Genomic DNA, 48,949 nt, shown 5'->3' on the forward strand with positions numbered 1-48,949 from the left:
TGCTCACCGCCCGCGCCCGCCGCTGGGGCTGGGCGCCGCAGGTCGGCCTGGACCGCGCGCTGGCCGAGCTGCGGGCCGGGCTCAGCCGCCCGTCGTGAGCGCGCCCGGCCCGGCGACGATGACCGCCGCTCTGCTGACGGCGTTCGGCGGCCCGGACGTCCTCGCCGTCCGGCACGACGTGCCGGTGCCGGCGCCGGGCCCGGGCGAGGCCCGGGTCCGGGTCCGCGCCGCGGCGCTCAACAACACCGACGTGTGGACCCGCGAAGGGGCCTACGGGACGGCGGAGGACCCGGACGCGCAGGCGGGCTGGCTGGGGCCGGTCGACTTCCCCCGCATCCAGGGTGCGGACGTCGCCGGGGTCGTGGACGCCGTCGGCCCAGGCGTCACCCCGGGGCTCGTCGGGCGCCGGGTGCTGCTGGACCCCGCCCGCTACGCCGACGACGGGCCGCACGCGCCGGTCGTGGCCGTGCTGGGCAGCGAGTTCGACGGGGGCTTCGCGGAGTTCGTGGTCGTCGACGCGCTGCGGGCGCACGACGTCACCACGTCGCCGTTGAGCGACGAGCAGCTCGCCTGCCTGCCCATCGCCTACGGCACCGCCACGGGGATGCTCGAGCGGGCCGGGGTCAGCAGCGGGCAGACCGTCCTGGTCACCGGGGCCTCGGGCGGGGTGGGGCTGGCCGCGGTGGCCCTCGCCGCCGCCCGGGGGGCCGACGTCACCGCGGTGACCAGCGCCGCCAAGGCGTCCGCGGTGCGGGAGGCGGGTGCGACCACCACCGTGGACCGGGCGGGCTCGCCGCGGGACGTCGTCGCCGCCGTGCGCGCGGTGCACCCGGACGGTGTCGACGTCGTGGTGGACGTGGTCGGGGGTGACCAGCTCGGTCAGCTGGTCGACGTCCTGCTGCCCGGAGGACGGGCGGTGGTGGCCGGTGCCGTCGCCGGGCCGGTCACCACGCTCGACCTGCGGCGGCTCTACCTGCACAACCGGCAGCTCGTGGGGTCCACGATGCACACCGCGGCGCACTTCGCGAGGCTGGTCGAGCACGCCCGGTCCGGCGACGTCCGGCCCCGGGTGGCGGCCCGCTACCCGCTCGCCGAGATCCACCGGGCACAGGAGCGGTTCCTGCGCCGCGACCACGTGGGCAAGGTCGTGCTGGTCCCCGAGGAGGCCTCACCGGACCGCTGAGCGGTGGCAGGTCGTCAGCCGGGGCCGAACTTCTGCACCAGGGCGGTCAGCGTCGGGATCCCCCGGGACGACGCCGGTGCGCCGGTGAGCCGCTCGACCACCGGCGTGGCGTTCGACTCCCGGTCGCGCTCGTTCACGGTGACCGCCCAGCCGGGGCCCGCCTGCAGCACCCGGCAGCGGCGGCGCGCCGCCTCCTGCCGGGTGCGCTCGTCGAGGGGGATGGTCACCGGCGCGTGCAGGGTGAGCTCCCGCCGGCCCGCGTCGGGTGCGCCGCCGTGCTCGGCCACGACGGCGGCGACGTCGTCCAGGGACACCACGAACACGTCCCGACGGACGCCGGTGCTGGCGGCGAGCGCGTCCGCGACGTCCTGGGCTGCCCCGGGGTCGCCGTCGAACACCACGGTGCCGTTGCTCCGGAACGCCGCAGGGTCGCCGCACCCGGCCGCCTCGAACGCGGCGAGCAGGTCGGCGGTCCTCACGTGGCCGCGCTGGCCCTGGTTGAGGTTGCGGATGAACGCGACGTGGCGCACCGGCTCACCCTGCCCGTCCGGCGGCCCGGCGGGGCAGCGCCCGGACCACCCCGAGGAGCAGGGTGCGGCGGCCCGCCGGGGGCAGGGCCGCGGCCACGCGCAGCATCGCGGCGGCGACGGCGGTGGGGGAGCTGCCGACGTCGAGGTAGGCCGCCCACGCCCGCGGCGGCAGGGTGAAGAAGGCCTGGAAGAACGCGTCGGTGTCGGCCTCGTCGAGGCCCAGCAGCACCTCGCGGCCCAGGCCGAGCAGGCCCAGGGTGGCCCGGAGCCGGCGCGGGCGGACCAGCGCGGCCACCTCGGCCGGACCCGCGCCGCCGACCACGGCGTCGGCGACCACCGGACCCAGCCGCAGCGAGGTGGCCACGCTGTAGCCGGTCGCCGGGTGCACCAGCCCGGCTGCCGCACCCACCGGCACGCCGCCGCTGCGCGCCGGGCGGGCGTCGAGCGGGATCGCCACCTTCTCGGGCTCACCCAGGCTGCGCAGGCCGTGCCGGGCGAGGTGGGCGTGCAGCCGGTCGCGCAGGGCGTGCAGCCGGACCGGTGGGCGCCCGGCCAGCGAGGTCGCCTCCAGCAGCACGGTGCCGTCGTCCATGCCCATGCCGTAGAGGAACGCCGGGGGCTGCGGGTCGGCGGGGTCGCGCAGCGCCGGCCAGTCCATGAGCAGGGCCCCGCCCTCGGGGACGACGTCGGGCACCGGGCCCGCGACCCGCTCGCCCCAGGCCCGCTGCTGGGTGGTGCCGGGTCCACCACCCCGGGCATCGACGACGACCATGCCGGTCAGCTCGGTGCCGTCGTCCAGGACGGCGACCCGGCCGTCGCGGACCTGGCCCACGCGGCCGGTGACCAGCTCGCCGCCGGCATCGCGCACCCGGTCGAGCAGCGCGGTGTGGACCAGCTCGTTGTCCAGCCGGGCGTAGGCCCGGCGCAGGTCGTGGTCGCCGGCGCCCGTGCGGACCAGGGTCGTCGGGTACCGCACACCCGCGGTCCGGCGCAGCAGGGCGGACTCGGCGTCGGCGAGCTCGTCGGCCCACAGCCCGTAGGTGTGCGTCCACGGCCGGGCCGACGGGGCGACGACGGCCACCGACAGGCCCCGGTCGGCGCAGGCCGCGGCCACCGCCAGCCCGGCCGGACCGGCCCCGGCGACGACGACGTCGCAGGGCGGGCGGGGTCCGGGCGGCACGGGTGGACCCAACCAGATGCGCACCGGACCGCACGCCGTGGCCACGACGAGGACCGGCCCGCTCAGCCTCCGCGTCCTGATCGCGCACCCCCGTGCCCAGCGGGGGTCCGTACGGGTACGGGGCGCCGTCACGCGTCCCCGCCGATGACCTGCACCCGTCGCACAGCACCGGTGGCCGCCGTGGCGGGGTCTGCCCCGGGCGGGGTGGTCGACCGTTCTGCTGGTCGTGGAGACGGGCGATCGACCCAGGTGCTGCAGGTGACCCCGACGGCTACGGTGACCGCCGTGGCCAGGAGCTCACCGACGGCTGGGGCCGAGGACCAGCTCGGCGCAGACGACCGGTGAGGACCCAGGTCCTCCCACTAGGCGAGGTCGACCCCGCGCTGGTGTTCGCCCCCCTGGCGATGCTGGGAGGCGACCCCTCCACCCGGTTGCTGCCGGGCCGGCTGGAGCGGGCGTCGCCCACCCCCGAGGGCCCCGGCACGCTGGTGGCCGAGTGGGAGCCCGGGCGCCCGGAGGTCCGCGTGCGCACAGCCGGGGACGGTGGGGCGTGGCTGGCGGCGCGGGCTCCCGACCTGCTGGGGCTGCACGACGACGCCAGCGGTTTCGCCCCGGGGTCGGGGGCGCTGCGCGAGCTGTGGCGCCGCCGCCGGGGGGACCGGGTCGGTGCGACCGGCACCCTCTGGCACGACCTGGCCTCCTTCGTGCTCCAGCAGCGGGTCACCCGGAAGGAGTCCGCGCAGCAGTGGGCGCGGTTCGTGCGCACCTTCGGTGTTCCCGCTGCCGACGCCGAGGAGTTGGTGGTCCCGCCGGCCCCCGAGGTCGTCGCGCGGCTGCCCTACGAACGGCTGCACGCGCTCGGGGTGGAACGGCGGCGGTCCGAGCACCTGGTGGCCGCAGCGCGCCGGGTCAGCACCCTGCTGCGCGCCGAGGACCTGGACCGGGCATCGACCCTGTCGGCACTGGGTGCCGTCCCCGGCATCGGGCCGTGGACGACCAGCTGCCTGTCCGCGATGACGTTCGGGGACGCCGACACCGTCATCACCGGGGACTCCGGCATCCCGGCCCGGATCGCCTGGGTCCTGGCCCGCGAGGCCCGCACCGACGACGCCCGCATGCTGCAGCTGCTCGAGCCCCACCGCCCACACCGCTACCGGGTGCTGAGGCTGGCCTTCGCACCGGAGGTGCGCCCGCCGCGCCGGGCGCCGCGACCGTCGGCGCGCGACCTCCGCCGGCTCTGAGGAGCCCCCCAGGGGATGGTGCGCCGGAGGACGGGGCGGACAGCGGCGCGCCCGTGACGGCGATGGCTGTGGCCGGGCCCTAGCGCCGGACGCGCCGGAGTCCACTCGCCCGGACGACTCGTCGACCGACGGCGGCACGCACCGATTCCTCGGTGCCGACCACCCGGACGCGGTCCACCGCCCGGGTGACGGCGGTGTAGAGCAGCTCCCGGGTCAGCAGCGGCGACGTCGGCGGGGGCAGCAGGACGGTGACCGCTCGGTACTGGCTGCCCTGGCTGCGGTGGACGGTGAGGGCGTGGGCGGTGGCCACGGACGACAGCCGGGACAGCGGCACCTCGGCGGTGGAGGTGCCGCGCGCGAAGGCCGCGGCCAGACCGTCCGCGCCCTGCACGACGACCCCGGTGTCGCCGTTGAACAGGTGGTTCTCGTAGTCGTTGGCCGTGATCAGCAACGGCTGCCCCGGGTACCAGTCCGAGAACGCAAGGCCCCCGGCCGGCCGGGTCCAGCGGCTGAGCTGCTGGTTCCAGGCCGCGACGCCGTAGGGGCCCTGCCGGTGGGCGCACAGCAACCGGTGCTCACCGAGCATGCCCAGCGCGGCCACCCGGTCGCCGGCCGAGGCCGCGGCGAGCATCGGACCGGCCCCGGCGCGGACGTCGGCGGCCAGGCCGTCGGTGTCCTCGTCCCGGCTCAGGCCGTCGGTGGCCTCGATCAACCGCACCACCTCGTCGGCGTCGCCGGTCCGGATGGCCTCGGCCACGGCGCCGATGGCGGCACCGAAGCGGTGCGTCTCGCGGAGCCGGACCACCCCGTTCGTCAGCTGCCGGAGCTCGTCGGGGTCGAGAGCGGCGGCGGTCGCGCCCGGCACGTCGGGCCCGGGCCCTGCACCGGCGGAGGGCCGGTGCACCAGGTCGCTCAGCACGGCGCCGGCCTCGACGGGGGTCAGCTGGTCGGGGTCGCCGACCAGGACCAGACGAGCGGTCGGGCGGACCGCCTCCAGCAGCCGGGCCATGAGGGTCAGCGGCACCATCGAGGACTCGTCCACCACGACGACGTCGAAGGGCAGCCGGTTGGCGGCATCGTGCCGGAAGCGGCTCCGGCTGTCGGGACGCCAGCCCAGCAACCGGTGCAGGGTCGAGGCGGTGAGGTCCAGCGGCAGCCCGATCGCCGCCGCCTGGGCCTGCACGGACTCCTGCAGGCGGGCCGCGGCCTTGCCGGTGGGCGCGGCCAGGGCGATGCGGGGCACCGGGCCGGGTTGGTCCAGCAGCAGCTTGAGCAGCCGGGCGACCGTGTGGGTCTTGCCGGTGCCCGGACCGCCGGTGATGACGCTGACCCACCGGCCGGCTGCGACGGCGGCCGCCAGCCGCTGGCGGTCGGCGCCCGCCTCCAGGAACAGTCCGTCGAGGGGAGCGAGGTCGACCGGTGGGGGCGCCTGGGCGGCCCGGTCGTCGAGCTCGCGCCGGACCAGCTCCTCCTGCTGCCAGTACCGGTCGAGGTAGAGCAGACCGTCGACCAGCCGCAGCGGGCGCCAGGTGGGGTCGGTGCCGAGCGCGACCAGCGGGCTGCGCTCGACCGCGGACCAGTCGGTCGGCCAGGGCAGGGTGATGGGGTCGGTGACGGCGTCGGCGTCGGCGTCCGACGGGGTCTCCTCGGGCACCACGGTCCCGGCGACCGAGGAGAGCTCGACGCACACCGATCCGGTGCGCACCCCGCGCACGGCGAGCGCGACGGCCAGCAACACCGTCTCGTCGGCCTCGCCGCCGAGGCGGGCGAGCCGGAGGGCGACGTGGACGTCGGCCGGGACCAGGACCCCGGCCTCGGCGAAGGTGCGCAGCAGCCCCGTGGCGCGGACCGGGATCACGGCCGCCCCGCCAGGAGGTCCGACAGCCCGGTGACCAGCGCTGGGGGTGGCTGCCAGGTGAAGACCCCCGCGCCGGGCTCGGCGTCGGGGCCGGCCATCCCGCGGACGAACAGGTACAGCACCGGACCCAGGTGGCGGGCCGGGTCGTAGCCGGGCTGCCGCCAGCGGAGGAAGCGGTGCAGCGCCGCGGAGTACAGCAGCGCCTGGAGCACGTAGTGCGCCGACTGCATCTCCTCGGCCATCGCGTCGGCGCGGTAGTGGCCGGTCGTCAGCGGCTCGGGTCCCAGCCGGTTGGTCTTGTAGTCGACCACCGCGTACCGGGGTCCGTCCGGACCGTGCAGCCGGAGGACGGCGTCGATGCTGCCGGTCAGGAACCCGCGCAGGGCGTGGGGCTCCACGGTCGCGAGCAGGTCGGCGTACCCCTGGACCGGGCCCAGGTCGTGCCCGCGCAGCAACGCGACCACGTCGCCGAGGGTGGCGTGCGGGACGGCGCGGTCGCCCCCGGCGAGCGGCAGCTCGAAGTCCAGCTCGGCCAGGCGGTCGGGCGCCGCCACGGATGCCAGGGTCGTCCCCGCGCCGTCCAGCGGGGTGTCCAGGACCGGGCGCAGCGCCTGCGCCAACGGACCCGGCGCGACCCCGGGCACGAGGAACCGGGCCACCGCGTCCGCGCAGCGCTCCTCCAGGTCGACGTGGTCGGGCTGCTCCAGGACTGCGTGCACCAGGGTGCCGAACGCGGCGCCACCCGGGAGCTCGCCGAAGGGTGAGGGCAGGCCGTCGGGCACGGCGGCCACCGGCAGCTCGGCCACGTCGTCGCGCTCGTCGTCGACGCCGGCGACCTCGGGCTCGCTGGAGGGCGGGGCGGCGTGCGCGAGGTCGTGGGCATCGCGGGTCAGCGAGCTGTAGGACGTGCGTCGCCACGCGTCGTCCAGGGTGCGGGTGAAGTGGCTGACCGACAGCGGGGGAGGGGCGCCGGTGCCCGTCGCCCAGACCGGCCGGCGGACCCGGTCGACCTCGGTGGTGCTGATCAGGCCCTGCGAGTCGCGGGCGAGCGCCTCGAACCGCGAGGCCACGACGGCGTCGTCCGGCACCGGGACCGAGGCGGCCGGTTCGGTGCCGGCGGGTGCGCCGCCGAGCAGCAGCCGGTGCAGCGGTGCGCACTTCGTGGTGGCGCCGGGCGCCCAGTGCGCGACGACCTGGCAGGCGGCCCGCGTGAGGGCGACGTAGAGCAACCGCAGGTCCTCGCCGAACTCCTCGGCGTCGTGCTGCGCGCGGGCCGTGGTGTAGTCACCGGCCGCCGTGCCGCCGACGTGCAGCACCCGCGCGCCGTCGCCGTCGTGCAGCCGGAGCACCTCGGGGTCGCGCGGGACCCACCGGTCCCAGCCGAAGGGCACGTGGACGACGGGGAACTCCAGCCCCTTGCTGACGTGCACCGTCATCACCTGCACGGCCGCCGCGTCGGACTCCAGGCGGCGGCTGCGCTCCTCAGTGCCCTCGGCGTCGGCCCGGGCGATGCGGCGCCGCAGCCACTCCACCAGCGCCGTGAGGCCGAGGGACTCGCGCAGCGCGGCCGCGTGCAGGACCTGCCCGACGTGCCGCAGGTCGGTCAGCACGCGTTCCCCGTCGGGGCGCTGCAGCACCCGGGCCGGCAGGCCCTCCTCGGCGGTGAGCACCTCGGCGAAGGCCGCGACGCCCTGGGTGGTCAGCAGGTCGGCCCAGCGGCGCAGCCGTGGCCCGAGCTCGTCGGTGACGGCGTCCCCGCGCCGGTCGAGGGTGTGCTCGTCGAGGGGCAGGAAGACCGACAGTGCGGCGGCGCGCACCCGGCCCGCGCGGTGGGGCTGCTCGAGGGCCTCGAGGAGGACCAGCCAGGACCGGGCCGAGTCGGTGGCGAAGACGCTGCCACCGCCGGTCATGACCGACGGCACGCCGGCCGCCCGCAGCGCGTCCCGGACGAGGTGGCCCTGCTTGTTCGTGCGGACCAGCACCGCGACGTCCCCCGGCCGGACCGGCCGGCCCTCGAGCCGGGCCGGTCCCGCGAGGAGGTCGACGACGTCGGCGGCCACGTCGGCGGCCACGGCGGCACGCAGCCTGTCCAGCTTGGGGAACCCTCCGCGGCGGACCGGGCCGTGGCCGCGGCTGCGCAGCCTGCGCAGCCGCAGCGGCGCCCCGGCGCCGGTCAGCCGGGCCTCCGGGTGCGCCGACCCCACCGGTCGCACGACGATCCGCGGGTCACCGAGCGCCACCCCGCCGAGCACCTGGTCCAGGGCGCTCACCAGGTGCTGGTCGCTGCGCCAGTTGGTGCCGAGGGTCTCCCGGCGCCCGGCGACGGCGGCCGCGGCCAGGTAGGTGGTCACATCACCGCCGCGGAAGCCGTAGACGGCCTGCTTCGGGTCGCCGATGAGGACCAGCACGGTGTGGCCGTGGAACGCCCGGCGCAGCACCTCCCACTGCACCGGGTCGGTGTCCTGGAACTCGTCGACCATCACGACCCGGTAGCGGTCCCGCACCCGCGCGCACGCGACGTCGCCGTGCTCGGGGTCGGCGAGCGCGTCGCGCAGCAGGGTCAGCCAGTCGTCGTAGTCGACCAGGCCGAGCCGCCGCTTGCGCTCCTCGACCTCGTCGCGCACGGCCTGGGCGGCCCGGCGCCGGCGACCGGCGACGCCGGGGTCGTCGACGGGCTCGAGCCGGGCCTGCCGGTCGCTGCCGACCGCGGCCCGGCCGAGCGCCAGCAGCTCGGCGTGCTGCAGGAACGGCGGGGCCGGCTGGCCGGCGGGGGCGAAGGTGCGCAGGTACAGGTCACCGACGACCTCCTGCACCAGGTCGTCGACGTCCTCGGTGAAGGTCGCCGTCGGGTCGGCGTCGGCGACCACGCCGAGCCCGGCGAGCATCTGGGAGCAGAAGGAGTGCGTGGTGGCGATGGTGGCCGCGTCGAAGTCGGTCAGCGCCCGCACCAGGCGTGCCCGGCGCTGCTCGACGTCGGCGTCGTCGCCGGCGGCCAGCAGCCGCAGCAGGGCGTCCGGCGACGACCGGGCAGCCGACGGGTCCCGCAGGCCGGCCTCGGCGGACACCATCCGCTCGCGGACCCGGTCGCGCAGCTCCCGGGAGGCGGCGTTGCCGAAGGTGACCAGCATGATCTCGGACAGCTGGGCGTGACCCTCGGCGACGAAGCGGGTGGCCAGGGCGGCGATGGTGAATGTCTTGCCGGTGCCCGCGCTGGCCTCGAGCACCGTGGTGCCGGTGGGCAGCGGCCCGCAGACGTCGAAACCGTCGGTGGCTGAGGTCGAGCTGCTCGGTGTGGTCACGACAGGGCCTCCGCAGCCAGCAGGGGGGTCCAGAACCGGCGGGCGAGCGCGCCGAACCGGGTGTTCTCGTCGGGCCACCGTTCGTCGTCACCCGGGGCCGCAGTGCTCCAGACCGAGAAGGGGGCGCTGCTGCCGTACAGGTGGACGTGGTGGCGGTCGGCGGACTCGCCCGGGAACTGCCCGCCGTCCCAGACCCCGGTGGCGGCATCCAACGAGGCGTCGCGGTCCTCCCCGACGGCGCGCCGGGCTGCGTAGGCCTCGGAGACCTTCGGGCCCATCGGCAACGGCTCGCAGGTGCCCCGGGCATGCAGGTCGAGCAGGTCGGCCAGGACGGTGGCCGGGTCGGCGGGGGCGAACAGGGTCGACGTCCGGGCCCCGGACCGCCAGCGGCCGATCGTCACCGCCCGTCCGCTGCCCTCGGCGGCGGCCAGCACGAGGGCGTGCACCCAGGCCCGGGCACGGTGCTTGGCGCCCAGGGACGAGTACGTCACCGAGACCACCGCGCCGTCGCGGACCCCGTTCACGGTGCCGGCCAGCTCGTGCTCGCCGATGCGGAGGCGCACGTCGACGCTGTGCGCCGGCGCCTGCAGGAGGGGCGCGGCAGCCAGGACCAACGGGTCGACCCGCGACCCGACCCGCTGCACGACCGCCGTGCCCAGCGACCCCGGGGGAAGCGTGCCGCGCAGCCACTCGGTGTGGACGGCGTCCTCGGCCGACGTGCCGGCCAGGCGTGCGCGCAGCAGCCGGTCGCCGACCGCCCACTCCTGCAGGGCGTCCAGGGAGGCCGACAGCTCGTCGTCGACCTCGTCGTCCTCACCCGGCAGCGAGATCTGCAGCCGCTGGCGCAGGTAGGCGCGCACCGGGTGCTCGACGAAGGAGACCAGGTCGTCGAGGGCCACCGGTCCCGTACGCGGGGGGAGGGGGGAACGCGGTGGCGGGGGCTCGCGGTCGAGGACGGCACGCCGGGCACCGGCCAGGGCGACGCGGTCGAAGCTGGCAGGGGGCTGCCCGGTGAAGGAGCGGGGGTCGAAGGGCTGCAGGGGGTGGTGCTCCACGAGTGCGTCCCGGTGGCCGCCGGTCATGCCGGCGAGGACGTCGAGGAGCTCGCCGACGGGGACGGCGGGAGGTCGCTCGGCCCCGCTGACCGGGTCGGCCCCGGTGCAGAAGACCAGCAGCTTCTCCCCGGCCGAGCACACGGCGTCCAGCAGCAGCTGCCGGTCCTCGCTGCGCACGTCGCGCTCACCCACCCGCGGGTCGCGGGCGAGGACGTCGTCGCCGTCGACGGCCCCGGCCCGGGGGAAGACCCCGTCGTCCATGCCGAGCAGCACCACGACGCGGTGCGGCACCGACCGCATGGGGACCAGGGTGCAGACGGTGAGGTTGCCGGTGCGGAAGTTCGCCCGGGTGGGACGACCGGCGAGGCGGCCGGCGAGCAGGGCCCGCACGTCGGCGGTGCGCAGCCGGCCCTGGCCGCCCTCGAACGCCTCGGACAGCTCGCGACGGGCCTGCGAGAGCTGCCAGGCGTCGTCGGGGCCCACGGCGGTGAGCACCTCAAGCGCGTCGTGGAGGCTGTCGCGCCAGTGCGTGACCGGGTGCTCGCCGCTCAGGGTGCCGAGGACGGCGGCCAGGCGGTCGACCAGCTCGGCGAGCCGGCCGGCGAGGTCGATGTCGCTGCTGTCGACGTCGTCGAGCGGGAGCGCCTGGGCCAGCCAGACCGGCTGGTCCTCGGAGGTGGTGACGCCGAGCAGGACGCGGTCGAGACCCGCCTGCCAGGTGTTCTGCGGCACGGAGGCCAGGCGGTAGTCCGCCCGGGTGGTGGTGTCCAGGCCCCAGCGGACGCCGGTGCGGGCCACCCAGTCGCGGATGCGATCGAGGTCCTCGTCGCTGAACCCGAACTGCCGGCGCACACCGGGGGTCGCGGCGAGGTCGAGGACCTGCCCCGCCGTCACCCGGCTGTGGGCGAGCTGGAGCAGCAGGGACACGGTGTCCAGCAGCGGGTTGGTGGCGCGCAGGCTGCGGTCGGCGAGGCGGACGCGCAGCGCGTTGCCCGGGTGCGGCAACCCGGGCCCCTGCCCGAAGGTCGCCGAGACCAGCGGGGCGAAGGTCTCGACGTCGGGGCAGAGGACGAGCACGTCGCGGGGTTCGAGCGTGGCGTCGTCCTGGAACAGGCGCAGCAGCACCTCCCGCAGGACCTCGACCTGCCGGGCGGGCCCGTGGCAGGCATGCACCCGGACGGAGTCGTCGGCGGCACCTGCGGGACCCGGGGGACGGTCGTCGCGGAGGTCGGCCTGCAGGCGGCCCAGGACCGTCGTCCCGGCGTCGTCGGCGGCCGGGTGGTGCTCGTCGGTGTGCGCGGGCAGGCGCAGCTGCAGCTCGCGGACGTCGCGGGCGAGGCTGCGCAGCAGCGGGTGCGCCGGGACGGCGGAGGTGGCGTCGGTGCGGCGGTGGGTGGCGGTGCAGCCGACGAGCCGGGACCAGAGTGCCGGGCTGGGGTGCGGCACCCACAGGTGCACGTCGCGGTGCTCGCCGAGGGCCTCGAGCACCGCCAGCGAGCGGGCGGTGAGGCGGGTGGGCCCGAACAGGCTGACCCGCTCGGGCAGCTGCACCGACCCGGGGGCGTCGCGGACCATGGCGCACGCGGTGGCCAGGCCCTCGCCGGGGCTCGGCCCCAGCTCGGCCCGCAGTCGGCGGTACAGCTCGGCCTGCCAGTGCAGGTCGGCGGGCAGGGCCCCGTCGCCGTCGGTGTCGCGGCCGGCCGCCCAGTCGCCGAGCATGCCGGGACGGTGGTCGGCGTAGCTGCGGTACAGGTCGGCGAGGTGGGCGGCGGCGGCCCAGCGGCGGCCGTGGCGGGCGTCGCCGTCGGCCGCGCCGTGGCCGAGGTAGCGGGCCAGGACCGCCAGCCACGGCTCCCCGAGCGAGGCGTCGACGACCTGCAGGGTGGGCCAGACCGCACGCGACCACGGGTCGGTGCGCCGGTCGGTGCCGGTCGCATCGGCCACGGCGTCCTCGACCAGTGCGGTCACCGAGGGGAAGCGGACCCCGGAGCAGATGCCGTCGCCGGCGCCACCGGCCCCGAGCACCGTCGACAACTGCTGGGCCAACCAGCGTTCCACCCCCTTGGCCGGGACGGCCACGACCTCCTCCGCGAAGGGGTCGGCCAGAGGCGTCGACAGGAGTGCACCGAGGGCGTCGACGAGCCCGGAGGTGCGCTCGGCGCGGTGGAGATGGAGCACACGGCGTGTCTACCGGACGGCTCCGACAGAACCGGTGACCTCCGGTGCTGTCCGCAGCCCACGGGCGGAGACGTGCCCACCGACAGGGGCGCCCAGGAGGAGCCGCGGATCGTGGCTCGCGCCTGGCCGGGGGACTCGAACGCGGGAGGTCGGTCGGTCATCCGGAGGCTGTACAAGGATCTGAACTGAACGTTCGGTGTGTGCGGGGGTCGGCACCGTCATGCGGACTCGTCCAGCTACACCTCGATCACCCGCCCGCACCACCACGACCAGGATCACTGCTCACCCGCGGCAGTGCGGTGTCGGCCTCCTGGTGGGGCCCCGGTCGGTCAGATCTCCCGGTCGGAGAGGCCGGGCTCGTAGTCCTGGCCGCCGTAGCAAGATGCCGTGGATCTTGATGTCGTCATCGTGCACCGCGAATGCAACGACACGGCGGCGAAAGCCGTGGTTCGTAGCCCAGGTCGCAGATCGTCTCGGGCTCGCCCGAGCATCGGTGCATCCGCGAGGCCGTCGCAGTGGTCGATGATCGCGGTGGTGAAGTCGTGGGCGCGGTCCGGGAAGCTTGATTGGTCGGCGATCCAGAGGTAGAGCTCGGTGAGCTGGTGCTGGGCGCGGGGTGAGTAGACGACTCGCCGGTCCACTCTTGACGTTCCGTGGCCTGCCGGGCGTGCAGCGCGGACAGGTGGGCGCGCAGGTCGGCGGAGCTGATGGCGCCCGTGCGGTCGGCGCGCAGCTCGTCGTAGGAGGCGGTGACCTCGGACCGCAGCCAGGCCTCGACGGCCTCGTCGCGGGCGAACAGTGCGCGTAGGCCGTCGCGGATGACCTCGCTCTCACTGGCGTAGTCGCCGGCAGCCACACGCTCGGTGAGCGCCTCCGCCATCGCGAGGGGAAAGGTGATGCTCAGCTGCTTGGTGGTCCGCATGGTCGACATCGATCTCCGTAGGACTGAATCCTTTCCGGGCGACCAACCTCGGTGCAGCAACGGCGTCAGCAGCACAGCTCGGGTGTCTTGTTCATGCAGCAGTCACGGCCGGACCATCGCCCCGCTGCTCACCGGACGTCAGACGGTCCCGGGCCACACGATCAGCCGGACGGGGGCGGCATGGGACGACCCCGGCGGGCCATTGACCGCCAGGACATCGCCGTCGTCACCGGAACTCCGGCTGCACTCGCCGAGGCTGCAGGCGACAGCTGCAGGATCGCGCCGCAGCGTTTGACCTCGTGCCGACCTTCAGTAGCCCGTCGACGATGGGTTCGCCAGGATGAGGTTGATCGCCGTGAGGGTCAGCACCGTCGCGCCGTCCTGGTTGCGGGTCGTGATGGCGGTCCGGATGATTCCGCGGTCGGGCTTGCTGGCCGAGCGACGGTTCTCCAACACGATCGCGGTCGCCGTGAGCACGTCACCGGCCCGCACCGGTACGGCCCAGCGCAGCTCGTCGATACCGGGGGAGCCCAGGCTCGACAGGGGTGAGAAGAAGCCGGCGACCAAGGCGCGCAGGAGAGCGCGCAGGTGTGCCAGCCGCTGGCGATGACGGACCCGAACGGGCCGTCGGCAGCGGCGACCGGGTCGACGTGGAAGGGCTGAGGGTCGTAGCTGGTGCCGAACTCGATGATCTCCTGCTCGGAGACCTGCACCGGATCGAGCGTGACCGTGAGCCCCACTGCGTAGTCCTCGAGGTACATCGTCCTCACCCACTCTCGTCGCAGGACCGGGCGGTTGCCCGCGGATCATTCTTGGCCACGGAACAACAGCGGGCCCTGCGTCAGGCGGGAGGCGGGCGGCTCGGAGGTCCACCGTGCGGTCACGAGGCACCGGGCGGCGAGACCAGCTCACGGCTGTGTTCCTCTGCTGGATGCGGGCCGGGCGAGACCGATCTGCATCTGCTGATGTCGTCAGGAGCCGATGCCCACGCCATCGGTGACGACGCTCTGCGAGTGAGGTGACCGGCCGCAGGTCGGACGCGCAAGGCGGTGGGCTGCAGGCCGCGACTGAGTACGGATTCGGTGGCGGAGGGGGACCTCTGGCCCGGAGCAACGCCAGCACACGCTCGAGCGTGGGCGCCATAGGGAGCAGAGGTGCTCGTCGCAGCCTGTGCGACCCACGACGTCGGCGTCCTCACCGATGCACAGTTCCTGCAGCTCAGGAGCCCAAGTCGAGCGGGCCGGGTACCGCAGACCCGCCGCAACCAGCCACACATGGACGGGGACCACGGTTGGGCCGCTGGTCTCGCCGGGAGCTTCGACCAAGACCACTATCAACCGGGTATCGCGCGAGGGTCGAACAAGCCCCTGAACTGGGGTTCTGAGTGTCCGAGGGGGGACTTGAACTCCGGAGGTCAATCGGACATCTGGACGCCATTCGACGCTCTGAGCTGCAGGTTCAAGGCGTCAGGGGCTTCGGCGTCTACATCTAGATGCGTTCACATGCACTCGCTCCCCTCGCCTGCAGTATCAAGATCAGTATCACAGCAGGCGCAGCCAGCGCCGAAGCCGGTCCCAGAACGCTCATCCTCCGATGAGCCAATCAGCCAGATCCCGGGCCGTGCGAGGCATAAACGTGCCGGCTTGCTGGTCAACTTTGGTCGTCACGATCGCATTTCTTGCCGCCTTATCGGTCAGCACGGCGTCGCAATAGGGCACGGCCGCAGACAGGGCATCAATGTCCTCGATATCGTTCACCGTCCATAAGTGCTGACGGTCGCGGTGATAGTGGGTCTTAAGTGAAACGGCGACACAGTTCGACGGCATGCCGTCTGCGAATGACCGGATGGCATTCCGGTCGGTGCCAAAAACCTGACTGATCGTCGTCCCGGCCTCGATTAGGGCTTCGGTGATCGGATCCGACCATTCGAGGGTCAGTTCTCGCGCACTGATGACATCCCTCAACCGACCTCTACGCCAGCGAGGCTCTGCGTCCAGGCGAGCCGCTTGCTCTCGCTCCTGCTCCGCCCTGCGCTCGGCCGTTGCCCGCACAAGCTCCGGTCGGTAGTGGCCATCCAGACGCATCTGCGCGGCCTCGTCGTCTGCCGGCCCCGCTAGCATTCCGCGCTCAAACTCGCGGGATATCTGTCGGTACAGATCCGTGTCCCGACGCGCGTCGGTGAGGTCCTGCCCATCCGCACCGAGGATTCGTAGCCCACCGCGCATACCGAAGGCCCATGCGAATGAGTTCCCGAAAAGTGCCACAGTAGGCTCCTGCGTGTCCACGCCCAGTATGCGGTGGAGGGCTGCCTGGATCTCCAGTCGCATGATCGTCGGGCGGCCGAGCATGACCCGAAACTCGGAGAGCTCCTCCATGACTGCCGTGAGGTCTTGTCGCTGCGCCGGATCGGCGATCTCGCTGATTTCTATGTAGTGGGTGCCCGATAGGGGGAACATGGCCGTCTGGTCGGCCAAGGCTCTGCGGGCCGATAGCAGTAGTTCCGAGTACCCATCGGGAGCCGACATGCCCTTTATCACTTTGGCGAGATTGATCCAGTCCTTGAGATCTAAATAGACCGATCGGCGGCCGTCGACGTTGATGTCAATCCTGGGTGGCAGTGTGAACCGGGGGGCTGCTAGTCCTACCATTGGCTCAGCCGCCCCTTACGCTCGTCCGCGTACCGCGGCGAGCAGATCGATGCTCTTGCTTGGGTGTGGCGTTGGATGGTCACCCATATCATCGACCGCTTTCGGCTTGCTGCGAAGCTCTTCAACAGATGGGGGGCCACTACGGTCTCCTGCAGAGCGCAGGCCGCACATCAACGAGCGACGGCGAACCTCCCCATTGCGAGAGTCCATATGGGTATGCGTGAGCGCAAGCAGCCTAAGTATGCGCCTGACGAACCGAGTCCTGCGGGCACCGGCGAAGACGATCTTCACTCGACTAGAACCTAGTTTGAAAAATTGTGAGGAACCATCTGTTGAACGCCGCGTGTGCTTATCCAACGATGACAGGATCGTTGTCGTCGCCGGTCCATGGCACGTCGTCGTCAACCTGGCCTAGGCTCGATGCACTTCCAGCCCGTCGTAGCAAATCCTTCACGACGTCACGATAGGCATCAGCAAGTTGGACCAGCCGATGAGACGACGAAAGAAGAACACCCGGGCCCTTTGCGGAAGTTGATTCACCGGCATCAGTGTTTTCGGCGGGCTCCTCGTCCACATTCTCGGAGCCCCCGAGCGCGAGGCGGCGCCGTAACTGGTCAAGCGAAGATGTTCCTCCCCGCAGGACGCTATTTAGACGTCGTGGTGCACCAGCAGCCCGGGTCAGGAGCGTCATTTCGTCGGGCGTCAGTTGATCGCCGAAGGATTGGAGCCATCCCTCCTCGACACCGTCGGCGGAGGCGGAGACGAGGTCGGCGAGCACGGCGAGGACGTGGTGATGCAGATCCTGCAGTCGGCCAATGGCGCTGACGCGGAACCACGCTGGGTCCTCCAGGTCGGGCAGCCCCTCGAGAAGCTCGACAATCGCGGCGGCGCGGGACGGCGGCCACCCGCTCGGCCACGACGACCGGTGCCGCCACAGCTCGAGGATGGCTGCGCGCGCCTCCGCGTCGCGGGCATCGGCGTCGGGCTCTCCAGCGGCACGGGCGCGATCGGCTGCGTCCATGATTCGGGCAGCATGGTGTGTCAACCAGCGGGTGAGCGTGTCTGTGGTTTCGGCTTCGCCGAGTTCAGTGAGGATGCGCTCGCCCAGTGCGGTCACAGGGTCAGCGGATGGTGACGTCTCCAGTAGCGTCGACGAGGTAAATGCGGCTTCGGGGCGGCCGGTATTCGTCGTCTCTTCCACGGTTGCGTCGGTGCCGTCCAATCTGGACCTCCACGATCAGGTTGGTACCGCTGTCGGCCAGGTGATGTAGAAGGGTGGCGCGGTCTACGCGAACCCGGTAGCCGGATGACGTGTCCGCGTCCGGATCCTCCGTTTGGGGATCGGCCCATTGCTCGGCTCGTGCGACGGTGTTCCCCTCCGGGGAGAGCAACGCAAGCCCGGTCGGGTCGAGTCGAGCCCCGGCGGCGTCGCGGAACCGGCGACCGGGCAGGTTGATCGCCTTGTACACACCGTGGGCATAGGGGTCATGCTCGTCGAGGGACTCCGGCTTGTGATGGGCGCCGGTGAGCCACCCGCGAAGAGCGAAGACCCCGTGGTCGATCTCGAACCGGTCGTCGCCTTCATCTGGCAGTTTGTAGTGCCTCGGGTTGGAGGCCGCGACAAGGGCCCGTTGCAGATCGGCGGCGTTGTCGGGAAGCACGAGGGCCGACGAGATGTACGTGTCCCCGTAGGCGCCGGCCCGAGACACGTTCATGCTGCCCGCCACTATGACCGTCTCGGGAAGGCCTCCGTCTACGAGTCCGAAGGCCCGGTCGTATTCCTCGGGCTCTGGGGTTTCCCACTCGCCCAGCGGCGGCAGGTGGCCGAACAGCCCGGGCTCGACCGGGACAGGCGCGCGCAGGTCCGAGAGCCAGATCTCGGTGTCAGTGGGCAGGTGCTGTTGCAGCCAGTCCTGCCACGGATCCGGTGCATCCTCCCAGGGGTCGAAGTGGACTGACGTGCCGGCATCAACGAGTTCGCCGGCCGTGACCAGCATCGCGTGGTACTCGAGGTAGAGGCGCAGGTTTTCCTCGGGCGGGATGGACCCGTGGTCGTTGTGCATCTGACGGTAGGACCGTTCGTCCCGTAATTCGCGGACGTCGGTCATCCAGTCGTCCTCGCTGCGGCTCCATTCGTCGAGGATCCACCGCTCGGCGCGCTCGGCAATGGCGTCGGTTTCCACTCCGAACACGCGCGCCAGGGGCGCGTACCAGTAGGGGATCGTGTCCATTTGGTCGAAGCGGTACCGCCGGTCGTCGGAGATCTGGCGGTCGTTGACGTAGCGGTGTTCCCGGTCGACGGCGCAACTAACCGGCCGGTTCACGTGGCGAAGTTCGTCGGGGACGGCACCGAGGTGTTCTGTGACGGCCAGGGCCGTTGAGCGGGCGAGTTCGCGGATCTGGGCGTGCGGCAGGTCGCGGCTGGTCGCGATCCGGATCAGCGTCTGGACGTGTGGCTCCAGGAGGGCAGGCTTGTCGGCGGCGACGCGCGCCAGGGCCGTGAGCAGCGCAGCAAGGGCGGACAAACGATAGAAGTGAAGTTCCTGGTCCCGATACTGGCCGACGTCAACGAGGTCCAGGCAGCCGATCAACCTGGCCGTGAAGTCGGCGGCACGGACCGGGTCGGCACGGGTCAGCATGTGGCGGACGGCGTGGGCGGCACGCCAGCGGATTTCCCGTCGGGGATGCCCGAAGGCGCTCCACAACAGCATGACGATGGGTCCGGGCTCGGTCGCGACGGTAGGGGCTTGCCCGGCCGAGTCCCCGGTGGTGCGGTCGGCCAACAACCCGACGACTGCGCTCGCGGCGTCGGCCGGCGGGCATAGCCGGCCGAGGAGCGCGGCGATGTTCTGCCAGCCCTGGGCGGTGAGCTGCGGCCGCGCACCCGGCAACGCTTCAAGGACAGCGCGCCGGATCACGTCGTCGTCGTCCACGAGACCTCGGAGCTGCGCGACCAGCGGTCCGACGTCAACCGGCCATGCGACCAGATCCACAAGGTGCCGTTCGAGCAGGTTGGGCAGCGCCCCTGCCGCCCACTCGCGAACACCGGGCCACTCCCGCCAACGACCGACGTACTCGGCGAGCACGGGGAGCACCGTGTCGACGCTTCGCCAACCCGGGATCTCGGTGAAGGCGGCGAGCGCCTCCGGCCGCTGCATCGGAGGGGTCGCCAGAAGGACCGCAGCTACGAAGGACCGCAGCTGCTCCCCGTACACGTGTGCGTCCATGAGGAGCGTCACGTCCTCGGCCAGCGTCGTCCAGCTCCGGGATCCCGGAGCGTCCAGCAACGCCCGAACCGGCGCAGCAGGGTCGCCGCCCGCCCACGGCCGGCTCCAGGTGGCCGGCTCATCTAGGTTCTTCGGAGGTGTGACCTCCCGGGTGGCCTCGAGCTCAGCGCGCACCGTGGCGTCGAGGGCGCGGTCGGCCGACTCGTCGAGGAGCCGCCGGGCGAAGGCCGGCTGGAGGCGTGCCGGCACGTGGTGACGCAGCCACGACGACGCTCGCGCTGTCGCCCGCCTCGCCGCCACCGTGCCGGCGTCGCCAACTGGCATCTGCTCGATCAGTGCGAGCTGAAAGCTCAACCGGGCGCCGTCATCCTCGATGAGATTGTCGAGCGCCAGCGCGTCTGCGGCTGAGATGGCACCGCCGTCGACCGCGCCGAGCAAGGCCGGGGGCAGCGTCGTGGCCATCCTCACGCGAGCTTCATCGTCCCAGCGGCTCACGGCAGCGAGGCCGACCGCCGCATCGAGGTGGGAGGCAGCGCCGGCGACCGCCTCGTGCGGGACGACGTCGGGATCGGTGACGTGCGGGGCGACGTCTTCGGCGGCGCGGACGAGCTTGGCTGCGACCTGCGTCCGTTGGTCCGCCATCAGCGTGGCGCGGCGGGCGAGGTCGGCGTGAACGGAGAGCAGCCGGGCGGCGTCGTCGTTGATGCCCGTGGCGGCCTCAATGGCGTGCTCGAAGAGCTGTCGCCCGAGCGCGGGTGCGATCCCTCCGGCGATGTCGGCGGCGCGAGCCAGCAGGTCCAGGCGGTCGGGTGCCGGGTAGGCGCCATTGCGGACGGCTGCTGTCGCTCGCATAGCCAGGTCGGCGGCCCTGTCCGTGTGTCGAGGCCGCGCGGCGAGCATGTCGGCGAGGTCGAGCCATAGCTCCGGCGCGCCGTCGCGCACGAGCTCCGGCGCGGCGCTGGCGATCCGGTCTAACAAGTCGGCCGGTGCGTCGGCATCCACGACCGCTTCTGCGGCGAATGAGGCCCAGGTGCGGAACGACGTGTCGTACTTGAACCACCGGTGTCTTGCCGTCTGGAGCCGTCCGGTGAGTGCGCCATCGACCTCCTCGACGACGGAATCGCGGACGTCGTCACCGGCCGCGGCCCGCGCGGCCAAGACGGCGACTGCTCCGAGGGAACCGACCGATTGGATCCACTCGCCGCGTTCCCGGCCGTGCGGATCGTGAGAGTAACCGTTCTTCGTCTCGCCAGGCTGCAGTGAGGCCGGGACCAGCGCATTGACGTCGAGGTTGGTGTCGGCGAGGGCGGCGGCAACGGCATGGCAGCGCAAGGCTCTGACGCCGTCCGACCCTGGCGTGCGGAACGACCAAGTGGAAGCGGGAAGGTCACGCTTCCAGCGCCGGACGAGCGCTCCTGCCGCTTCCTTGCTCCCGTGGCGCACCACCGTGTCGAGCAGGCGGGCATGCCAGGGCTCCGACTTGTCCGAGGTGCGGGCCACCAGAGCCGCGACGACGATGTCGATCCAGTCCGGATCCGGATTGGCCGTAGGGGTGGCGGCGTGGGCGAGGAACGGCGCCTGCACGAGTGCCGGAATGCCAGCTGCACCCAGGGCCGCCCGTACGGAGTCGGGGCCGACCTCACCAGCGACACGACCGGCGAGGCTCGCGGCCGCCTCCAGCGCGAAGGACACTGGTCGCCAGCGACGCAGTGACGCGACGGCCGCGTCGACCCCGTCCAGTCGGAAGTGCGCCTCTGCCGCGCCGGCCACGTCGTCCGCCTCGATTCCCCAGTGGCGGGTCTCGTCCTCTCGACCGGCCATCCACCGGTGCACCCATGCGTCGGCGCTGTCCAGCGCCTCGCGAGCCGCAGTCTGACGCTCGGGGTCTCTCGACAGCGCGGCCGCGAGGCGCATCTGGACGGGCCCGAGCCAGGTGCCGCGGCTCTGCTTGAGTGCGTAGGTCCGCAGCAGGTCGACGTCCGCGTACCGCGCAACCAGGTCCAGGTGCGCTTCGACGAGCCGGGACAGAGTGTCGAGCCGAGAGGCCGTGTCGCACGCGCGAGCCGCGACCCGCACGGCGATTGCGGCGTCATCCGCATCGGCGGCTGCCCGTACGGCCAGGTCCAGGCGGCGGCCCTGCACCTGCTCACGGCGGAATCCGTCCGCAATGCCGCGGGGGGAGTCCTCGTTGAGGACCAATTGCAGCAGTTCGTTGTTCCGGGCCGCGGCGAACAGGTGCTCGGCGACATGTGCGGCGGCGTCCGCGTCGTCGGTCCGTCGGGGGAGGAACAGGTCGGCCAGCCGGCCATGAGCCGTGACGACGTCATCTGGGTCGACTCGGCCACGCACGAAGGTCTCGAAGTCCTCGTCGCGGAACTGGATGGCGCCCTTAAGCACCGCCACGCCGGGGGTTAACCCGTCGGCGAAGGCAGACACGGCCCCCGCGTCGACATCGAGGGCGTCGGCGAGTGTGCCGATGCTCACCGGCCGGGCCAATGCCAGCATCAGCGCCAGCCACCGTTGACCGCCGGCACCGGCGCCGCTGCCCTTGAGCGCGGAGTCCATGAGGTCGGCGAACAGCGGCTCGGGTGTGCGGCTGCATGCCGCAAGCAGGGCAGGCATGTCCCAGTCGTTCGATGCGGCCTGCTCCAGCACGTAGAACTGGACCCGGGGGTTGCCGCCGGTCCGCTCGTGGAAGGCGGCGGTGTCCGCATTCGACGCATCCGGACGGTGCCGCCGCAGGTGGGTGGCGGAGGTTGGGGCGTCGAACTGGAGGACGTCCACCTTGGGCGCGTCCGCCGCGCCGGTGATGTCGATGCGGTGGCTGCGGGTGGTGAGCACGACGGTGACCTGCGGGGGCAGCGGCAGAGCGAGGAGGCCCGGCAGGAAGCAGGGGTCGCCCCGCTCGGCCGCTGCCACGGCGGCATTGTCTGCCGCGTCCACCGCCAGCACGAGGACTGCGCCCGGGGGGAGCGTCTCGACCGCCCGGCTCAGCCTCCGTGAGAGGTGGCGCCACAGGTCCGCGTCCAGCGCCGGAGGATGCAGCAGCAGCGGCGTCCCACACCGCTGCGCCAGGTCGTTCGCCACCTGCATGACGAAACGTGGAGGGGTGTGCCGTTCCTCGCCAGCGCTGAGGTAGTCCCCGCCGCCGTAGCAGTCGTACAGGATCATTGTGGACCCGTGGGGCAGGTGATCGACCGCCTGCCGAACCGCTGTCGTCTTCCCGGCGCCGGCAGGACCGTGCGCGACGACGATCTCGCCGAGGTGAGCGGTAGCGGCCTCGGCCACCGCACACGCGCCCGGTGAGGCCAGGGGGTCCGACAGCTCCGCAAGCCGAGGTGGTGCTGGGTAGAGGTCGAGCAGGTCCGCCACGTCCAGTTCGGCGAGGATGTCGGCGGCAGTGAGACCCTCGCGCCGCGACTCTGGCAGGGCTTGCTGTCGGACGAGATCGAACAGACGGCGGCCCGAGTCCGGGCCCCGCCCTGGAGAGAGCTCGGCCGCGCCGGCTCGGACGCTGCGGGCAAGGGCTGCACGGTCGAGGGCCCCAGTTTCCGACAGGTCGAGAACGGTGATGAAGTCGCAGAAGTCGGCGCTGGTCAGTCGCGGGCCGACCGCTTCGGAGAGCTGACGGATGACCTGCGACTCCTGGTCCGGGAGGGCCTTGAGCATTGCCTCGCGCTTGGCGCCGGGTCCCTGCTCGCGGGCCCAGGAGGCGGCGGCGGTGATGCCGCCCGTCAGCAGCGGGTCGCCCGGCTGATTGCTAACGAGACGAATCCGAACTTTTCCTGCGACGGCGTCCCGCCCGTGGTCGGCCATCAGTTGGGCGTACGTGTCCGCCAGGTCCCTGATGACCGACCGGGTGATCTTGGCTTCAGCGTCCTTTCCGCGGCGGCTTCGCTTCCGGGTGATCTGCGCTGCTGTCCACGCACGGTCGGGGTGCCGGGTGCTGTACTTGAGCTGGGAGATCAGAATGGTCGTGGCGCTAGCGAAGTCCGCGCCGCCGAGGTACTCGGCGACGTCGACGATCTCGTACTCATCGTCCGGATCGTCGACCGGCGCGAGCCCCTCAATTACCAGGAGCCGGTTCTCCGTGCCGGGCTCGATGAGCGCGAGTGCTCGGCTCGCGGCCCACCAGAAGTGAAAGTCATCCCCGGCGTTGGACTCGGGCGCGCCCACCTTCGTCCACCTCCCAAGGCCCGCGGCCTCGGATAGGGCCGCACCGTCACCGTAATGCCACCTGCTGACAGGTCGATGCTGGTCAGTCGAAGGCCACCATCAGTTGGGGCGCCCGCCGAAGAGGACGTTCGACTTGAAGGGCAAGCCGACTCGGTCCACCAAGCCCGGCATCAAGGGGAGGTTGACTTTCGATCCCCGCCGCAACGCCCTCCTGAACTCGGGCGCGGACAGCATCTGCAGCACCCGCGGTCAAGCGAGCCGGCGCTACAAGACCTCGCCGCGGAGGGATACGCGCCATTTGTGCAGGTCAGGCGGCGACCAGCACACGCAGGACAGGCCCAGCCGCTTGCTCCCTCGAGTCGGGCGTGGGTGAACTCGCGGACCGTCGAGCTGGCTCGGCACCGGCCCGAAACCGGTCCCTCGATCAAGATCAGTATCACCGGAGTATCACGAGAGAGTGAAACGGGCCCCTAAACTGGGCTTTTGAGTGTCCGAGGGGGGACTTGAACCCCCACGCCCGATAAAGGGCACTAGCACCTCAAGCTAGCGCGTCTGCCATTCCGCCACCCGGACAGGTGGGCCGGCGCACTGCGGCGCGGCCATGGCGAAGCATACGGGACCCCGATCGCCGTCCGGGCACCCCCTCGCGGACGGCGCGCCGGTGCCCAGCCGGCCGCCAGGCGGTGATCCGGTCGCGGCACGCGCCGACCGCACGGCTGCGTGGCGACCGGGCGGCCGGAGGCTCGACGGGTGGGCGCGGGGCGGCCGGGATGCCTGCCCGGTGGGAGGATCGGGCGCATGGCCGAGACGACCGCACCCGCCCCGCTCGCCCACGCCCAGGCCGAGGTCGCGGACCTGCTCAGCGAGCTCATCCGCATCGACACGACCAACACCGGCGACACGACCACCAGCGCGGGGGAGCGCAAGGCCGCCGAGTGGGTGGCGGGCAAGCTCGACGAGGTCGGCATCGACTCGGTCATCCACGAGTCGGAGAAGGGCCGCGCCTCCCTGGTCGCCCGCATCCCCGGTGAGGACCGCAACCGCCCCGGCCTGCTGGTCCACGGCCACCTCGACGTCGTCCCCGCCGACCGCAGCGAGTGGACCGTCGACCCGTTCTCCGGCGAGCAGCGCGACGGCTACGTCTGGGGTCGCGGCGCGGTCGACATGAAGGACATGGACGCCATGACCCTGGCGCTGGTCCGCGACTGGGCGCGCACGGGCACCAAGCCGCCCCGGGACGTCGTCCTCGCGTTCGTCGCCGACGAGGAGGCCGGCGGCACGTACGGCGCGCACTACATGGTCGACCACCACGCCGACCTGTTCGACAACGTCTCCGAGGCCATCAGCGAGGTCGGCGGGTTCAGCCTGACCGTCCGCGACGACCTGCGCCTGTACCTCATCCAGACCGCCGAGAAGGGGTTGGCCTGGATGCGGCTGACGGCCAAGGCCCGCCCCGGCCACGGCTCCTTCGTGCACGACGACAACGCGGTGACGAAGCTGTCGGCCGCGGTCGCCCGGATCGGCTCCACCCGGCTGCCCACCGTGCTCACCCCGCCGATGAAGCAGTTCATCGAGGAGGTCTCGGACGCCTACGGCGTGGAGATCGACGTCGACCACCCCGACGAGGCGCTGTCCCGGCTCGGCTCGATCAGCCGGATGATCGGCGCCGCCCTGCGCAACACGGTCAACCCCACGATGCTCGACGCCGGCTACAAGACCAACGTCATACCCGGCACCGCCAGCGCCACCATCGACGGCCGGTTCCTCTACGGGCAGGAGGAGGCCTTCGAGGCCCAGGTCGACGAGCTGCTCGGCGAGGGCGTGACCCGGGAGTACATCCACCACGACCAGGCCGTGGAGACCACCTTCGACGGCCCGCTGGTCGAGCAGATGGTCGCCGCGCTCAAGGCCGAGGACGACGGCGCCCGCCCGGTGCCGTTCACCATGAGCGGCGGCACCGACGCCAAGAGCTTCGAGACCCTCGGCATGCGCTGCTTCGGGTTCTCCCCGCTGCGGCTGCCCGCCGACCTGGACTTCGCCGGGCTGTTCCACGGCATCGACGAGCGGGTGCCGGTGGAGAGCCTGCAGTTCGGCATCCGCGTGCTCGATCGGTTCCTCAAGGCCAGCTAGTGGACGCGCTGGTCGCCTTCCTGGTCGGGCAGCTCACCCAGGACGGGTTCGCCCCGGTCACCCCGTTGCGGGTGACCCAGGGCAGGGTGCCCGCACCGGGGAGCGCGCAGGCCCTGGCGATCGCCGGCCGGCGACTCTGGCTGGCGCACGCCCAGCTGATCGGGCAGCCCACCCTGGCCGGGGTGGACCTGACCCGGGTCACCGGCGTCGACGTCCGCACCGTGCGTCGGTTGACCGGGCCGCGCCGGGAGCTCTCGGCCTGGGTCGACGGCAGCACGCTGCGGTTCACCGTCCTGGACGACGAGGCGGCGACGGCGGCGTTCGTGGCCGCGGCCCGGGGCGGTCAGACCGCCAGCGGCTGACCGGCCAGCACCGCCCGCGCCCGGCCGGCCCTCTTGCCCGCGTACAGCGCGGCGTCGGCCCGGCCCAGCGCGTCCGCGCCGCTCTCCCCGGGCAGCCACTGGGCCACACCGACCGTGGCCGACTGGCCCTGCGGCACCGCGGCGATGATCCGGTCGGCGACCTGCAGCCCCTCGGCCGCGGAGCAGTCGGGCAGCGCCACGGCGAACTCCTCGCCGCCCCACCGGGCGATCAGGTCGCCCTCCCGCAGGCACCCGGTCGCGGCGGCCGCGAACTCCTGCAGCAGCACGTCGCCCTCCTGGTGGCCCCGGCTGTCGTTGAACGCCTTGAAGTGGTCGAGGTCCAGCAGCAGGAAGGTCAACGGCGCACCGGTGCGCTGCGCGCGGGCCACCTCCATCGTCGACAGGTCGTCCCAGCGGCGACGGTTGGCCAACCCCGTGAGCTGGTCGCGGTCGGCCGCGCGGGCCAGTTCCTCGAGCAGGGTGCCCCGCTCGATGGCCCGGGCGGCCTCGGCGCCGAGCACCGTGAGCACGCCGCGGGTGGTGTCGCAGAAGGCGTCGACCGGGGTGCGCCAGACGACGACGATGACCGCCACCACCCGGTTCCCGGACACCGCGGCCGGCTGCCAGACCGCCGAGACGACACCGAGGTCACCGATGAACTGCTGGTGCACACCGGGCTCGGCGGCGGCGTCGGTGACGAAGCGCGCCCGACCGTCCTCGACGACCCGCGCGGTCAGCGACCGCGCGGGGTCGGCGGGGAAGCGCAACGGCTCCAGGTCCAGCCCGTCCACCGCGGTGGACACCAGGTTGCCCTCCCCGTCGGGCTCCATGAGGTAGGCGCCGTCGGCCCCGACCGCCTCCCGGACGGCGGCGCAGACCGCGTGCCGGGGGTCGTCGGCCAGCAGCACCGTGCGCGTGGCGTCGGCCAGCACCCGCACCTGGCGGTGCCGCTCCTCGGAGTAGTCGACGGCCTCCCGGAGCTGCCCGACCAGCACGAGGCGCTCGTCGCGGACCAGGGCCAGGGCCAGGCCCAGCGCGGCGCCGATGGCCACGTAGGCCTGCACGATGCCGGCGCGCGCCAGGACGTCGTCGACCCCGGCGAAGGGCCCGCTGCCGTGCAGGGTGAACAGGACGGCGACCAGGCTGACCACCGCGGTCCGCAATGCGGTCAGCGCGGTGTCGAAGCGCAGGGCCACCCAGGCGGTGAGGGCGAACAGCGGGAAGGCGATCGGGTAGTGCGGCAGCCAGAGGAAGACGGCCAGGTTGCCCAGCACCGAGACCGCGACGGCCAGCGCCAGCTCGACCGCCCGCCACCCGCGGGGCACCTGGAAGGGCACCAGCTGCGGGTGGGTCACCCTGCGGCGCTGCAGCACCAGCTGCCGCACCTTCAGCCCGGCGGCGACGACGACCAGCGCGGCGGCCCCGTTCCGGGCCTGCCAGACGAGCAGGTCGGCCGGCGTCCCGCCGTCCCCGGCGACCCGCAGCACCAGGGTCCCCGCCACCGCACCGGCCGTGGTGGCGACCCCGATCGCCAGCAGCAGCGCGCCGAGGTCACGCATGTCCAGCAGCAGCGGACCGGGCCGGCCCGGGGTCGCCAGCAACCGGTGCAGGTGACCGAGCAGCAGCGCCTGCAGCAGGCCCACCAGGGCCAGCCCGACCGCGAGCACCGGGGTCCCGCCCGTCGCCAGGTCCACGGCGACGGCGAGCCCGACCAGCAGCAGCCCGTCCAGCCAGCGGGTGCGGCGTCCGTGCTGCAGCAGCAACCACAGGGCCCCGACGCCGGCGGCGGGCCACACCAGGCTGACCGCCGAACCCTCGACGACGGCTGCGCGTCCGACGAGGGCGGCGACGGCGAACAGCGCGCCGAACGCAGCGGTGCGCAGCAGGGCAGGCGGCCAGGTCACCTCCTCCCATCGGCCGGCCCGCTCCCGGGGTGCAGCCGCCCGACCCGAACGGGTGACCCGGGCCACGCCCGTGCCACGATGCCGGGCATGAGCGACCAGACTCCCCGGCCCGGTTCCGTCGCGCTGATCACCGGAGGGGCGGGGGGCTTCGGCCGCGCGCTGGCCACCCGGCTGCGGGACGCCGACGTCCGGGTGGTGCTCGCCGACCTGGACTCCGAGCGCAACCGCGGGGTCGGCGAGGAGCTGGGCGTGGGCTTCGCCGTCCTCGACGTCGCCGACCACGCGGCCAACGTCGCCGTCGTGGCCGCCGTCGAGGCCGAGCACGGCCGGCTGGACGCCGCCTTCCTCAACGCCGGCATCGCGGGCTCGGGCACCACCGACGCCCTGGACGTCGAGGAGTACCTGCGCGTGGTCGGCATCGACCTGCACGGCGTGGTCTACGGCACCGACGCCGTCCGCCCGGCGCTGAGGCGGGCCGGGGGCGGCTCGGTCGTCGTGACCGCGTCGCTGGCCGGGCTCTCGCCGATGCCGACCGACCAGGCCTACTCGGTGGCCAAGGCCGGGGCGGTGGCCTTCGTCCGCTCGATGGCCCCGGTGCTGCACCCCGAGGGCATCACCATCTCCGCGATCTGCCCGGGTTTCGCCGACACCTCGATCATCGACCCGCTGCGCGAGCACTTCGCCGCCGCCGACTTCCCGGTGCTCACCGCCGACGAGGTCGCCGCCGCGATGCAGGCCGCCTGGGCCGGGGCCGACCCGGGCGCGGCCTACGTCGTCCAGCCCGGCGTGGGCGCGGTGCCCTACCGCTTCCAGGGCGTACCCGCCGCGAAGACGGCGACGGGGGAGTCCGCCCGCATCCCCGGGGCCCTGCGCGGCCCGCTCTGAGCGGGTCTGGCAAGGTCGCGGCCATGCGCGCGTGGCGAGTGCACTCCCTCGGTGACCCGGTCGACGTCATGACCCTCGACGAGGTGCCCGAGCCCGAACCGGGTCCCGGTCAGCTCAAGGTGAAGGTGCGGGCCGCGGCCCTGAACTTCCCCGACATCCTCATGGCGCAGGGCACCTACCAGGAGAAGCCCCCGCTGCCGTTCACCCCCGGCCTGGAGCTGTGCGGGGAGCTGCCCGACGGCCGCCGCGTGCTCGGGTCGCCGTCCGGGGGGCCCGGCGCGCTCGCCGAGTACGCGCTGGTGGACGAGGCGTTTGCCTGGCCGGTGCCCGACGGCATGTCCGACGAGCAGGCCGCGGCGCTCTACATCACCTACCAGACCGGCTACGTCGGCCTGCACCGTCGCGCCGCCCTGCAGCCGGGGGAGTGGTTGCTGGTGCACGCCGGCGCCGGCGGCGTGGGGACGGCGGCCATCCAGCTGGGCAAGGCAGCCGGTGCCCAGGTCATCGCCACCGCGGGGGGTGCGGCCAAGACGACGGTGTGCCGCGACCTCGGTGCCGACCACGTGGTCGACTACTCCAGCGAGGACTTCGTCGCCCGGGTCAAGGAGATCACCGGCGGGCACGGCGCGGACGTCGTCTACGACCCGGTCGGCGGCGACGTCTTCGACGGGTCGACCAAGTGCATCGCCTTCGAGGGCCGCATCGTCGTCGTCGGGTTCACCTCCGGCCGCATCCCCGCTGCCAAGGCCAACCACCTGCTGGTGAAGAACTACTCGGTGCTCGGCCTGCACTGGGGCCTGTACCGCAGCAAGGACCCGGGCCGCATCGCCGAGGTGCACGACGCGCTGTGCGCGCTGTTCGCCGACGGGAAGATCGACCCGGTGATCGGGCAGACGCTGCCGCTGGACCAGGCGCAGACCGCGCTGGTCGCCCTCGGCGACCGCGGCACCGTCGGCAAGGTCGTGCTCGTCCCGTAGCCGCGGCCGTGCCCACGTACCGGAAGCGGTACCTGGGGGGTGTCAGACCGCGGGGAGCGGGAGGTAGTCCAGGCGCGCACGGCGGCGCATGATCACCCGGCGGCTGCCGTCGGCGTGCACCTGGAGCCGGGCGAGCTCCCACCCGCCGCGCTCGGCCTGCAGGCTCATCATCTGCGCGGCGGCCGACCGGGAGGTGCCGGTCGGGATCCGCAGCGGGGCGTACTGCCACTCACCGGTCGTCGACACCCGACCGATGGTGCCAGCCGTCGGCGAGCCGGTCACCTGCTGGAGGTGTCGTCCGCGCCGTACCGGGACAGGACCCGGGGACACCGCAGTCGACGAAGGAGGACCCCGTGAGCGGACCCGTGCCCGAGGCCGACCGGCTGGAGCAGGAGAGCGCCGTCACCGAGGAGGTCGGACCCGAGCCCACCCCGGGCGCCGAGGCGGACCCGGCCGACGTCGCCGAGCAGACCCTCGCCGTCCCGCACGACGAGGACGACGACCGGCGCTAACCCCGGGCGTCGACCAGCTGGAGCTGCCCGGTCTCCCGGCTGCCCACGAACACCCGGCCGGTCGTCGGGTCGACCGCGACCGTGTTGGGCTGGCGGACGGTCGGGAACCGGGCCACCTCGGTGAGCTCTTCGCCGGCGGTGGAGAGCCCGACGACCTCGTTGGTCGCGGTCAGCGTCACCCAGACGACCTGGTCGGTGGAGTCGTAGGCCAGGCCGTAGGGGTTGCCGTCCAGCGGGTAGGTCGACTCCAGCTGCAGCGGGTCGGACCCGTAGACCAGCATCGCGTCCCCGCGGGTGTCGGCGACCAGGAACCGGCCCTGCCCGTCGGCCACCACGTGGGTGGGCCCGTCCCCGGCGTCGGCCACGGTCTGCAGCTCACCCGCGGCGACGTCGTAGGTGGTGATCGTGAACGCGCCGACGTCGACCACGCCCGCGATGTCGCCGACCGTGGCCACGCCGCCGGGCTGGGTCTGGCTGTCGAAGGTCTGCGTGACCTCGCCGTCGGTGACCACCGACAGCGTGCCGCCCATCTCGTCGCCCACCAGGATCTGGCCGCTGGCCACCTGCGCGGCGTCGTGGGGGTAGTCCCCGACCGTCGTCTCGCTGACCTCGCCGCCGGGCAGCGTCACCTGCACCAGGGTGTTCGAGTCCTCGGCCGGCACGAGCACCGGACCGCCGGGGGCAGCCAGCTGCAGGTGCCGGGCGTGCCCGGGCAGCATGATCTCCTGCTGCTGCACCCCGTCCGCGTCGGTCAGCACGAGCCGGTTCGGGTCCCGGACGGCGACGGCGAGCAGGCCGGTCACCGGGTCGAACACCATGCCCTCGGCGTCGGGGTCCAGGTCGACCACCGTGCCGGCCGGGTCGGTGGTGAGCTCGGGGGAGTCGGCCGGCTCGGCGGCCTTCCTCGCCTGGTCGGCCGGGGCGTCCCCGCCGCCGGAGGAGCAGGCGGCGAGCACCAGGGCGAGGGGGAGCAGGGCGGCAGCGGTTCGTCGCACCCGACCACCGTGCGGGTTGTCCGGCGGCCCCGCAGCACGGGGTGGCCCGACATCCTGCACGGTCGCCGGTCGGTGCACCGTGCGGCCACCGTCACGGATGTCGGGCCACCCTCAGGTCATGCGGCGGGGAGCAGATCGAGCATGCGGTCGACCGCGGCCGGCGCGCGGGCCGCCTGCCGACGGACGTCGACCGGGAGGGCCGTTGCGCGTATCCCGCGGCCAGCCGGTCGACCGCCGTCCGCAGCCCGCCCGAGGTGGGGTGGTGCAGGTTCGCCACGAGCACGATGCGCATTCCTCCACGCTGCCGGGCGCACCTGTCGGGGGTGTCACCCCGGTGGCGGTCAGGTGGTGATCATGGGGTTGGTGCCGCGGACACCCGGACCCCGGGCGTGTCACCGCGCCACAACCCCATGATCACGAGCGGCGGAGGGGCCGGGCGGGTCAGCGGGAGTAGTGCTCGACGACCAGCTGCTCCTCGCACCGCACCGGGATCTCCGACCGCTGCGGACGGCGGGCCACGACGCAGGTGAGCTCGGCCAGCCGGACGTCGAGGTAGGCCGGTGCCGCGGCGTGCGCGCCGGACGCCGCGACCTGGAAGGGCTGCTTGGCGCGGCTGCGCGCAGCGATCGCCACGACGTCCCCGGGCTCGACCCGGTAGCTGGGCCGGTCCACCCGGCGGCCGTTCACCGTGACGTGCTGGTGGGTGACCACCTGGCGGGCCTGGTAGACCGTCCGTGCGAACCCGGCGCGCAGCACCGTGGCGTCCAGCCGGGACTCCAGGTCCAGCAGCAGCGCCTCGCCGGTCTTCGCACCCGTCGTCCGGCCGACCTTCTTCGCCCGGTCGAAGGCCAACCGCAGCTGGGTCTCGCTCACGTCGTACTGCGCACGCAGCCGCTGCTTCTCCAGCAGCCGGGTCTTGTAGTCCGACGTGGTCCTGCGCTTGCGGCCGTGCTCGCCCGGTGGGTAGGGCCGGCGCTCGCAGGGCAGGTGTTCCTCGTGGTCGCCGCGGAGGGCGAGCTGGCCGCCGCCGTCGGCACCGCCCCCGACGGCGACCTGCCCGCGCTGCTGATGGTCACCGACCACGCCCCGGTGCCGCTGCGCGACCCGGTCCGGGCGCAGCTGTGGCTGTCGGGGTGGCTCAGCCCGGTCCGCACCGAGGACCAGCGGGCGGCCGCGCTGGCCTTCGCCGAGGCCGTCCCGGCCGGTGCCCTGCTCGACGTGGGGACGACGGCCACCCTGCTGCGGCTGGACCTCGCGGAGGTGGTGCTCGGCGAGGGCGGCGGCTCCGTCGAGGTCGACCCCGACGACTACGCCGCCGCCGGGCCCGACCCGCTGGTCGCCGTCGAGGCCGCCGCGCTGCAGCACCTGGACGCCGACCACCCCGCCGAGCTGGAGCTGCTGCGCTCCCGCATCCCGGCGGAGTGGCTGGGCGAGGGCGACGTCGTCCGGCCGCTGGGCCTGGACCGGGCTGGGTTCCGGCTGCGCATCGAGTCCGCCCGCGGGCACCGCGACGTCCGGGTGCCCTTCGACGCGCCCGTCACCACCGAGGCGGAGCTCGGCCCGGCGGTGCACCGGCTCCTGTGCGCGGCACGCCGCTGCTGCCGGCGGGGCTGAGCTCCACCCGGCGGTCCAGCCGCAGCTCGGCCAGGAACCGCTCGTCGTGGCTGACCACCACCAGCGCCCCCTCGTAGGCGGCGAGCGCAGCCACCAGGTGGGCGGTGCTCGCCAGGTCGAGGTTGTTCGTCGGCTCGTCGAGCAGCAGCAGCTGGGGGGCGGGCTCGGCGAACAGCACGCAGGCCAGCACCGCGCGCAGCCGCTCCCCGCCCGACAGCGCACCGACCGTCAGGTGTGCCCGGGCACCCCGGAACAGGAACCGGGCGAGCAGGGTCCGCCGCTCGGTCCCGGGCCTGTCGGGCGCCGCGGCGGCCAGGGCGTCGGCGACCGTCGTCCCGGGGTCGAGCAGGTCCAGCCGCTGGGACAGGTAGGCCACCCGGCCCTCCGCCCGCGTCACCGTGCCCCGGTCGGGCTGCAGGTCCCCGGCGAGCACCCGCAGCAGGGTCGTCTTGCCCGACCCGTTGCCGCCGGTCAGCGCCACCCGCTCGGGCCCGCGCAGCGACAGGTCCACCCCGCCGGGGAACAGGCCGCGGACGTCGACGCCGACCGCGTCCACCACGGTGCGGCCGGCCGGGACCCGGGTGCCGGGCAGGTCGAGGGCGATGGTGGTGTCGTCCCGCAGCGCCGCCTCGGCGCTCTGCAGCCGGGCGTGCGCGTCGTCGACGCGGGCGCCGTGCGTGCCGTCGGCGCGGCCCGCGGACTCCTCGGCCCGGCGCTTCCGCGCGCCCAGCAGGATCTTCGGGATGCCGACGTCCGGGGCCTTCCGCGCGGCCGACGAGCTGCGGCGCCCTGCGCGTTCCCGGGCCTCCTGGCGCTCCCGCCTCTCCCGGCGCAGCGCCTGCTCGGCCCCGCGGACGTCGCGCTCGGCCGCGGCCTGCTCGCCGGCCACCACCGCCTCCCAGTCGGAGAACCCGCCGGTCACGGTGCGCAGCGAGCCGCGGGTCAGCTCGGCGGTGCGGTCCATCCGGTCCAGCAGCTCGCGGTCGTGGCTGACCACCAGCAGCGTGCCGGGGAACGCCTCGACCACCCCGGCCAGCCGCTCGCGCTCGGTGCGGTCGAGGTTGTTGGTGGGCTCGTCGAGGAGCAGGACGTCGGGACGGCGCAGCAGCTGGCCGGCCAGGCCGACGGCGACCACCTGGCCGCCGCTGAGCGTGCTCAGCTGCCGGTCCAGCACCGTGCCGCCCAGGCCGAGGCGGTCCAGCTGCGCGGCGGCGCGCTCCTCGACGTCCCAGTCGTCGGCGATGACCTCGAAGTGCTCGGGGTCGGCGTCGCCGGCCTCGACCGCGCGGACCGCGGCCAGCACCGGGGCGACGCCGAGCGCGTCGGCGACCGTGCCGGTGGCGGTCAGCGGCAGGTCCTGGCGCAGGTACCCCAGCACACCGTCAACAACGACCGACCCGCCGGTGGGGGTCAGCTCGCCGGCGACCAGGCGCAGCAGGGTGGTCTTGCCGCCGCCGTTGGGCGCGACCAGGCCGGTGCGGCCGGGGCCGACCGTGGCGGTGACCTCGTCGAGCACGGGCGTGCCGTCGGGCCAGGAGAAGAACAGGGCGTCGAGCGTGATGGACACGGGGGACCTCGCGGGTGTCGCCGGGGGAGGGGGCGGGGCGAGGTCGTCAGCGCACGGGTGGATGCTGCCGCAGCGTGAGGAGGCCCGCACCCCCTTTTCCCGCCCCTGCCGAGAAGCGTCGATCGACGGTGACCCATCACTCCGGGCCGGAAGTGATCAGCCAGCGTCGATCGACGGTGCGCAGGGGGGGAAGGGCGGGGGCTACTCGGCGAGCTGCTCCCGCAGCAGGGCGGCCAGCCGCGTGCGCCTGGGCTTGACGTCGACCTCGCGGACCGCCCTCGCCAGGGCCGCGCCGCTGGCGTGCACGATCGACAGGTGCCGCTGCGCGCGGGTCAGCGCGGTGTAGACCAGCGGCCGCGACAGCATCCCGCCGGCCTCGGGTGGCAGCACCACGACGACGCCGGGCCACTCCGAGCCCTGCGCGCGGTGCACGGTGATCGCCCAGCCGTGCTTGAGGTCACCCAGCGCCGAGGTCGGGACCGTGCACGGGCCGGAGCTGAAGTCCACCGACAGGGTGCCGTCGCCGGTGCCGGTGACCACGCCGACCTCGCCGTTGGCGAACCCGACCGGCTCCAGGTCCAGGTGGTTGGCGGTGGCCACCACGCGGTCGCCGACGTCGAAGCCCCACACCGTGCCGTCGCCCGGGTTGAGCTGGGCCTTGAGCGCCTTGTTCAGCTCGATCGTGCCGGCCGGCCCGCGGTGCACCGGCGTCACCACCTGGACGGCGGCCGGGTCGATGCCCAGCACGCGGGGGATGGAGTCGGTGACCAGCTGCACCACCCGGCGGGCGGCCTCCCCGCTGCCCTGCGCGGGCACGATGACCACCTCGCGGTCCTTCGACTCCACCTGCACCAACTCGCCGCCGCGCACCCCGGTGGCCAGCTGCGCGATCGCCCCACCCGCGGCCTGCCGGTGCAGCGTGGTCAGCTCGGTGACCGGGACGGCGCCGGAGTCGATGAGGTCGCCGAGCACGTGGCCCGGCCCGATCGAGGGCAGCTGCGCGGGGTCGCCGACCAGCAGCAGGTGGGTGCCCTCGGGGCAGGCCTCCAGCAGCGCCGCGGTGAGCTCGACGTCGAGCATGGAGGCCTCGTCGACCACCACGACGTCGGCGTCCAGCGGCCACTCCTCGTCCCGGGAGAACCCGCCGGTCATGCCCTGGGCGCCCAGCAGCCGGTGCACCGTCGTCGCCGGGTGGTCGGTCAGCTCCTCCAGCCGCTTGGCCGCGCGGCCGGTCGGGGCGGCGAGGGCGACCTCGACGTCCTTGCTCTCCAGCAGCTTCACCACGCTGGCGACCGTGCGGCTCTTCCCGGTGCCGGGGCCGCCGGTGAGCAGCGACACCCCGGCGGTCAGCACCTGCTCGACGGCCTTCTTCTGCGCCGGGTCCAGGCCCGTGGCCACCGCCTTCACCGCGCTGGCCGGTGCGATGGGTTCGGCGGTGGCGGCCAGTCGCGCGACGCCCTCGGCGACCGCGTCCTCCGCCATGCCGTAGCGGGCCAGGCTCAGCGTGCGCAACGCGGGGTCCGGCTCCTCGTCGGACTCCGGGTCGAACGGGGGCTCGTGCTCGAGCACGTCGCCGGAGTCGACGGCGGCCAGCACCGCGGCGGCGACGTCCTCGACGCCCTCGGCGCGCAGCGCGGACACCACCTGCTCCACCGGCAGCACGGTGTGCCCGTCGCGGCTGGCGGTGCGCAGGGTCAGCGCGACCAGGGCACGGCCGCGGCGGCCGTCCTGCCGGTCGGCGCCGTTCAGCACCGCGATGGCCAGCCGGTCGGCATCGGCCAGGGACACCTGGTTCAGCAGCAGCAACCGCCAGGGGTCGTCGCGCAGCCGCCGTCCGGCGTCCGGCCCCAGGACGTCGCCCACCCCGGCGGCGAGCTTGGCCGGCAGCCCGGCGGCCACCAGCATCTCGACGACCTCGTAGGCCGGCGCCGCGGACAGGAACGAGGAGAACAGCCGCTCGGCGCGCTGCCTGCCGACCCGGGGCAGCTTCACCAGGTTGTCGGCGGTGACCTGCTCCGGGGTGGTGATGCCGGCGCCGGGGAGCTCGGCGGCCGCGCGCTTGCCCAGCCCGGGCCACAGCCCGGCGGCGCAGAAGGCGGCGAAGGTGTCGGGTGAGCTCATCCGGGGCGGCGGTCGGGGTACGAGGTGTGCGGCGCGGACACCTCGTCCAGCGCGAAGCGGATCGCCGCGGGCAGGGTGACCTCCTCGGCGTCCAGGCTGACCTGCAGCTGGGCCGCCGTCCGGGCGCCGACGACGGGGGCGACGACGCCGGGGCGGTCGCGCAGCCAGGCCAGCGCCACCGCCAGGGGCACGGTGTGCAGTCCCTGCGCGGCGGTGCAGACTGCCTCGACGACCCGGTCGGTGTCCTTGGAGCGCAGGCCGTCGACGAACGGCGACCACTGGGCGTGCGCGCCGCGGCTGTCGCTGGGCGTGGTGTGCCGGTACTTGCCGGTCAGCAGGCCGCGGCCCAGCGGCGACCACGGCAGGACGCCGATGTCCAGCGCCTCGGCGGCGGGGACGACCTCCCGCTCGATGCCTCGCTGCAGCAGGGAGTACTCGACCTGGGTGCTCACGATCGGCGCGCGTCCGGGCCACGCCTTCTGCCACGTGGCGGCCTGCGCGGTCTGCCAGCCGGTGAAGTTGCTCACCCCGACGTAGCGGGTGCGGCCGCTGCTGACCGCGGTGTCCAGCGCAGCGAGGGTCTCCTCGAGCGGGGTGTGCTCGTCCCACGAGTGCAGCTGCCAGAGGTCCACGTGGTCCAGGCCGAGGCGCTCCAGGGAGGCGTCGAGGGCGTTCAGCAGGTGCCCACGGGAGGCCCCGCGGCCCATCGCGCCGGTGCGGGTGCGGCCCACGGCCTTGGTCGCGACCAGCACGTCCTCGCGCGGGACGACGTCGGCCAGCAGCCGGCCCAGCGTCCGCTCGGACTCCCCGTCGGCGTAGACGTCGGCGGTGTCGACCAGCGTGCCCCCGGCGTCGACGAACGCCGTGAGCTGCATCGCGGCCTCGTCCTCGTCGGTGTCGCGGCCCCAGGTCATCGTGCCCAGTGCCAGCCGGGAGACCACCAGGCCGCTGCGCCCCAACGCCCGCTGTTCCACGAGGGGTCAACCTACCGGGACCCCCGAGGTCCGGACCGTAGGCTGCCGCCCCGTGGGTTGGGTTGAAGCCGTCGTCCTCGGGCTCGTGCAGGGCCTCACCGAGTTCCTGCCGATCTCCTCCAGCGCGCACCTGCGGGTGGTCGGCTCGGTGTTCGGCTGGGACGACCCGGGTGCGGCGTTCACCGCCATCACCCAGATCGGCACCGAGCTCGCCGTGCTCCTGTACTTCCGGCACGACATCTGGTCGATCATCCGCACCTGGGTGCTGTCGCTGAAGGACAAGCAGCTGCGGGCCGAGCCCGACGCCCGGATGGGCTGGCTGATCATCATCGGGTCCATCCCGATCGTCGTCCTGGGCCTGCTGTTCCAGGACACCATCGAGACCACCTTCCGCGACCTGCGGATCATCGCCATCGCGCTGGTCGTGTTCTCCCTGGTGCTCTACTTCGCCGACCGGGTCGGGTCCAAGGAACGCCAGCTCACCGAGCTGACCGTGGGGCACGGCATCCTCTACGGCCTGGCCCAGGCCGCCGCGCTCGTCCCCGGCGTCTCCCGCTCCGGCGGCACGATCACCATGGGCCTGTTCCTCGGGTACACCCGCGCCGCGGCGGCCCGCTACTCCTTCCTGCTGGCCATCCCCGCCGTCCTGGGCTCGGGGTTCTTCCAGGCCTACGAGGCCTTCACCGGCGACACAGCCGGCGGCGGGGTCGACTGGGGCCCGACGATCGTCGCCACCGTCATCGCCTTCGGCGTCGGCCTGGCCGTCATCGCCTGGCTGCTGCGCTACCTGGAGCGCGGCACCTTCACCCCGTTCGTCGTGTACCGGGTGGTGCTGGGCCTGGCGCTGCTCACCGCCGTCGGCGCCGGTCTGCTCACGCCCTGACCTCGGGCACCTAACCTCGCTGGCATGGGGAAGGACCCCGAGCCCCCCAGCACTCGCACGCTCGCACCGGGCCCCTGCCCGGGGCCGAAGACCGGAGGCAAGCCCCATGACGACCGTGATCCTGCTCCGCCACGGCCGGACGACGGCGAACGCCGCCGGGGTGCTGGCCGGGTGGAGCCCCGGGGTCCAGCTGGACGAGAAGGGGCAGGAGCAGGTGGCCGCGGTCGGCGCCCGGCTGGCCGGCGTCCCGCTGGCCGCGGTGGTGTCCAGCCCGCTGGAGCGCTGCCAGCAGACGGCCGGCGCCGTCGTCGCCGGCCGCGAGCTGGAGCTGCGGACCGACGACCGGCTGGGGGAGTGCCGCTACGGCGACTGGACCGGCCGGCCGATCAAGGAGCTGCTCAAGGAACCCATGTGGAAGGTGGTGCAGCAGCACCCCTCGGCCGCGGTGTTCCCCGGCCCCGAGGGCGAGGCGCTGGCGCACACCCAGGCCCGCGCCGTGGCCGCCGTCCGGGAGTGGAACGCCACCCTCGGGCCGGACGCCGTCTGGCTGGCCTGCACCCACGGCGACGTGATCAAGGCGATCCTGGCCGACGCCTACGGCATGCACCTGGACTCCTTCCAGCGCATCGTCGCCGACCCCGCGTCGATCTCGGTCGTGAACTACACCGACACCCGGCCCTTCGTGCTGCGGGTCAACGACACCGGGGGCGACGTGAGCGGGCTCATCCCGCCGAAGAAGCGTGGCCGGCGGTCGCGGAAGGCGTCCTCGGACGCCGTCGTGGGCGGGGGCGCGGGCCCCGGCGGCGCGTAACCTCGACGCCGTGCCACGCCAGGTCTTCCTCTTCGAACGCCCCGTCCGCTTCGTCGCGGGCACCGTCGGCCAGCCCGGGGACCGCACCTTCTACCTGCAGGCCGCGGACGAGGCCGGCCGGGTGATCAGCGTCGCGCTGGAGAAGTCGCAGGTCGAGGTGCTCGCCGAGCGGATGAGCGAGCTGCTCGACGAGGTCGCCACCCGCGCCACCACCGTCGTCCCGCCCGACGCCGACGTCGACGACCTCGACCCGCTCACCGCCCCGGTCGAGGAGGAGTTCCGCGTCGCGGCCATGGGCCTGGCCTGGGACGGCGAGGCGCAGGCCGTGGTCGTGGAGGCCGTCGCCGCGGGCGAGGAGCCCATCGACGAGGACGCGATCCTGTCCGACTCCGACGAGGGCCCGGACGCCCTGCGGGTGGTCATCACCCCCGCCGTCGCCCGCGGCTTCGTCGCCCGCGCCCGGCGCGTGGTCTCCGCCGGTCGGCCCTCCTGCCCGCTGTGCTCGATGCCGCTGGACCCCACGGGCCACGTCTGCCCGCGGCAGAACGGGTACCGGCGCTGACCGAGCCCGGGCCGCGGACGGGGGACGAGCTCGTGGACGCCTACCTGGACGGCGAGCTCGACGACCTGGCCGAGGACGACGAGTACGAGGACGAGCCCGACGGCGAGGAGACCCGCGAGGTGGAGGGGCTGGCCTTCGACCACGGCGACCGGCGCTCCCCGGCCGGCGACGCCGAGGCCCGCACCCTGCTGCTGGACGGCGAGCTCGACCTCGAGGGCCGGCTGCTCGACGCCTCCAACGTCACCCTGATCGGCGCGATCCGGACCCCGGAGCTGGCGGGGGAGTGCGTCTACAAGCCGGTGCGCGGCGAGCGGCCGCTGTGGGACTTCCCCGACGGCACCCTCGCCGGCCGGGAGATCAGCGCCTACCTGGTCTCCGAGGCCACCGGCTGGCGGGTCGTGCCGCCCACGGTGCTGCGCGACGGCCCGTTCGGCCCCGGCATGGTGCAGCTGTGGCAGCACGCCGACCCGACGGTGGAGATGACCACGTTCGTCCGGCGCGACCACCCGGCGCTGCGCCGGATGGCGGTGTTCGACGCGGTGGTCAACAACGCCGACCGCAAGGGCGGCCACATGATCCCGATGGCCGACGGCCACGTGTACGGCGTCGACCACGGCATCTGCTTCTCGCCCGACCCCAAGCTGCGCACCCTGCTGTGGCGCTGGGCCGGCAAGCCGCTCACCGACGAGGCGCTGGGGGTCCTGGAGAGGCTGCAGGACCAGCTGCGCGACGACCTGGGCGAGCAGCTGCACGAGCACCTGACCCGCACCGAGGTCCGGCGCACCCAGCAGCGGGTGGCCGACCTGCTGCGCAGCCGGCGGCACCCCGAGCCCAGCGGCGACTGGCCCGCCCTGCCCTGGCCGCCCTTCTGAGCCGGTCCGTCGGACCCCCGCCGTAGGCTCGGGGCGTGCTCAGCTGGCCCGCCCCCCTCCTGCCGTCCCTGCCGGGCAACGGCCCCGCCCTGCGCCTGCACGACACGGCGCGCCGCGAGGTCGTGCAGACCACCCCGGGGCCCACGGCGCGGATGTACGTCTGCGGCATCACGCCCTACGACGCCACCCACCTCGGCCACGCCGCCACCTACCTGGCGTTCGACCTGGTCAACCGGCTCTGGCGCGACCTCGGCCACGCCGTGCACTACGTGCAGAACGTCACCGACGTCGACGACCCGCTGTTCGAGCGCGCGGACCGCGACGGCGAGGACTGGGTCGTGCTCGGGATGCGCGAGACCGCGCTGTTCCGCGAGGACATGACGGCGCTGCGGGTGCTCCCGCCCGAGGACTACGTGGGTGCGGTCGAGGCCATCCCGCAGATCGTCGCGCACATCGAGGAGCTGCAGGCCGCGGGCCTGACCTACACCCTCGACGACGGCACCGGCGACGTCTACCAGGACATCGCCCAGGCGCCCGGCTTCGGCGGGGAGAGCGGCTACGACGAGGCCACCATGCTGCGGTTCTCGGCCGAGCGGGGCGGTGACCCCGACCGGCCGGGCAAGCGCAACCGGCTCGACCCGCTGCTGTGGCGCGGCGCCCGCGAGGGCGAGCCGTCCTGGCCGGGCCCGCAGGGCGTCGCCGGCCGCCCGGGCTGGCACGTCGAGTGCGCCTCCATCGCGCTGGGCACCATCGGCATGGGCTTCGACGTCCAGGGCGGCGGCAGCGACCTGGTCTTCCCGCACCACAAGTTCTCCGCGGTCCACGCCGAGGCGCTCACCGGTGCCAAGCCCTTCGCGCAGGCCTACGTGCACGCGGCGATGATCGGCCTGGACGGCGAGAAGATGAGCAAGAGCCGCGGCAACCTGGTCTTCGTGTCCCGGCTGCGCGGCGACGGCGTCGACCCGATGGCGGTCCGGCTGGCGCTCCTGAGCGGCCACTACCGCACCGACCGCGCCTGGACGCCGGACCTGCTGGCGGCCGCCGAGCGCCGGCTGGCCACCTGGCGCGAGGCGGTCACCCGGGCGTCGGGCGCCTGCGCCGCCGAGGTGCTGGTCGCCGTCCGCGAGCGGCTGGCCGACGACCTGGACTCACCCGGCGCCATCGCCACCGTCGACGCCTGGGCCGCCACCACGCTGGCCGGGGGCCAGGACGCCGAGCAGGACGAGGGCGCACCCGACGTCGTCCGGGACGCCGTCGACGCGCTGCTCGGCATCGCCCTGTAGTCCGGTGTCGCAGTTCCGGCTCACCGACCGGGCCGCCCGCGAGCGAGCCGAGCAGGCACTCGCGCCCGGCGCCGCCCGGTCCACCGCCGGGCGCGGCCGGGCGCGGCCCGAGCCGGAGGACCCGCTGCGGACGGCGTACGAGCGCGACCGCGACCGCATCCTGCACGCGAAGGCCTTCCGCCGGCTCAAGCACAAGACGCAGGTCTTCCTGCACCCCGACGGCGACCACTTCGTCACCCGGCTCACCCACACCCTGCAGGTCACCCAGGTGGCCCGGTCGCTGGCCGCGGCGCTGGGGCTCAACGAGACCCTCGCCGAGGCGGTCGCGCTGGGCCACGACGTGGGCCACTCACCGTTCGGGCACATCGGCGAGGAGGCGCTGGACCCCTACGTCCCCGGCGGCTGGCACCACGCCGCGCAGGGCGTGCGGATCGTGGAGCGGCTGGAGGACCTCAACCTCACGTGGGAGGTGCGCGACGGGGTGCGGGCGCACAGCTGGAAGATCGACCCGCCGCCGACCACCCGCGAGGCCGAGTGCGTCCGGTACGCCGACCGGATCGGCTACCTCTCCCACGACGCGCTGGACGCCGTCCGGGCCGGGGTGCTGGCCCCCGGTGACCTGCCGGCGCGGGCGCGCCAGGTCTTCGGCGAGCCGGGCAGCCAGATGGTCGGCGCGATGATCGACGCCGTGGTGGCCGGCAGCCTCGCCGACGGCGGCCGGGTGGTGATGGCCCCGGAGCCGTTGGAGGCCATGCACGAGCTGCGGGCGTTCATGTTCGAGCGGGTCTACGGCTCGGAGGTCGCCGCCGGGCAGAAGCACGTGGCGATCGACGTCATCCGGCGGCTGGTGGAGCACTACCTGGCCCACCCCGAGCAGATCCCGAACAGCTACCGGGACGCCGAGGCCGACACGATGACCCAGGTCGTCGACCACGTCACCGGCATGACCGACCGCTACGCCCTCACCACCCACGACCGCCTCTTCGGCGCCGACGCGACGGCCCTCATGAGGCCGTTGCTGCCCTGAGACGCGAGGAGCGGGGCCCGGAGGGTCCCCGACGAACGGCTCGACCTCATCGCGACGACGGGAGGGGGCGAGGCACGAGTCCCCCTCCCCGAGGAGGGAGCAGCAACGCTCGTCGCAGCCGGGGGACGGCACGTGGCCGCGGTGCGATCCGGAGGATCGCGATGTGCACGGCGCTCAGCCGCGGTCGCGGCGCTTGAGGTAGCGCTCGAACTCCCGGGCGATCTGGTCGCCGTCGGCGTCGGCAAGGTCGGTCTCGGTGGCCTTCTCCTCCAGCGCCCGCACGTACTCCACGACCTCGTCGTCGTCGGCGGCCATCTCGTCGACGGTCCTCACCCACTGGGCGGCCTGCTCGGTGAGGCCCTCCATCGGGACGGTGAGCTCGAGGACCTCCTCCACCCGGTGCAGCAGCGCGACGGTGGCCTGGGGGGAGGGCGGCTGGGAGACGTAGTGCGGGACGGCGGCCCAGAAGCTCACCGCCGGCAGCCCGGCCTGCACGCAGGCATCCTGGAACACGCCGAGGATGCCGGTGGGCCCGGAGTACTTCGAGGTCTCCAGGCCCCAGGTGCGGGCGGACTCCTCGTCGTAGGCCGAGCCGGTGACCGGCGTGGGCCGGGTGTGCGGGGTGTCGGCGAGCAGCGCGCCGAGCGCGACCACGGTGGAGACGTCGAGCTCGGTCAGGATGCCGATCAGCTCCGCGCAGAACCCGCGCCAGCGCATGTTGGGCTCGATGCCGCGCACGAGGACGACGTCGCGGTCGCTGCCGGCGGGCCGGCGGGCGACCGAGATGCGGGTGGTGGGCCACTCGATGCGCCGGCTGATGCCGTCGACGAGGTTGACCTGCGGGCGGTTGACCTGGAAGTCGTAGTAGTCCTCGGGGTCCAGCGCGGCCAGCGGCTGGGCGTCCCAGGTCAGCTCCAGGTGCTCCAGCGCGCCGGTGGCGGCGTCCCCGGCGTCGTTCCAGCCCTCGAAGGCCACGACGACGACGGGGTCGGTGAGGCGGGGCAGGTCGGAGGGGCCGGACATGGGGTCGATCACCCCTCCCAGCCTACGTCGCCCGTGGCGCGGCACCGCCCGACCGGCCGGACGTGCGACCATGGGCGACGACCGGTCGCACCGCGGAGCCCCGCAACGCTGCTGGCTCGCCCCAGCGCGAGCAGCTCCCGTTGACACCGCCCGTGAGGATCCCGTGCCCGAGACCGCCGTCCGTCCCGACGCCACCGAGCAGCTGCGTGGCCTGCTCGCCCAGCGGATCCTCGTCCTGGACGGGGCCATGGGCACCGCGATCCAGCGCGACCGGCCCGACGAGGCCGGCTACCGCGGCGAGCGGTTCGCCGACTGGCAGACCGAGGTGCAGGGCAACAACGACCTGCTGTCGATCACCCAGCCGCGCATCATCCGCGCCATCCACGACGAGTACCTCGCCGCCGGCGCGGACCTGCTGGAGACCAACACCTTCAACGCCACGGCCATCTCGCTGGCCGACTACGGCATGTCCGACCTCGCCTACGAGCTCAACGTGGCCAGCGCCCGGCTGGCCCGCGAGGCCGCCGACGCCGTCGCCACGCCCGACCGGCCCCGCTTCGTCGTCGGCGCCATCGGCCCCACCAGCCGGACGGCGTCCATCAGCCCGGACGTCGACGACCCCGGCGCCCGCAACGTCAGCTACGACGAGCTGGTCGAGGCCTACCTGGAGCAGGCCCGCGGCCTGGTGGACGGCGGCGCCGACGTGCTGCTGGTGGAGACCATCTTCGACACGCTCAACGCCAAGGCCGCGATCTTCGCGTTGGAGACGCTGTTCGAGGACCGCGGCCGCCGCTGGCCGGTGATGATCTCCGGCACCATCACCGACGCGTCGGGGCGGACGCTGTCCGGCCAGGTCACCGAGGCGTTCTGGAACTCCGTCCGGCACGTCCGGCCGCTGCTGGTCGGGCTGAACTGCGCACTGGGCGCGGCGGAGATGCGGCCCTACGTCGCGGAGCTGTCGCGGGTCGCCGACACCTTCGTGTCCTGCTACCCCAACGCCGGGCTGCCCAACGCCTTCGGCGAGTACGACGAGGCGCCCGACGAGACCGCAGCCGTGCTGCAGGAGTTCGCGCAGGCCGGGTTCGTGAACCTGGTCGGCGGGTGCTGCGGCACCACCCCGGCGCACATCGCGGCGATCGCCGCCGCCGTCGAGGGCCTGGCCCCGCGCACCCCGGCCGTCGTCCCGCCGGCGCTGCGGCTGTCGGGCCTGGAGCCGCTGACCGTCGTCCCGGAGTCGCTGTTCGTCAACGTCGGCGAGCGCACCAACATCACCGGGTCGGCCCGCTTCCGGAACCTGGTCAAGGCCGGCGACTACGCCGCAGCGCTCGCGGTGGCCCGCCAGCAGGTGGAGGCCGGCGCGCAGGTCATCGACGTCAACATGGACGAGGGCATGATCGACGGCGTCGCGGCCATGGACCGCTTCGTCAAGCTCATCGCCGCCGAGCCGGACATCAGCCGGGTGCCGGTGATGGTCGACTCCTCCAAGTGGGAGGTCATCGAGGCCGGGCTGAAGTGCGTGCAGGGCAAGTCGGTCGTCAACTCCATCTCGCTGAAGAACGGCGAGGAGGAGTTCGTCGCGCAGGCCCGGCTGTGCCGCAAGCACGGCGCCGCCGTCGTCGTGATGGCCTTCGACGAGGCCGGCCAGGCCGACACCCTGCAGCGGCGCACCGAGATCTGCCGCCGGGCCTACGACATCCTGGTCGACCAGGTCGGCTTCCCGGCCGAGGACGTCATCTTCGACCCCAACGTCTTCGCCGTGGCCACCGGCATCGAGGAGCACGCCCGCTACGGCCTGGACTTCATCGAGGCCACCGCCTGGATCAAGGCCAACCTGCCCGGCGCCCTGGTCTCCGGCGGCGTGTCCAACGTGTCCTTCAGCTTCCGAGGGAACAACACGGTCCGCGAGGCCATCCACGCGGTGTTCCTGTTCCACGCCATCCGGGCCGGGATGGACATGGGCATCGTCAACGCCGGGGCGCTCGAGGTCTACGACGAGGTGCCGACGGAGCTGCGCGAGCGGATCGAGGACGTCGTGCTGGCCCGCCGTCCGGACGCCACCGAGCGGCTGCTGGAGATCGCCGGGGACTACGCCGGGGACGGCGCCGCCCGGGAGGTCGCCACCGAGGAGTGGCGGTCGCTGCCGGTGGGGGAACGGATCACCCACGCGCTGGTCAAGGGCATCGACGAGTTCGCCGAGAGCGACACCGAGGAGTTGCGGCTGGAGATCGCCGCCCGCGGCGGCCGGCCGATCGAGGTCATCGAGGGCCCGCTGATGGACGGCATGAACGTCGTCGGCGACCTCTTCGGGGCCGGCAAGATGTTCCTGCCGCAGGTGGTCAAGAGCGCCCGGGTGATGAAGAAGGCCGTCGCCCACCTGGTGCCGCACATCGAGGCGGAGAAGCAGCCCGGCGACGCCGGTCGCAGCAACGGCACCGTGGTGATGGCGACGGTCAAGGGCGACGTCCACGACATCGGCAAGAACATCGTCGGCGTCGTCCTGCAGTGCAACAACTACGACGTCGTCGACCTCGGCGTCATGGTCCCGGCGCAGCGGATCCTGGATGCCGCCAAGGAGCACGGCGCCGACGTGATCGGCCTGTCCGGGCTGATCACGCCGTCGCTGGACGAGATGGTGGGGTTCGCCGCCGAGATGGAGCGGCAGGGCTTCGACATCCCGCTGATGGTCGGCGGTGCCACGACCTCGCGGGCGCACACGGCGGTCAAGGTCGACCAGCGCTACCACGGCCCGGTGATCTGGGTGAAGGACGCGTCGCGCTCGGTGCCGGTGGTGGCGGCGCTGCTGTCGGACGAGCAGCGGCCGGGCCTGCTGGCGGCCACCGAGGCCGACTACGACGCGCTGCGCGAGCGGCACGCCGCCCGCGAGGACACCCGGGCGCTGCTGCCGCTGGCGGCCGCGCGCGCCGCGGCACCGGGGATCGACTGGACCGGCTACCGGCCCCCGCGGCCGCACCTGCTGGACCGGCAGGCACCCGCCGCCTGCACCGGAGCGGGCTGCGACCACCGCGGCGCCACGCAGTTCACCCGGGTCTTCACCGACTACCCGCTGGCCGAGCTGCGCGACTACATCGACTGGCAGCCGTTCTTCAACGCGTGGGAGATGCGCGGCCGGTTCCCCGACATCCTCAACAACCCCGCGACCGGCGAGGCCGCCCGGCGGCTGTACGAGGACGCGAACGCGATGCTCGACCGCATCGTGGCGGAGAAGTGGCTGCGGGCGGCCGGTGTGCTGGGCCTGTTCCCGGCCGCCCGGGTGGACGGCGTCGAGGACATCACCGTCTACGCCGACGAGGCCCGCACCCAGGTCGCCGCGACCTTCCACCACCTGCGCCAGCAGGGCGAGGGACGCGACGGGTCCCCGCGCAAGTCGCTGGCCGACTTCGTCGCGCCGGCCTCCACCGGTCTGCGCGACCACGTCGGCGCGTTCGCGGTGACCGCCGGGCTGGGGTCGCAGGAGAAGGTCGCGGAGTTCAAGGCGGCGCTGGACGACTACTCGGCGATCATGCTCGAGGCGCTCGCCGACCGGCTGGCCGAGGCCTTCGCCGAGCGGCTGCACGAGCGGGTGCGCACCGAGTTCTGGGGCTACGCCCCCGACGAGCACCTGGACGGCGCGGCGCTGATCGCCGAGAAGTACCGGGGCATCCGGCCGGCCCCCGGCTACCCGGCGTGCCCCGAGCACACCGAGAAGCAGACGATCTGGCGCCTCCTCGACGTCGAGGACGCCATCGGGGTGCGGCTCACCGAGTCGATGGCGATGTGGCCCGGCGCCGCGGTGAGCGGGCTGTACTTCTCCCACCCGCAGTCCCAGTACTTCGTGCTCGGCCGGCTCGCTCGCGACCAGGTCGCCGACTACGCCGCCCGCAAGGGCTGGACCGTGGCCGAGGCGGAGAAGTGGTTGGCGCCCAACCTGGGCTACCGGACCGAGGACGAGTAGCCGGGGAATTCCTCCCCGATCGGGTGAACCGTGTGCCGGTGCTGTGCGAACACTGGGTGATCACGTGGTGCGGCCTGCAGCAACCGGGTGCGCCACCACGGTGGTCACGGCCCCGAGGGGCCGGCACGAGGGCAGGTGCACCGCAGCACCTGTCGGGTCGGTGGTCGAGCGCTCCACCCCGCCGTCCCGTGCCCACCGCCTCCACGGAGGCGAACGCACCACGACACCGAGGAGCTCCCTCATGCGCACACTGTTCGCACTCCCCGCCGTCGCGGCCGTCGCCGCGGCGTTCCCCCTGCTGACGATGACCGCGGCGTCCGCGGACGACGGGGCGGCCAGCTACCAGGCCGACCTCGGGCCGGTGAACGACTCCGGGGTCACCGGCACCGGCATGGTGACCCTGGACGGCACCACCGCCACCGTGCAGATCCAGGCAACCGGTCTGCTGGCGGGTGCACCGCACGCCCAGCACTTCCACATCGGGGCGCAGGGCACCTGCCCCAGCAACGGCCTGGCCGACGACGCCAACGGCGACGGTTTCGTCAGCGTCCCCGAAGCCGCGTCCTACTACGGGGCGATCGGTGCCTCGCTGACCACCGAGGGCGACACGAGCCCGGACAGCGGTCTGGCCGTGGACCGGTTCCCGACCGCTCCCGGTGGCGCGCTGGACTACGAGCGGACCTTCGAGGTCACCCCGGACGTGGCCGCGGCCTTCCAGGCCGGCACCGCCGTCCTGGTGGTGCACGGCGTCGACAAGGACGGGTCGGGTGCCTACGACGGTGACGTCATGAGCGAGCTGGACCCGTCGCTCCCGATCGAGGCCACCGCCCCGGCCGCGTGCGGTGGGCTGCAGGCCGCCCAGATGGGGACGACCCCGGCCGGCGGCGCCGAGACCGGTGGCGGCAGCACCGCCGGGGTCGAGCGGACCACGGCGATGGGCATCGGCGGCCTGGGGGCCGCCGGTGCGGTCGCCGCCGGGGCGGTCGCCCGCCGTCGGC

Annotated in this window: 33 protein-coding genes, 1 tRNA gene and 3 pseudogenes; 16 read left to right on the forward strand and 21 right to left on the reverse strand. The window is 73.7% G+C overall.

All coding sequences use genetic code 11. From position 1 onward, the window contains the following. The first annotated feature begins 94 nt into the window (after positions 1-94). A complete protein-coding gene (locus NH342_RS05360) occupies positions 95-1,183 on the forward strand; it encodes a zinc-binding dehydrogenase (protein ID WP_253012311.1) in 1,089 nt (362 codons plus the stop codon). Positions 1,184-1,197: 14 nt separating this feature from the next. Here the strand turns inward: NH342_RS05360 and NH342_RS05365 are convergent, their stop codons facing one another. Both NH342_RS05365 and NH342_RS05370 read right to left on the reverse strand, forming a co-directional pair. Then, a complete protein-coding gene (locus NH342_RS05365; RefSeq protein WP_253012314.1) occupies positions 1,198-1,713 on the reverse strand; it encodes a DUF1697 domain-containing protein in 516 nt (171 codons plus the stop codon). Between the two features lie 4 nt (positions 1,714-1,717). Beyond that, complete coding sequence (locus tag NH342_RS05370; protein WP_253012317.1) at positions 1,718-2,893, reverse strand: lycopene cyclase family protein; 1,176 nt, start codon at positions 2,891-2,893, stop codon at positions 1,718-1,720. A gap of 341 nt (positions 2,894-3,234) precedes the next feature. Here NH342_RS05370 and NH342_RS05375 point away from each other — a divergent pair, with 341 nt between their 5' ends. Continuing rightward, positions 3,235-4,134 carry a DNA-3-methyladenine glycosylase gene (locus NH342_RS05375; RefSeq protein ID WP_253012320.1) on the forward strand — a complete coding sequence of 300 codons (900 nt, stop codon included), beginning with the start codon at positions 3,235-3,237 and terminating at the stop codon, positions 4,132-4,134. A gap of 79 nt (positions 4,135-4,213) precedes the next feature. On the opposite strand, the gene recD is transcribed toward NH342_RS05375, so the two are convergent. The 11 genes and pseudogenes from recD to NH342_RS05420 form a co-directional block, all read right to left on the reverse strand. Next, complete coding sequence (gene recD / locus NH342_RS05380) at positions 4,214-5,992, reverse strand: exodeoxyribonuclease V subunit alpha (RefSeq protein WP_253012323.1); 1,779 nt, start codon at positions 5,990-5,992, stop codon at positions 4,214-4,216. After that, positions 5,989-9,291 carry a UvrD-helicase domain-containing protein gene (locus tag NH342_RS05385; RefSeq protein WP_253012326.1) on the reverse strand — a complete coding sequence of 1,101 codons (3,303 nt, stop codon included), beginning with the start codon at positions 9,289-9,291 and terminating at the stop codon, positions 5,989-5,991. The genes recD and NH342_RS05385 overlap by 4 nt, the downstream gene beginning before the upstream one ends. Next, the gene (gene recC, locus NH342_RS05390) at positions 9,288-12,524 is read right to left on the reverse strand and encodes an exodeoxyribonuclease V subunit gamma (protein ID WP_253012329.1); all 3,237 of its coding nucleotides are present in this window, start codon (positions 12,522-12,524) and stop codon (positions 9,288-9,290) included. Before recC ends, NH342_RS05385 begins: the two co-directional genes overlap by 4 nt. Positions 12,525-12,853: 329 nt before the next feature. Beyond that, on the reverse strand, positions 12,854-13,165 hold the full coding sequence (locus NH342_RS24465; RefSeq protein WP_374209415.1) for a type II toxin-antitoxin system RelE/ParE family toxin: 312 nt from the start codon (positions 13,163-13,165) through the stop codon (positions 12,854-12,856). A gap of 122 nt (positions 13,166-13,287) precedes the next feature. Further along, a pseudogene (locus tag NH342_RS24470) lies at positions 13,288-13,455 on the reverse strand (type II toxin-antitoxin system ParD family antitoxin); the annotation flags it as partial. A 300-nt stretch (positions 13,456-13,755) separates the two neighbouring features. Then, complete coding sequence (locus tag NH342_RS05400) at positions 13,756-14,013, reverse strand: hypothetical protein (RefSeq protein ID WP_253012334.1); 258 nt, start codon at positions 14,011-14,013, stop codon at positions 13,756-13,758. A gap of 62 nt (positions 14,014-14,075) precedes the next feature. Beyond that, a pseudogene (locus NH342_RS23865) lies at positions 14,076-14,207 on the reverse strand (acyl dehydratase); the annotation flags it as partial. A gap of 822 nt (positions 14,208-15,029) precedes the next feature. Beyond that, positions 15,030-15,920 carry a hypothetical protein gene (locus tag NH342_RS05405; RefSeq protein WP_253012337.1) on the reverse strand — a complete coding sequence of 297 codons (891 nt, stop codon included), beginning with the start codon at positions 15,918-15,920 and terminating at the stop codon, positions 15,030-15,032. Between the two features lie 523 nt (positions 15,921-16,443). Further along, a complete protein-coding gene (locus tag NH342_RS05410) occupies positions 16,444-17,211 on the reverse strand; it encodes a hypothetical protein (protein ID WP_253012340.1) in 768 nt (255 codons plus the stop codon). Positions 17,212-17,215: 4 nt separating this feature from the next. Then, positions 17,216-23,497, reverse strand: coding sequence for an ATP-binding protein (locus NH342_RS05415; protein ID WP_253012342.1), 6,282 nt, complete (start codon positions 23,495-23,497; stop codon positions 17,216-17,218). A gap of 488 nt (positions 23,498-23,985) precedes the next feature. Continuing rightward, positions 23,986-24,070, reverse strand: a tRNA-Leu gene (locus NH342_RS05420). 225 nt (positions 24,071-24,295) lie between these two features. Between NH342_RS05420 and NH342_RS05425 the strand changes: the two genes are divergently transcribed. Together NH342_RS05425 and NH342_RS05430 are read left to right on the forward strand one after the other, a co-directional pair. Continuing rightward, positions 24,296-25,627: a M20/M25/M40 family metallo-hydrolase gene (locus NH342_RS05425; protein ID WP_253012344.1), complete on the forward strand. Its 1,332-nt coding sequence runs from the start codon at positions 24,296-24,298 to the stop codon at positions 25,625-25,627. Beyond that, positions 25,627-25,989 carry a hypothetical protein gene (locus NH342_RS05430; protein WP_253012347.1) on the forward strand — a complete coding sequence of 121 codons (363 nt, stop codon included), beginning with the start codon at positions 25,627-25,629 and terminating at the stop codon, positions 25,987-25,989. Before NH342_RS05425 ends, NH342_RS05430 begins: the two co-directional genes overlap by 1 nt. Here the strand turns inward: NH342_RS05430 and NH342_RS05435 are convergent. Next, complete coding sequence (locus NH342_RS05435; protein ID WP_253012350.1) at positions 25,971-27,893, reverse strand: diguanylate cyclase domain-containing protein; 1,923 nt, start codon at positions 27,891-27,893, stop codon at positions 25,971-25,973. The two genes, NH342_RS05430 and NH342_RS05435, sit on opposite strands and share 19 nt — an antisense overlap. An 87-nt stretch (positions 27,894-27,980) precedes the next feature. Here NH342_RS05435 and NH342_RS05440 point away from each other — a divergent pair, with 87 nt between their 5' ends. Then, positions 27,981-28,778 carry an SDR family oxidoreductase gene (locus NH342_RS05440; protein WP_253012355.1) on the forward strand — a complete coding sequence of 266 codons (798 nt, stop codon included), beginning with the start codon at positions 27,981-27,983 and terminating at the stop codon, positions 28,776-28,778. A 23-nt stretch (positions 28,779-28,801) separates the two neighbouring features. Continuing rightward, positions 28,802-29,755, forward strand: a complete 954-nt coding sequence (locus NH342_RS05445) for an NADPH:quinone oxidoreductase family protein (protein WP_253012358.1) — start codon at positions 28,802-28,804, stop codon at positions 29,753-29,755. Between the two features lie 42 nt (positions 29,756-29,797). On the opposite strand, the gene NH342_RS05450 is transcribed toward NH342_RS05445, so the two are convergent. Beyond that, positions 29,798-30,001 carry a DUF5703 family protein gene (locus NH342_RS05450; RefSeq protein WP_253012361.1) on the reverse strand — a complete coding sequence of 68 codons (204 nt, stop codon included), beginning with the start codon at positions 29,999-30,001 and terminating at the stop codon, positions 29,798-29,800. A gap of 107 nt (positions 30,002-30,108) precedes the next feature. Between NH342_RS05450 and NH342_RS05455 the strand changes: the two genes are divergently transcribed. Next, positions 30,109-30,267 (forward strand): hypothetical protein, encoded by a 159-nt coding sequence (locus NH342_RS05455; RefSeq protein WP_253012362.1) that lies wholly within the window; start codon positions 30,109-30,111, stop codon positions 30,265-30,267. Here the strand turns inward: NH342_RS05455 and NH342_RS05460 are convergent. Together NH342_RS05460 and rpsD are read right to left on the reverse strand one after the other, a co-directional pair. Continuing rightward, a complete protein-coding gene (locus NH342_RS05460) occupies positions 30,264-31,262 on the reverse strand; it encodes a hypothetical protein (protein WP_253012364.1) in 999 nt (332 codons plus the stop codon). The two genes, NH342_RS05455 and NH342_RS05460, sit on opposite strands and share 4 nt — an antisense overlap. Positions 31,263-31,703: 441 nt before the next feature. Beyond that, a pseudogene (gene rpsD, locus NH342_RS05465) lies at positions 31,704-32,240 on the reverse strand (30S ribosomal protein S4); the annotation flags it as partial. Here rpsD and NH342_RS05470 point away from each other — a divergent pair. After that, the gene (locus tag NH342_RS05470; protein ID WP_253012367.1) at positions 32,211-32,876 is read left to right on the forward strand and encodes a DUF2470 domain-containing protein; all 666 of its coding nucleotides are present in this window, start codon (positions 32,211-32,213) and stop codon (positions 32,874-32,876) included. The pseudogene rpsD and the gene NH342_RS05470 sit on opposite strands and share 30 nt — an antisense overlap. Here NH342_RS05470 and NH342_RS05475 read toward each other — a convergent pair. The 3 genes from NH342_RS05475 to NH342_RS05485 all read right to left on the reverse strand — a co-directional run bounded on the left by NH342_RS05475 (position 32,800) and on the right by NH342_RS05485 (position 37,538). Beyond that, positions 32,800-34,443, reverse strand: a complete 1,644-nt coding sequence (locus NH342_RS05475; protein ID WP_253012369.1) for an ABC-F family ATP-binding cassette domain-containing protein — start codon at positions 34,441-34,443, stop codon at positions 32,800-32,802. The two genes, NH342_RS05470 and NH342_RS05475, sit on opposite strands and share 77 nt — an antisense overlap. 201 nt (positions 34,444-34,644) lie before the next feature. Beyond that, positions 34,645-36,564, reverse strand: a complete 1,920-nt coding sequence (locus NH342_RS05480) for an AAA family ATPase (RefSeq protein ID WP_253012372.1) — start codon at positions 36,562-36,564, stop codon at positions 34,645-34,647. Next, positions 36,561-37,538 (reverse strand): aldo/keto reductase, encoded by a 978-nt coding sequence (locus tag NH342_RS05485; RefSeq protein WP_253012375.1) that lies wholly within the window; start codon positions 37,536-37,538, stop codon positions 36,561-36,563. The genes NH342_RS05480 and NH342_RS05485 overlap by 4 nt, the downstream gene beginning before the upstream one ends. A 52-nt stretch (positions 37,539-37,590) precedes the next feature. On the opposite strand from NH342_RS05485, the gene NH342_RS05490 reads away from it, so the two are divergent. From NH342_RS05490 to NH342_RS05515, 6 genes are all read left to right on the forward strand, one after another. Then, positions 37,591-38,421: an undecaprenyl-diphosphate phosphatase gene (locus tag NH342_RS05490; RefSeq protein WP_253012378.1), complete on the forward strand. Its 831-nt coding sequence runs from the start codon at positions 37,591-37,593 to the stop codon at positions 38,419-38,421. Between the two features lie 106 nt (positions 38,422-38,527). Next, complete coding sequence (locus tag NH342_RS05495; RefSeq protein ID WP_253012381.1) at positions 38,528-39,232, forward strand: histidine phosphatase family protein; 705 nt, start codon at positions 38,528-38,530, stop codon at positions 39,230-39,232. A 10-nt stretch (positions 39,233-39,242) separates the two neighbouring features. Next, complete coding sequence (locus NH342_RS05500; protein WP_253012384.1) at positions 39,243-39,794, forward strand: DUF3090 family protein; 552 nt, start codon at positions 39,243-39,245, stop codon at positions 39,792-39,794. Between the two features lie 32 nt (positions 39,795-39,826). Next, entirely contained in the window at positions 39,827-40,666 is an 840-nt protein-coding gene (locus NH342_RS05505) for an SCO1664 family protein (RefSeq protein ID WP_253012386.1), read from the forward strand. Positions 40,667-40,701: 35 nt separating this feature from the next. After that, on the forward strand, positions 40,702-41,949 hold the full coding sequence (gene mshC / locus NH342_RS05510; protein WP_253012389.1) for a cysteine--1-D-myo-inosityl 2-amino-2-deoxy-alpha-D-glucopyranoside ligase: 1,248 nt from the start codon (positions 40,702-40,704) through the stop codon (positions 41,947-41,949). A gap of 4 nt (positions 41,950-41,953) precedes the next feature. Further along, positions 41,954-42,976 carry an HD domain-containing protein gene (locus NH342_RS05515; RefSeq protein WP_308200613.1) on the forward strand — a complete coding sequence of 341 codons (1,023 nt, stop codon included), beginning with the start codon at positions 41,954-41,956 and terminating at the stop codon, positions 42,974-42,976. 174 nt (positions 42,977-43,150) lie between these two features. Here the strand turns inward: NH342_RS05515 and NH342_RS05520 are convergent, their stop codons facing one another. After that, positions 43,151-44,011, reverse strand: a complete 861-nt coding sequence (locus tag NH342_RS05520) for a PAC2 family protein (protein ID WP_308200614.1) — start codon at positions 44,009-44,011, stop codon at positions 43,151-43,153. Positions 44,012-44,162: 151 nt separating this feature from the next. Here NH342_RS05520 and metH point away from each other — a divergent pair, with 151 nt between their 5' ends. After that, on the forward strand, positions 44,163-47,951 hold the full coding sequence (metH, locus tag NH342_RS05525; protein ID WP_253012395.1) for a methionine synthase: 3,789 nt from the start codon (positions 44,163-44,165) through the stop codon (positions 47,949-47,951). Positions 47,952-48,192: 241 nt separating this feature from the next. Further along, a partial coding sequence (locus tag NH342_RS05530; protein ID WP_253012398.1) for a hypothetical protein occupies positions 48,193-48,949 on the forward strand: 757 nt, incomplete at its 3' end.

This window comes from Klenkia sp. PcliD-1-E (assembly GCF_024124375.1).
Lineage (GTDB): Bacteria > Actinomycetota > Actinomycetes > Mycobacteriales > Geodermatophilaceae > Klenkia.

Bases quoted from the DNA above. Each gene is read 5' to 3' on its own strand.
- NH342_RS05425 (WP_253012344.1), top strand. From the start codon at position 24,296: ATGGCCGAGACGACCGCACCCGCCCCGCTCGCCCACGCCCAGGCCGAG.
- NH342_RS05440 (WP_253012355.1), top strand. From the start codon at position 27,981: ATGAGCGACCAGACTCCCCGGCCCGGTTCCGTCGCGCTGATCACCGGA.
- NH342_RS05445 (WP_253012358.1), top strand. From the start codon at position 28,802: ATGCGCGCGTGGCGAGTGCACTCCCTCGGTGACCCGGTCGACGTCATG.
- NH342_RS05480 (WP_253012372.1), bottom strand. From the start codon at position 36,564: ATGAGCTCACCCGACACCTTCGCCGCCTTCTGCGCCGCCGGGCTGTGG.
- NH342_RS05495 (WP_253012381.1), top strand. From the start codon at position 38,528: ATGACGACCGTGATCCTGCTCCGCCACGGCCGGACGACGGCGAACGCC.